The 56,110-nt window shown below is 35.0% G+C and carries 45 protein-coding genes, 3 tRNA genes, 1 other RNA gene and 1 pseudogene; 25 read left to right on the top strand and 25 right to left on the bottom strand.

Annotated elements, in window-relative coordinates:
• Positions 1-477: 477 nt before the first annotated feature.
• From BLV64_RS13095 to BLV64_RS13080, 4 genes are all read right to left on the bottom strand, one after another.
• Positions 478-551: transfer RNA gene (locus tag BLV64_RS13095), tRNA-Arg, on the bottom strand.
• A gap of 53 nt (positions 552-604) precedes the next feature.
• Positions 605-679: transfer RNA gene (locus BLV64_RS13090), tRNA-Pro, on the bottom strand.
• A gap of 17 nt (positions 680-696) precedes the next feature.
• Positions 697-784: transfer RNA gene (locus BLV64_RS13085), tRNA-Ser, on the bottom strand.
• Positions 785-884: 100 nt separating this feature from the next.
• Positions 885-2,933: an HD family phosphohydrolase gene (locus tag BLV64_RS13080; protein ID WP_092136300.1), complete on the bottom strand. Its 2,049-nt coding sequence runs from the start codon at positions 2,931-2,933 to the stop codon at positions 885-887.
• Positions 2,934-3,089: 156 nt separating this feature from the next.
• Here BLV64_RS13080 and BLV64_RS13075 point away from each other — a divergent pair, with 156 nt between their 5' ends.
• Together BLV64_RS13075 and BLV64_RS13070 are read left to right on the top strand one after the other, a co-directional pair.
• Positions 3,090-4,268, top strand: a complete 1,179-nt coding sequence (locus BLV64_RS13075) for an acetyl-CoA C-acyltransferase (RefSeq protein WP_092136298.1) — start codon at positions 3,090-3,092, stop codon at positions 4,266-4,268.
• Between the two features lie 19 nt (positions 4,269-4,287).
• Positions 4,288-5,037: a C40 family peptidase gene (locus tag BLV64_RS13070; protein WP_092136296.1), complete on the top strand. Its 750-nt coding sequence runs from the start codon at positions 4,288-4,290 to the stop codon at positions 5,035-5,037.
• Positions 5,038-5,125: 88 nt separating this feature from the next.
• On the opposite strand, the gene BLV64_RS13065 is transcribed toward BLV64_RS13070, so the two are convergent.
• Positions 5,126-6,364, bottom strand: coding sequence for a tetratricopeptide repeat protein (locus tag BLV64_RS13065; protein ID WP_092136294.1), 1,239 nt, complete (start codon positions 6,362-6,364; stop codon positions 5,126-5,128).
• A 55-nt stretch (positions 6,365-6,419) separates the two neighbouring features.
• Positions 6,420-8,975, bottom strand: coding sequence for a DNA gyrase subunit A (gene gyrA / locus BLV64_RS13060; RefSeq protein ID WP_092136293.1), 2,556 nt, complete (start codon positions 8,973-8,975; stop codon positions 6,420-6,422).
• Between the two features lie 263 nt (positions 8,976-9,238).
• On the opposite strand from gyrA, the gene BLV64_RS13055 reads away from it, so the two are divergent.
• The 3 genes from BLV64_RS13055 (at position 9,239) to BLV64_RS13045 (ending at position 12,900) form a co-directional block, all read left to right on the top strand.
• Entirely contained in the window at positions 9,239-11,788 is a 2,550-nt protein-coding gene (locus BLV64_RS13055; protein ID WP_092136291.1) for an ATP-dependent Clp protease ATP-binding subunit, read from the top strand.
• A 70-nt stretch (positions 11,789-11,858) separates the two neighbouring features.
• Complete coding sequence (locus tag BLV64_RS13050; protein WP_092136289.1) at positions 11,859-12,251, top strand: hypothetical protein; 393 nt, start codon at positions 11,859-11,861, stop codon at positions 12,249-12,251.
• 262 nt (positions 12,252-12,513) lie between these two features.
• Positions 12,514-12,900, top strand: a complete 387-nt coding sequence (locus BLV64_RS13045; protein WP_092136287.1) for a hypothetical protein — start codon at positions 12,514-12,516, stop codon at positions 12,898-12,900.
• Positions 12,901-12,970: 70 nt separating this feature from the next.
• Here BLV64_RS13045 and hutH read toward each other — a convergent pair whose 3' ends face one another.
• Positions 12,971-14,479 (bottom strand): histidine ammonia-lyase, encoded by a 1,509-nt coding sequence (hutH, locus tag BLV64_RS13040; protein ID WP_092136285.1) that lies wholly within the window; start codon positions 14,477-14,479, stop codon positions 12,971-12,973.
• 120 nt (positions 14,480-14,599) lie between these two features.
• On the opposite strand from hutH, the gene BLV64_RS13035 reads away from it, so the two are divergent.
• The gene (locus BLV64_RS13035; protein WP_092136283.1) at positions 14,600-15,664 is read left to right on the top strand and encodes a redoxin family protein; all 1,065 of its coding nucleotides are present in this window, start codon (positions 14,600-14,602) and stop codon (positions 15,662-15,664) included.
• 83 nt (positions 15,665-15,747) lie between these two features.
• Here BLV64_RS13035 and BLV64_RS13030 read toward each other — a convergent pair whose 3' ends face one another.
• Positions 15,748-17,319, bottom strand: a complete 1,572-nt coding sequence (locus tag BLV64_RS13030) for an NAD(P)H-hydrate dehydratase (RefSeq protein ID WP_092136281.1) — start codon at positions 17,317-17,319, stop codon at positions 15,748-15,750.
• Positions 17,320-17,643: 324 nt separating this feature from the next.
• On the opposite strand from BLV64_RS13030, the gene thrA reads away from it, so the two are divergent.
• From thrA to thrC, 3 genes are read left to right on the top strand one after another with little or no spacing between them, the layout of a single operon-like run.
• Positions 17,644-20,097, top strand: coding sequence for a bifunctional aspartate kinase/homoserine dehydrogenase I (gene thrA, locus BLV64_RS13025; RefSeq protein ID WP_092136278.1), 2,454 nt, complete (start codon positions 17,644-17,646; stop codon positions 20,095-20,097).
• A gap of 3 nt (positions 20,098-20,100) precedes the next feature.
• The gene (locus BLV64_RS13020) at positions 20,101-21,024 is read left to right on the top strand and encodes a homoserine kinase (protein ID WP_092136277.1); all 924 of its coding nucleotides are present in this window, start codon (positions 20,101-20,103) and stop codon (positions 21,022-21,024) included.
• A gap of 1 nt (position 21,025) precedes the next feature.
• The gene (gene thrC, locus BLV64_RS13015; protein ID WP_092136275.1) at positions 21,026-22,321 is read left to right on the top strand and encodes a threonine synthase; all 1,296 of its coding nucleotides are present in this window, start codon (positions 21,026-21,028) and stop codon (positions 22,319-22,321) included.
• A gap of 12 nt (positions 22,322-22,333) precedes the next feature.
• Here the strand turns inward: thrC and BLV64_RS13010 are convergent, their stop codons facing one another.
• Positions 22,334-22,972 carry an SDR family oxidoreductase gene (locus BLV64_RS13010; protein WP_092136274.1) on the bottom strand — a complete coding sequence of 213 codons (639 nt, stop codon included), beginning with the start codon at positions 22,970-22,972 and terminating at the stop codon, positions 22,334-22,336.
• Positions 22,973-23,135: 163 nt separating this feature from the next.
• Between BLV64_RS13010 and BLV64_RS13005 the strand changes: the two genes are divergently transcribed.
• The 8 genes from BLV64_RS13005 to BLV64_RS12970 all read left to right on the top strand — a co-directional run bounded on the left by BLV64_RS13005 (position 23,136) and on the right by BLV64_RS12970 (position 29,960).
• On the top strand, positions 23,136-23,570 hold the full coding sequence (locus BLV64_RS13005; protein WP_092136272.1) for a VOC family protein: 435 nt from the start codon (positions 23,136-23,138) through the stop codon (positions 23,568-23,570).
• 6 nt (positions 23,571-23,576) lie between these two features.
• Entirely contained in the window at positions 23,577-24,188 is a 612-nt protein-coding gene (locus BLV64_RS13000) for a class I SAM-dependent methyltransferase (RefSeq protein WP_092136270.1), read from the top strand.
• Between the two features lie 255 nt (positions 24,189-24,443).
• Positions 24,444-25,649, top strand: coding sequence for a tyrosine--tRNA ligase (tyrS, locus tag BLV64_RS12995; protein WP_092136268.1), 1,206 nt, complete (start codon positions 24,444-24,446; stop codon positions 25,647-25,649).
• Positions 25,650-25,788: 139 nt separating this feature from the next.
• Complete coding sequence (gene gcvT, locus BLV64_RS12990) at positions 25,789-26,859, top strand: glycine cleavage system aminomethyltransferase GcvT (RefSeq protein WP_092136267.1); 1,071 nt, start codon at positions 25,789-25,791, stop codon at positions 26,857-26,859.
• Positions 26,860-26,880: 21 nt separating this feature from the next.
• A complete protein-coding gene (locus BLV64_RS12985; protein ID WP_092136265.1) occupies positions 26,881-27,795 on the top strand; it encodes a glutaminase in 915 nt (304 codons plus the stop codon).
• 14 nt (positions 27,796-27,809) lie between these two features.
• Entirely contained in the window at positions 27,810-28,640 is an 831-nt protein-coding gene (locus tag BLV64_RS12980) for a sugar nucleotide-binding protein (RefSeq protein ID WP_092136263.1), read from the top strand.
• A gap of 114 nt (positions 28,641-28,754) precedes the next feature.
• Positions 28,755-29,048 carry a 4a-hydroxytetrahydrobiopterin dehydratase gene (locus BLV64_RS12975; protein ID WP_092136261.1) on the top strand — a complete coding sequence of 98 codons (294 nt, stop codon included), beginning with the start codon at positions 28,755-28,757 and terminating at the stop codon, positions 29,046-29,048.
• 189 nt (positions 29,049-29,237) lie between these two features.
• Positions 29,238-29,960 carry a YebC/PmpR family DNA-binding transcriptional regulator gene (locus BLV64_RS12970; protein WP_092136259.1) on the top strand — a complete coding sequence of 241 codons (723 nt, stop codon included), beginning with the start codon at positions 29,238-29,240 and terminating at the stop codon, positions 29,958-29,960.
• Between the two features lie 101 nt (positions 29,961-30,061).
• Here BLV64_RS12970 and BLV64_RS12965 read toward each other — a convergent pair whose 3' ends face one another.
• The 11 genes and pseudogenes from BLV64_RS12965 to BLV64_RS12915 all read right to left on the bottom strand — a co-directional run bounded on the left by BLV64_RS12965 (position 30,062) and on the right by BLV64_RS12915 (position 42,570).
• A complete protein-coding gene (locus BLV64_RS12965; protein ID WP_092136257.1) occupies positions 30,062-30,610 on the bottom strand; it encodes a 1-acyl-sn-glycerol-3-phosphate acyltransferase in 549 nt (182 codons plus the stop codon).
• A gap of 1 nt (position 30,611) precedes the next feature.
• Entirely contained in the window at positions 30,612-31,694 is a 1,083-nt protein-coding gene (locus tag BLV64_RS12960; protein ID WP_245705915.1) for an iron-containing alcohol dehydrogenase family protein, read from the bottom strand.
• A gap of 72 nt (positions 31,695-31,766) precedes the next feature.
• Complete coding sequence (locus tag BLV64_RS12955; RefSeq protein WP_092136255.1) at positions 31,767-32,471, bottom strand: HAD family hydrolase; 705 nt, start codon at positions 32,469-32,471, stop codon at positions 31,767-31,769.
• A complete protein-coding gene (gene kdsB, locus BLV64_RS12950) occupies positions 32,462-33,190 on the bottom strand; it encodes a 3-deoxy-manno-octulosonate cytidylyltransferase (protein ID WP_092136253.1) in 729 nt (242 codons plus the stop codon). The genes BLV64_RS12955 and kdsB overlap by 10 nt, the downstream gene beginning before the upstream one ends.
• 206 nt (positions 33,191-33,396) lie before the next feature.
• A complete protein-coding gene (gene ilvA, locus BLV64_RS12945; protein ID WP_092136251.1) occupies positions 33,397-34,641 on the bottom strand; it encodes a threonine ammonia-lyase IlvA in 1,245 nt (414 codons plus the stop codon).
• On the bottom strand, positions 34,641-35,684 hold the full coding sequence (gene ilvC, locus BLV64_RS12940) for a ketol-acid reductoisomerase (protein WP_092136249.1): 1,044 nt from the start codon (positions 35,682-35,684) through the stop codon (positions 34,641-34,643). Before ilvC ends, ilvA begins: the two co-directional genes overlap by 1 nt.
• A 28-nt stretch (positions 35,685-35,712) precedes the next feature.
• Entirely contained in the window at positions 35,713-36,243 is a 531-nt protein-coding gene (ilvN, locus tag BLV64_RS12935) for an acetolactate synthase small subunit (protein ID WP_092136247.1), read from the bottom strand.
• Positions 36,244-36,250: 7 nt separating this feature from the next.
• A complete protein-coding gene (gene ilvB, locus BLV64_RS12930) occupies positions 36,251-37,945 on the bottom strand; it encodes a biosynthetic-type acetolactate synthase large subunit (RefSeq protein WP_092136245.1) in 1,695 nt (564 codons plus the stop codon).
• 17 nt (positions 37,946-37,962) lie between these two features.
• Positions 37,963-39,639, bottom strand: coding sequence for a dihydroxy-acid dehydratase (gene ilvD / locus BLV64_RS12925; RefSeq protein ID WP_092136243.1), 1,677 nt, complete (start codon positions 39,637-39,639; stop codon positions 37,963-37,965).
• Positions 39,639-40,442, bottom strand: a pseudogene (ilvE, locus tag BLV64_RS12920) (branched-chain-amino-acid transaminase). The gene ilvD and the pseudogene ilvE overlap by 1 nt, the downstream one beginning before the upstream one ends.
• A 700-nt stretch (positions 40,443-41,142) precedes the next feature.
• A complete protein-coding gene (locus BLV64_RS12915) occupies positions 41,143-42,570 on the bottom strand; it encodes an ATP-dependent DNA helicase (protein WP_092136241.1) in 1,428 nt (475 codons plus the stop codon).
• Between the two features lie 122 nt (positions 42,571-42,692).
• On the opposite strand from BLV64_RS12915, the gene BLV64_RS12910 reads away from it, so the two are divergent.
• The 3 genes from BLV64_RS12910 to BLV64_RS12900 are packed head-to-tail and all read left to right on the top strand — an operon-like array spanning position 42,693 to position 44,798.
• On the top strand, positions 42,693-43,433 hold the full coding sequence (locus tag BLV64_RS12910) for a hypothetical protein (RefSeq protein WP_177165335.1): 741 nt from the start codon (positions 42,693-42,695) through the stop codon (positions 43,431-43,433).
• Positions 43,417-44,247: a DUF3822 family protein gene (locus BLV64_RS12905; RefSeq protein ID WP_092136239.1), complete on the top strand. Its 831-nt coding sequence runs from the start codon at positions 43,417-43,419 to the stop codon at positions 44,245-44,247. Before BLV64_RS12910 ends, BLV64_RS12905 begins: the two co-directional genes overlap by 17 nt.
• Entirely contained in the window at positions 44,238-44,798 is a 561-nt protein-coding gene (locus tag BLV64_RS12900) for an RsmD family RNA methyltransferase (protein WP_092136237.1), read from the top strand. Before BLV64_RS12905 ends, BLV64_RS12900 begins: the two co-directional genes overlap by 10 nt.
• A gap of 64 nt (positions 44,799-44,862) precedes the next feature.
• On the opposite strand, the gene rnpB is transcribed toward BLV64_RS12900, so the two are convergent.
• Positions 44,863-45,166: RNase P RNA component class A (gene rnpB / locus BLV64_RS12895), an RNA gene on the bottom strand.
• 101 nt (positions 45,167-45,267) lie between these two features.
• On the opposite strand from rnpB, the gene dnaX reads away from it, so the two are divergent.
• From dnaX to miaE, 3 genes are all read left to right on the top strand, one after another.
• Positions 45,268-46,977: a DNA polymerase III subunit gamma/tau gene (dnaX, locus tag BLV64_RS12890; RefSeq protein WP_092136235.1), complete on the top strand. Its 1,710-nt coding sequence runs from the start codon at positions 45,268-45,270 to the stop codon at positions 46,975-46,977.
• 62 nt (positions 46,978-47,039) lie between these two features.
• Positions 47,040-47,615 (top strand): hypothetical protein, encoded by a 576-nt coding sequence (locus BLV64_RS12885; RefSeq protein ID WP_092136233.1) that lies wholly within the window; start codon positions 47,040-47,042, stop codon positions 47,613-47,615.
• Entirely contained in the window at positions 47,602-48,183 is a 582-nt protein-coding gene (miaE, locus tag BLV64_RS12880) for a MiaE family protein (protein WP_092136231.1), read from the top strand. Before BLV64_RS12885 ends, miaE begins: the two co-directional genes overlap by 14 nt.
• Positions 48,184-48,313: 130 nt before the next feature.
• Here miaE and BLV64_RS12875 read toward each other — a convergent pair whose 3' ends face one another.
• From BLV64_RS12875 to BLV64_RS12860, 4 genes are all read right to left on the bottom strand, one after another.
• Positions 48,314-48,847 carry a porin family protein gene (locus BLV64_RS12875; protein ID WP_092136229.1) on the bottom strand — a complete coding sequence of 178 codons (534 nt, stop codon included), beginning with the start codon at positions 48,845-48,847 and terminating at the stop codon, positions 48,314-48,316.
• Between the two features lie 95 nt (positions 48,848-48,942).
• Positions 48,943-49,854, bottom strand: a complete 912-nt coding sequence (locus BLV64_RS12870; RefSeq protein ID WP_092136227.1) for a Ppx/GppA phosphatase family protein — start codon at positions 49,852-49,854, stop codon at positions 48,943-48,945.
• 5 nt (positions 49,855-49,859) lie between these two features.
• Positions 49,860-51,917, bottom strand: a complete 2,058-nt coding sequence (gene ppk1, locus BLV64_RS12865; protein WP_092136225.1) for a polyphosphate kinase 1 — start codon at positions 51,915-51,917, stop codon at positions 49,860-49,862.
• 39 nt (positions 51,918-51,956) lie between these two features.
• Complete coding sequence (locus BLV64_RS12860) at positions 51,957-52,457, bottom strand: SixA phosphatase family protein (protein WP_092136222.1); 501 nt, start codon at positions 52,455-52,457, stop codon at positions 51,957-51,959.
• A gap of 303 nt (positions 52,458-52,760) precedes the next feature.
• On the opposite strand from BLV64_RS12860, the gene BLV64_RS12855 reads away from it, so the two are divergent.
• Together BLV64_RS12855 and BLV64_RS12850 are read left to right on the top strand one after the other, a co-directional pair.
• The gene (locus BLV64_RS12855; RefSeq protein ID WP_092136219.1) at positions 52,761-53,243 is read left to right on the top strand and encodes a hypothetical protein; all 483 of its coding nucleotides are present in this window, start codon (positions 52,761-52,763) and stop codon (positions 53,241-53,243) included.
• 11 nt (positions 53,244-53,254) lie between these two features.
• Positions 53,255-56,110, top strand: a 2,856-nt coding sequence (locus BLV64_RS12850) for a SprB repeat-containing protein (RefSeq protein ID WP_092136217.1), incomplete at its 3' end; no start/stop codon positions are given.

The following is a 56,110-nucleotide window of genomic DNA, read 5'->3' as shown; positions in this document are numbered from 1 at the left end:
AGAGGTGTGAAAAATGTAGAATTCTTCCTTTATAGACTGACCACAATTTTTGCATAAACACAACATTTAGGAATGATCCCAGAATTCTTCCCTCTCTTGCATAACGCAACTATAAGAGTAACTATTCAAAAGCTCAGGAAATGGCCTTGATCCTTCAAAAATATAGAATTCTTCCTTTATAGATTGACCACAATTTTTGCCTAAACACAACATTTAGGAATGATCCCTGTTTATTGATTCCTGCTTTATGAAGCAAGAATAAGATTGAGATTTTATAATTATTCATGATTTCTTTAGTTTTTTGAAAGGGGTGTACCTCAGTTAAAAGTAGTGTACCTAATTGTGTACCTCAAAAGTGCTGAGAGTAGTGATATTTTAAATGTATTTAGGTATATACGAAATGGTAGAAACTCATGTAAAGTCTTATAGAGACCCTATAAAACAAAAAAGACCTACTGTAACCAGTAAGTCTTTTTGTGAGCCCGACAGGATTCGAACCTGTGACCGCCTCCTTAGAAGGGAGGTGCTCTATCCAGCTGAGCTACGAGCCCGTAACTCTAAAAATTGAAATGTCACACATGGAGTATGACATTTCGAAAATTTGTCGGGGTGGCAGGATTCGAACCTGCGACCTCCGCGTCCCAAACGCGGCGCGATAACCGGGCTACGCTACACCCCGATTCGGTTATCTTTTTGCGGAGAGACAGGGATTCGAACCCTGGGTACCCTTTTGGGGTACGACGATTTAGCAAACCGCTCCTTTCGGCCACTCAGGCACCTCTCCAGTAATTTTGCAATGAACGTTTATTACTTCTGTATTGCGGATGCAAATGTAATACAAGATCTCATATATCACAACATTTTTTCGGACTTTTTTTTAAAAATTATTCGGGGTATTCAATTCTAAGATGGTAAATATTTGCAAGCTTGCGCTTTAGCACTTTTTTTATGACTTGAATTTCTTTAAAAGTTATATTAGCATTTAAGAATTGCCCCTCTTCCATTTGCTTATTTAGTATGTTTTCGACAAATTTATCGATTTTAGTAGAGGTCGGATCTTTTAAACTTTTGGAAGCAGCCTCAACACTATCGCACATCATTAAAATGGCAGTCTCTTTACTAAATGGTTTTGGTCCGGGATATGAAAAGTCCGCTATATCAACAGCTTCATTGACATGCTTTTCTTTCATATAGAAATAATACACAGCACTAGTACCGTGATGTGTTCGTATAAAATCGATTACCCGATCTGGTAAGTTATTCTTTTTAGCAATTTCAATACCATCTAACACATGGTCTACAATGATACTTGCACTTTCTTGAGGTGCCAATTCATCATGTGGATTTACACCAGAAGATTGATTTTCGGTGAAATAGGTAGGATTCTTCATTTTACCAATATCATGATACAAAGCCCCAACTCTAACTAACATAGCATTTGCTCCTATTTCATTGGCTGCAGCTTCGGCTAAATTAGCCACATTTAACGAATGATGGAACGTTCCTGGAGCTTCATTAGAGAGTTGCTTTAACAGTTTAGAATTGGTATCCGAAAGCTCTAATAAAGACACGTCTGAAACCAGTCCGAAAAGCTTTTCATAGATATATATTAAAGGCTGAACAAACAATGTTGCTAAACCACATAAAATGAACATGGCAAAAGTTTCCCATTTTAAAGTTTCTACACTCCCCTCATGTATTACAAAAAAGGCAAAATATGCAATGATATAGATCATTGTAATTTGCGCCACAGAGATAAACAAATTGGCTCTTTTATACAATTCCGAAACTGTTAAGATGGTGACGATACCAGCAATAATCTGCAGAAACATATACTCGTAACTATTGGGTACAATAGACCCTAATAACAGTACGGTAATTACATGTGTAAATAACCCCAATCGCGCATCAAAAAAGGCCTTCAATACTAAAGGTAACATCGCCAAGGGGATGATATAAATATATTGCGAATTATAATTAACCATTAAACTGGTTAAAAACACCATAAGGAGTACGTTAAAAAATATAAAGGTGACTTTAGTATCGTTTTTAAAGACATCTAATCGGTATTTACGCAAGAAAAGTAATAGTATAATTAAAGCTAATGCCACTAATAAGGTGTATGCAAAAACGATTAAATTATAGTTAGATTCGTTCCATACTTGCGATTCATACTCTGATTCTAATGACTTTAAAATTAAAAACTTATCGCCTTCAACGATTTCTCCTTTAGAAATAATTAAAGTTTCCTTTTCAATACTTCCTCGAGTAAAAGAAACAGCTTGTAAGGCTTCATTTATTACATTTTCGGTAAAGGTTTTATTATACGTTAAATTCGGTTTAATAATATCAAAGAACAAGGCAATATATTCACTTTGATAGCCTTCAAGATTGGCTTTTTCAAGTTTTTCTAAGACGTCTCTTTTAATATATTCTAACTGATAAATTTCGGAGAATTGGGTTTTATAACGCTCTACCCTATTTTCCAAAACGGTAACTTCTGTAGTTGGAACACGCGACAAATGATCTTCTAAAACACCATATTTATACAGTTCGTCAATAATTTGCTCCCCTTGTTTTTTTAACGAACGACTTTCATCGCGATAAATAGAATCGGGAAAGGTAGTGTAGAAATTATCCTCATACGCTTTTTTAACAATAGGAAGAACCTTTGGGTCTATCGAAAAATATAAAGTTGCATTGGCTTTAATTTGCTCTTTTTCTTTAGACAGTTCTTCTGGTGTTTTTTGAATAGCAAAATCAAAAGGAGCATAAAGCGTTTCCGATTGCCAAGGTTTTCCTTTTTCGAAATTATACTTAAAACGACCACTTTTTGGAAATAAATAAACGATTAAAAAAGTAGTTGCTATAAATAGAATAACCTTATATAAAAGAGAATGATTTTTATAAAATGTATTTAGGAAGTCTTTCATTAATAAAAAATAGTAAATAATTACATCTTAACCCGACAGTTAAGCATATCAAAAGTACTAAATATTGTTTTTAATGCACGTTAATATCAATTTAAGGTTCTCCTTTTTGCTAAAAAATGATTAATTTCGCTGAACACATAAAAAAAGTAAATCAAAATGAGTAAAGAAGTAGTAATTGTATCGGCAGCTAGAACACCAATAGGTAGTTTTTTAGGCGCATTATCAACCATTCCTGCACCAAAATTAGGCGCTATAGCTATAAAGGGTGCTTTAGATAAAATAAATCTAAAACCTGAATTGGTTGAAGAAGTATTAATGGGTAATGTTGTACAAGCTGGTACTGGTCAAGCTCCTGCTAGGCAAGCTGCTATTTTTGCTGGAATTCCTAATACTGTGCCTTGTACTACTATTAATAAAGTATGTGCATCTGGTATGAAAACAGTAATGCAAGCTGCACAAGCTATAGCTTTAGGTGATGCAAGTATTATCGTTGCTGGTGGAATGGAAAACATGAGTATGATTCCTCATTATATGTATGCTAGAACAGGCACTAAATTTGGACCTGCTACTCTTGTAGACGGGATGCAAAAAGACGGTTTGGTAGATGCTTACGATCAAAATGCAATGGGTGTATGTGCAGACGCATGTGCTACAGAATATGAATTCTCTCGTGAAGATCAAGATGCTTTTGCCATCCAGTCTTACAAAAGATCGGCTGACGCTTGGGAGAAAGGTAAGTTTAATAATGAAGTCGTTCCTGTAGAAGTACCACAACGTCGTGGGGAACCGGTAATTGTTGTTAAAGATGAAGAGTATAGTAATGTAAGAATGGATAAAATTCCAGCCTTACGTCCTGCTTTCACTAAAGACGGTACGGTAACTGCTGCTAATGCATCGACTATAAATGATGGTGCTGGAGCTATGGTTTTAATGAGTAGAGAAAAGGCTGACGAATTAGGTTTAAAACCTTTAGCAGTTATAAAAGGGTATGCAGATGCTGCACACGAACCAGAATGGTTTACTACAGCTCCTGCAAAAGCTTTACCAAAAGCATTAGATAAAGCGGGTGTTGCTCTTAATGATGTAGATTTTTTTGAGTTTAACGAAGCTTTTTCGGTTGTTGGTTTAGCCAATATGAAGATATTAGGACTGACAGATAAAAATGTTAACGTAAACGGAGGTGCTGTTTCTTTAGGTCACCCTCTTGGATGTTCTGGTGTTAGAATTTTAATTACTTTATTAAATGTTTTAGAGCAAAACGATGCTAAACTTGGAGCAGCTGCAATTTGTAATGGTGGCGGTGGTGCTTCTGCTGTAGTAATCGAACGTTTATAATAGCCGTTAAATTGAACTAATGCAATACGGAATTTGTAATTTAAGTATCGTTCCCTTAAGATTTGAAGCTGCCGATGCTAGTGAACTTGTTTCTCAAGTATTATATGGTGACGTCTTTAAAGTATTAGAACAACGCAAATCGTGGAGTAAAATCCGTTTGGCTTTTGATACGTATGAAGGTTGGATAGACAACAAACAGTATATTGAACTTAATGAAGAACAATACTCGCACTTGTCTAATCAACCTTTACAATTAACTACAGATTTAGTCGATTTTATTCAAGATAACGATAAGCAATTATACCCTGTTCCAATGGGGTCTGTTCTTAACGGTTTACAAGTATTAGAGCATACGTTTGAAGGGCTTTCGACCCAAGAAATTAAGCCTAAAAACAATCTTGTAGATACGGCTTTCTCTTATATTAATGCGCCCTATTTATGGGGAGGAAAAACACCGTTTGGTATTGACTGTTCTGGATTTACCCAAATGGTTTATAAATTGAATGGTTATAAACTATTAAGAGATGCTTCTCAACAGGCCACACAAGGTGAAGCTTTAAGTTTTATTGAAGAAAGTGAACCTGGAGATTTGGCGTTTTTTGATAATAATGAAGGCCTTATTACTCATGTTGGTATTATAATGCAAGATAATTATATTATTCACGCACACGGCAAAGTAAGGATAGATCGCTTAGATCATTCCGGAATTTATAATGTAGATTCAAGGACACATACTCACAAACTTAGGGTCATAAAAAAGATTATATAAAATAAAAAAAGCCAACTTTAAAAGTTGGCTTTTTTATTCCTAGTAAGTAACAAGATTGGAATCGTTTCCCAAATCAACGTTTTACTTATTATATTTTGTATTTCGCTACTATCGCTTTATACTTTGCGTCTTCTCCAATAGCACTATAAATACCTTTTAGTGTTTTAGCAACATCGATATTATCGTCATCTATTTTTAATACGCCTTCTAAATACGGAATGGCTTCATTATAAATCTCAACTCTTTTTCGTTTAAGTTCATCATAACGTTTGTTATCGGCAGCAGAGCTCCCTAAAGAATTCATTTCTTCGATAATAGAGACTTCTTCCGAAAGAATTAATGCTGCGATATTAGTAGCTGCATTAATATAAGTCGGGTCTAATTCTAGAACCTTATTATAGTATTTTTTAGCTTGTTCTGTTTCTCCAGCTTCAGAAGACAACACCCCTAAATTGTAAAGTAAATCTTTATTATTTGGGTCGTTTTTAATAGCTTCTTTGATCAAACTAGTATATGCTTCTTTATTTCCTAATTTATATTGCATATTAGCTTCAGTAAGAATTAACTCAACATTAGAAGGATCCTCTTGACGTGCTATCTTAATGGCCTCTAAACCCTTTTCAGATTCACCTAGACTATTATAAATAAGTGCTATGTTCTTTGTGATTTCAGCGGTTTTAGATTCCGTTTCAACCTCTCTAGGTTTAATATGTGTTTTTAATTTCCCCACATAGAGGTCTCGAGTTGCTTTATCAAAAGCCTCTTCTTCTCCTGTCTCTTTATTAGTAGCTATATACTGTGTTTCAATACCAGTATACCCAATATCTCTTAGTTTAAGATAAAAATCAAGAGCTCCATTTAAATCTTGTGCACTTACTGCACTAACCGCTGCGTAATATAAATAGACTTGATCTTCTGGCACCAAAGTATAAAGCATATCAAATAATATAGATGCTTCACTATATTTCCCCGTTGTATATAAAGAATTCGCTTTTGTTAATAATTCATTTTGAAGTCCTTGTTTAATCACAGCAACCTCACTAACATACTTCTCATCTACTTTAGCCAAATCATTAATCGCCATTTTAAAATCGGCATTAGTACCTGCTCCATTTGCATAATACGCTTGGGCTTTACTAAAATAATATTTAGATTTTAATTTATCATCCATAGAACCTAGCATCGGTTCTAATTGAGATACAGCTACTTTTGCTTCTGCATAATTATTATTTTTTACTGCCTTTTCTAATGTTCTAAGCTCTTTTTTCTGAGCCATCGTTGACATAGAGACCATTAATCCCAAAGCTATTATGAATTGTTTTTTCATTTGTTTTATAATTTTTATTTGTTTTTTTCTTAAAATATCAATAGTTATGCCAATTTTATTCGTCGTCTACTTGTAAATCCTCGTTAGCGTTATCTGACACCTCTTCTGTACCTTCAATTTCCGTGTCAACTGGTATAATATTCCCATCTTCATCCAAGATAACCTCGTCTTCATCTTCATGCATCACTTTAGCAACCGCTGCAATAGAATCTTTACCCTTTAAGCTAATTAAACGCACACCTTGTGTTGCACGCCCCATGACTCTTAAATCTTCTACAGCCATTCTAATAGCGATACCTGACTTATTAATAATCATTAAATCATCTTGATCGGTTACGTTTTTAATCGCAACAAGGTTTCCAGTCTTCTCGGTTACAGAAATGGTTTTAACACCTTTTCCTCCACGGTTTGTTATACGGTAGTCATCTAAACTTGATCGTTTACCATACCCGTTTTCTGAAACTACAAGAATATTGCTTTCCATATCATCTACAGCAATCATTCCAACAACTTCATCATTATCATCTTGTAAAGTAATACCTCTTACTCCCGAAGCTCCACGTCCCATAGGTCTTGTTTTAGCTTCTTCAAATCGAATGGCTTTACCAGATTTTAAAGCTAACATCACTTGGCTTTCTCCAGTTGTTAATTTTGCTTCTAATAACTCATCACCTTCTTTAATTGTAATGGCATTAATACCATTTGCTCTTGGTCTAGAATATTGTTCTAACGACGTCTTTTTAACTTGTCCTTTTTTAGTCGCCATAATAACGTAGTGGCTATTAATGTAGTCTTCATCCTTAAGATCTTGAGTACAAATAAATGCCATTACCTTATCGTCTTGTTCTATATTAATCAGGTTTTGGATTGCTCTACCTTTAGAGGTTTTAGTACCCTCTGGGATTTCATAAACACGCATCCAGAAACACTTCCCTTTTTGAGTGAAAAATATCATATATTGGTGGTTAGTTCCCACAAATAAATGCTCTAAGAAATCTTCGTTACGTGTAGTCGATGCTTTTTGACCAACACCTCCTCTATTTTGAGTTTTATACTCTGATAATGACGTGCGTTTAATATATCCAGCATGAGAAATTGTAATCACCACCTTTTCATCTGGAATCATATCTTCAATACTCAAATCTCCACCAGCATACTCAATAGTACTACGACGCTCATCACCATATTTATCTTTTACAACGGCTAATTCGTCTTTAATTATCTCCATACGGCGATCTTTACTAGACAAGATGTCTTTAAGATCTTCGATAGTCTTCATTAATTCGTCATATTCTGTACGTAATTTGTCTTGCTCTAAACCTGTTAACTGGCGTAAACGCATTTCGACAATCGCTTTCGCTTGAATCTCCGAAAGTTTAAAACGTTCAATTAAATTAGTTCTTGCTTCATCGGCGTTACTCGATGCTCTAATGATAGCAATAACTTCATCAATATTATCAGAAGCGATAATTAACCCTTCTAAAATATGAGCACGTTCTTCCGCTTTGCGCAACTCGTAAGTGGTACGCCTTACCACCACATCATGTCTGTGCTCTACGAAATAATGTATTAACTCTTTAAGATTTAATAATTGAGGCCTTCCAGCAACTAACGCAATATTATTAACACTAAATGACGATTGTAGCGCTGTGTATTTGTATAATTTATTAAGAACAATATTAGGGATTGCATCACGTTTTAGAACATAAACAATACGCATTCCATTTCTATCGGACTCATCACGGATAGTAGCAATACCATCCATTTTCTTTTCATTTACTAAGTCGGCAGTTTTCTTAATCATATCTGCCTTATTCACTTGGTACGGAATCTCGGTTACAATAATGCATTCGCGACCATTAACCTCTTCGATAATTGCCTTAGCACGCACAACGACACGTCCGCGTCCTGTATGGAACGCCTCACGAACACCGTCATAACCATAAATGGTTCCTCCAGTAGGGAAATCTGGTGCCGAAATATGCTGCATTAATTCGTCGATCTCGATATCTTTATTTTCGATATAAGCAATCGTACCGTTTACAACTTCTGTTAAGTTATGAGGAGGCATATTTGTTGCCATACCAACTGCAATACCTGAAGCTCCATTAACTAATAAACTTGGAATTCTGGTTGGAAGCACCGTTGGCTCTTCTAACGTGTCATCAAAGTTTAATTGGTGGTCTACAGTTTCTTTATCAATATCCGCAAGCATATCTTCCGATATTTTACGCATACGTGCTTCTGTATAACGCATTGCTGCCGGACTATCACCATCCACAGATCCAAAGTTACCTTGACCATCTACTAGCATATAACGCAAACTCCATTCTTGAGCCATACGTACCATCGCGTCGTATACCGAGGTGTCACCGTGTGGGTGGTACTTACCTAAAACCTCTCCTACAATTCTCGCAGATTTTTTATGTGCACTGTTTGCTCTAACACCCAGTTCGTGCATACCATAAAGTACACGTCTATGAACAGGTTTAAGGCCATCTCTAACGTCTGGTAGAGCACGTGACACAATGACTGACATTGAATAATCAATGTAAGCCGACTTCATTTCATCTTCAATATTAATCGGGATAAGTTTTTCTCCTTCTGCCATTATATAATATAATTAAGTTTTTATGAGTGTTTCAAAACGTGCTAATATAATCATTTCATTAGTGATAGCAAGACTTAAACCCTATTCTTTTAATGCTTTTTATTAACAATTAATAATCTCACATTTTTTATAAGTTAGTTGTTAATTATTTTGATTTAATAAACTATTTTTTGTCTATTAGCTACGTACATATTATTTAAGGAATAGTTTTTGCCATTGGTAATATGATTTAGTAATTTTAAGCATAGAAAGTAAACTATTATATGGACGATAATTTTTCACCACGAGTAAAAGATGTTATTGCTTTTAGCAAAGAGGAAGCCCTGCGCCTAGGTCATGATTTTATTGGTACCGAACATTTAATGTTAGGACTTTTAAGAGATGGTAGCGGAAAGGCTATTAATATCCTAAATGCCTTAGATATAGATTTAAATCACTTAAGACGCAAAGTTGAAATACTAAGCCCTGCAAGCCCAAATGTTTCAGTTGTAACTAACGAGAAGAAGAATTTACACCTAACGCGTCAAGCAGAACGTGCTTTAAAAACAACCTTTTTAGAAGCAAAACTCTTTCAAAGCACATCAATCAACACCGCACATTTATTGCTGTGTATTTTAAGAAACGAAAACGATCCGACTACCAAACTTTTAAATAAGCTCAAGGTAGATTACGATAACGTTAAAGAACAATTTAAGTTTATGATAACAAACGACGAGAATTATATAGAACCAAAAGCTGAGTCGTTTCCGGATGATGACGCTAATACAAGCGACAGTAGCGACTCTAAAGATATATTTAACACCCCAACACCAAAAGGTAATAAAAAGTCTAAAACACCTGTTTTAGATAATTTTGGTCGTGACTTAACAGCTATGGCTGAAGAAGGAAAACTAGACCCTGTTGTTGGACGTGAGAAAGAAATTGAACGTGTCTCGCAGATCTTATCGCGACGTAAAAAGAATAACCCTTTATTAATTGGGGAGCCTGGCGTTGGTAAATCGGCTATTGCAGAAGGTTTAGCAAATAGAATTGTAAAACGAAAAGTATCGCGTATTCTATTTAACAAGCGTGTAGTGACTTTAGATTTAGCGAGCCTTGTTGCGGGTACGAAATACAGAGGTCAGTTCGAGGAGCGTATGAAAGCCGTAATGAACGAGTTAGAAAAAAATGATGATGTCATATTATTTATCGACGAAATTCATACTATTGTTGGTGCTGGTGGTGCTACCGGTAGTTTAGATGCCTCTAACATGTTTAAACCCGCTTTAGCACGTGGAGAAATACAATGTATAGGCGCAACAACATTAGACGAATACAGACAGTATATAGAAAAAGATGGCGCCTTAGAACGTCGTTTCCAAAAAGTCATTGTTGAACCTACTAATGAGGAAGAAACTATAGAAATTCTTAATAATATTAAGGAGAAGTACGAAGAACATCACAACGTAGAATACACTCAAGAAGCTATTGAAGCCTGTGTTAAATTAACAAGCCGCTATATGACCGAGCGTTTTTTACCAGACAAAGCTATTGATGCTTTAGATGAAGCGGGCTCTCGAGTACATATCACGAATATCGATGTTCCAAAGAAAATTTTAGAATTAGAAAAGGAACTTGAAGAGGTTAAACAAACAAAGAATTCGGTTGTTAAAAAACAAAAGTATGAAGAGGCAGCGCGTTTAAGAGACGACGAGAAACGCCTTGAAAAAGAACTTAGTATTGCCCAAGAAAAATGGGAGGAAGATACCAAGCTAAATAAAGAAATTGTTACCGAAGATAATGTGGCCGATGTGGTATCTATGATGACAGGTATACCTGTAAATCGTATCGCACAAACCGAAAGTAATAAACTTGCCCAATTGCCAGAACTTATTAAAGGACGTGTTATTGGTCAAGAAGATGCTGTAGCAAAGGTTGTAAAAGCGATTCAGCGTAATCGTGCAGGACTTAAGGACCCTAACAAGCCCATTGGTTCATTTATATTTTTAGGGCAGACTGGTGTTGGTAAAACGCAGTTAGCTAAAGTCTTATCTCAGCAGTTATTTGACAGTGAAGATTCTTTAATTAGAATAGATATGAGTGAGTACATGGAGAAATTTGCTATTTCAAGATTGGTTGGAGCACCTCCAGGATACGTAGGCTATGAAGAGGGCGGACAATTAACCGAAAAAGTAAGACGTAAGCCTTATGCTGTAATCTTATTAGATGAAATAGAGAAAGCTCACCCAGATGTATTTAATATGCTTTTACAGGTATTAGATGACGGGTATTTAACAGATAGCTTAGGTCGTAAAATCGATTTTAGAAATACGATTATAATTATGACCTCTAATATTGGTGCACGAAAACTTAAAGATTTTGGTACAGGTATCGGTTTTGGTACAGCATCCCAAAAATCTCAAGAAGACGCCAATGCTCGTGCAGTTATTGAAAACGCTCTTAAAAAGTCGTTTGCTCCTGAGTTTTTAAATAGAATTGACGATGTGGTTGTATTTAATGCGCTTGAAAAAGAAGACATTAATAAAATTATTGATATCGAGTTAGATAAGCTATTAAAGCGAATTAAAGGTTTAGGTTATACATTAGAGTTAACTACGGCTGCAAAAGAATATATTGCAGAAAAGGGATTTGATAAACAATATGGTGCAAGACCGCTTAAAAGAGCGATCCAAAAATATGTTGAAGACACTCTAGCCGAAGAAATCATTAAATCTCATATCGCTGAAGGTGATCTTATTAAAATGGACCTAGATAAAACGACCAATGAAATAACAATTAAAATAGAGAAATCTGAAAAATCAGCCGAGTCATAAAACATTTAGCACGATTTAAAAAGACTCCAATCAACTTGATTGGAGTCTTTTTTTTTACTAAATTTATAAGATGAAAATCATTAATAACAGTTTAGGATTCTGTGAATTGACTTTTTATGAATACTATGTTATATCGGTCGTTCATGAAGGCGTTAATCTAACCTCTGAGTTAAGTTTAAAAATATCGGCAGTAATTTTAAACTTTTACAAAGGCAAGCCGTTTACTTATATTACGCACCGAAAACATTCCTACTCATTAGATCCTTTAATCTACAAAAACACCTCTCAAGTAGAAAATTTAATCGCTTTTGGAGTTGTAACACAAGATTATTATAACGAACAAAATACCGAAGTGGAACGGTTATTTTTAAAAAAACCTTATATGGTTTTCCCTAGCCTATTAGAGGCTAAAAATTGGGCGACTTTAGTATATAAAAAACACTTATCAAAGGTAACTGATTAACGAAAATACTGTTTACTTAATTATTTCTTAAAAGCTACGATTAATTCAATAGCGATCCAGTTTATTATGAATAATTTAATCATTAGATACACTCCACTATAGCATCATTAGATTAAACCTAAGCTAATTATTAAATGAGCTATAAACCTATCTTACATAGTACACTCATCTATTTTATATCATCATAAAATTAACATGAATTAATTGTGATCAATTGTATAAATACGCTTTAAATCTATTTAGTTTTCACTACTTTTGATTTATGAAAATTGAAGACAATTCATTAGGGTTTTGTAAGCTTACATTTTACGATCATTTTGTGATTTCCGTAATAAAAGAAGGCACCGTGATGTGTAATAATCTAAATTCAAAACAAACAGAAGTGATTTTAAAATATTATGAAAATCAACCTTTTGTTTATATCTCACATAGACTACACTCCTATTCTGTAGACCCTTTAATGTACAACTCAAGTTCTAAAATCGATAATCTAATTGGTTTCTGTGTCGTTACCGAAAACTATTTCAGCAGAAAATCAACTGAAATAGAACAAGTCTTTTTAAAGAAAACCTTTAAAGTCTGTTCTTCAATTTTTGAAGCTAAAAACTGGGCGGCATTAACTTATAAGACCTATATAGAGAATAAATAAAAAAATCCCTTTCCAAAATTGAAGAGGGATTTTTATACTATGTATATGCTACTAAGGAGCTATATTTAAATTAATATAACTCAGCAGAATCAATTTGTAGGTGTTGTAAAAACGATATCGATTGCTGGATAGGATAATGCATTACTTCATCTTCTTCAACAAAAGGTACCTCTACTCTATACGAACCTAATAATTGCTCTATAAACGGACTAGACTGTAAAGGCGCTCTAAACGCTAATGCTTGTGACGCATTAAACAATTCGATAGCCAAGATACGTTCTACATTATTCACCAAAGTATAGGCTTGCGTAGCCGCATTAGCCCCCATACTAACGTGATCTTCTTGTCCGTTACTAGAAACTATACTATCTACACTCGCCGGACTTGCTAATTGTTTATTAGCACTTACAATACTTGCTGCAGTATATTGAGGTATCATAAACCCTGAATTTAATCCTGGGTTATTAACCAAGAAAACAGGTAAACCTCTTAATCCTGAAACGAGTTGAAAAACGCGTCGCTCAGAAATATTACCTAACTCAGCCATAGCTATTTTTAAATAATCTAAAGCTAAAGCTAGTGGCTGACCATGGAAATTTCCTCCAGATATAATTTCATCTTCTTGAGAGAATATATTCGGATTATCGGTAACCGAATTGATTTCCGTTTTAAATGTTTTTAATACAAAATCTAAGGTGTCTTTTGTCGCTCCATGAACCTGAGGAATACACCTAAACGAATATGGGTCTTGAACATGTTGTTTCTCCTGATTAATAATAGCACTATCACTTAAGAATTCTCTAATGCGTTCCGCCGTTTTTAATTGTCCGTTATGCGGACGAACTAAATGTATTAATTCATTAAACGGATCTAATCGACCATCAAAAGCATCAATAGATACACTTGCTATTAAATCGGCTAAATAAGACAACTTAAAACTTTTTAAAAGTAAGAATACCCCGTATGCACTCATAAACTGCGTACCATTCAACAACGCTAAACCTTCCTTAGATTGTAATGAAATAGGCTCCCATTTCATAATATCTAACACGGCTTCCGAAGGCATTTCTTCTCCATTATACACTACTGCCCCCTTACCTATTAAAGGTAAAGATAAATGCGCTAAAGGCGCTAAATCTCCAGAAGCTCCTAAAGACCCTTGTGTATACACCACTGGTAAAACAGAGGCATTATACATAGCCACTAGGCGCTCTACGGTTTGCAATTGCACTCCTGAATGCCCATAGCTTAACGACTGTATCTTAAGGAGTAACATTAATTTTACGATAGCATCTGGAACACGCTCTCCAGTACCACAAGCGTGCGACATTACTAGATTTTCTTGAAGTTTAGTTAAGTTTTCTTTAGAAATCTCAACATTATACAAAGATCCAAACCCCGTATTTATACCGTAAATAGGTTTGTCTTGCTTCTTTAATTTTTCATCTAAATAGGTTCTACACTTAACAATACGAGTTTTAGAATCTTCAGATAATATTAAAGTCTTTTCCTCGGAAAGAATATCGCTTATCGTGGTTAATTCTAGGGTTTCAGAAGATAAATAATGTATGCGTTCCATAATTTTATTTTTAATCCCTCAAAAGTCATCATTAAGGAGATATTATGCAAATAAAATAGGCTTAATAATTTAATACTAATTTTATTCTGTTATTTTTGAAAGAAATTAAAATATATAATAATGAAAAAAATACTAATATGCTTGTCGGCATTAGCTATTGTAGCTTGTAAAGACGACACCACTAAGGTAGAAGCTCCTAAAGACTATGTAACACTTTCGGGAACGATTACTAACAAAAGTAGCGACTCTATCGTTGTAAGAAACCGTGAGTTTACAAAAACCATTAAAGTTGGTGCCGACGGAACTTTTTCTGATACCCTTAAAGTAGAAACAGGATTATATTCTATATACGATGGGAATGAGCAAACGACAGCCTTTTTAAAAAATGGTTACGATTTAAATCTGACATTAGACACCAAAATGTTTGATGAAACCGTGAAATTCTCAGGAAATGGTGCCGAACACAGTAACTTTTTAGCAGAGAAAGTAAGGGTTCAAGAACGTCTTTTAGATGTTGAAAAACTAGCTGAATTAGATTCTTTAGGTTTAGAAGAATCTATGAAAAATATAGAAAAAGAATTGCTTGCGTTTTATGATAAAAACAAAACAATTGACACCTCTTTAACAAACAATGCTGCTAATGAAGTTAAGCCAATGCTTAATTTTTACAAGCGTTATGTAGGTGAAAAGATTGCATTAAAAAGAGACTTACCTAAAGGGTCGCCTTCTCCAACTTTTGAAAATTATGAAAATTACAAAGGTGGAACAACATCTTTAAAGGATTTAAAAGGAAAATATGTGTATGTTGATATTTGGGCTACATGGTGCGGACCTTGTAAAGCTGAAATTCCTTCACTTAAAAAACTTGAAAAAGAATACCACGGTAAAAACATTGAATTCGTAAGTATTTCGACTGATAACGGACGTGGTTATAGAGCTGAAACTCCTGAAGAAGCTAAAAAATTAGCTTATGACGGATGGAGAAAAATGGTAGAAGAAAAGGAATTAGGAGGTGTTCAATTAATGTCTGATAAAGCCTTCGAATCGGAATTTATTAGAGCTTATAAAATTAATGCTATTCCTCGCTTCTTACTAATTGATCCTGCTGGAAATATTGTAGATGCAGATGCACCAAGACCTTCTGAAGATAAATTAATAGAGCTTTTTAATAGTTTAGAAATCTAATTTTAAAACGATCTATAAAAAAAGCGAACTGAAAAGTTCGCTTTTTTTATTACTTTATTCTTTAACACGATATTTTTATCGCCCTATTTCTCTTTTTGTTTTCCTTTAGTTTCTTCTTCATCTTCTTCAGGAGTTTGGGATTCTGGCTGCGTAAACAGATCTAAATAAGCTTCAGAAATACCATTTATAACATCGCTAGCAAGCAGGCTTTGATATCCAAAATCTTCTATTATTAAATCGGCAGCGCGGCCGTGTAAATACACACCAAATAGTGTTGCTAATAGCGGCTCGTAGCCTTGCGAAATTAATCCTGTAATGATTCCCGTTAAGACATCTCCCGTTCCGGCAGTTGCTAAACCAGGGTTACCCGTAGCGTTTATAAATAATTTATCTTGAAACACCGTTATGGTATTCGCGCCTTTTATAACCACAATAACATTGTGTTTTTTAGAAAAGGCCTTTGTTTTCTTCAATTTATCAAAATCATCACTCCATGTTCCAATCAATCTTTCCAATTCTTTTGGATGTGGCGTTAACACAGAGAACTCAGGTAATGCTTTTAAAGCTTTTTTACTTTTTGAGAGACAGTTAATTGCATCAGCATCAATAACTACAGGTACTTTTATAGTTTCTAAAAATGTTGTGAATGCCGATACCGTTTCTTTTTCTGTCCCCATACCTACTCCAATCCCAACAACTGACGGCTCGACATCAATGGTCATACTTATTAGGTACTCTTCATGCTTATCGGTTATTACCATAACTTCGGGAACACTTGTTTGCAAAACAGTATAGCCGCATTTTGGTATGTACCCGGTTACTTTTCCTGCACCAGAAACTAATGCCGCTTTACTTGCTAATGTAACCGCTCCCATTTTTCCGTAGCTTCCACCAATAATTACAGCATGTCCAAAAGTACCTTTATGTGAGAATTTCTCTCTCGGCTTATATAAAGGTAAAACTTCATTTTTTCCAATAAGTTCTGCTTCAGTTTGAGTATTAAACAAATACTCAGGATCCAATCCGATATTTAAAACTTCCCACTGCACAGTAAACCCTGCAGTTTCAGGCAAGAAAAACACGAGTTTAGGCGTTTGAAAACTCAAAGTATGAGCCGCCGAAACAACGCTTTCTAAATCACTAGGTATTTGATCTGTATGTAATCCGGATGGTATATCTATCGATAAAGTATAGGCTTTAGAGGCTCTAAAATGATTAAAAAGTCCTTTAACCCACGCATCTACAGGACGGTTTATACCAATTCCAAAAACAGCATCTACAATAATATCATTAGCATCTATAGCAGGAAAATCCTCCTTGCAATTTAATAACGTAGGCCATTCTTTTGTGACACTTTTAATCCGATCGTAATTAACTAAAAAATCTTTAGAACGTTTTGTACTACAATTTACTACGTAGGTATGTACATTATAGCCATGAGTAATAAGATGTCTAGCGACTACCAAACCATCACCACCATTATTTCCTATACCACAGAACACATGAATAGGAACTTGGGCGCCTTGCATTCGCACATGTAACCAATTAAAAATCTGTATCCCTGCACGCTCCATTAAATCTGCAGAGCTAATATTCTGTTTTTTAGCCGTCTCAGTATCACCCGCGTAAATTTGCTCTTTAGTAAATATTTTCATTTGTAATCTTCTGTATTTTGTCTTTTAATTGATTTTAATGGGAAAAACCTAACCTTTAAACTAAAAAGAGGTATAAAAGTCGTGTTTTCTAAATATTCTTTGAGTAAAAGTAATATATTTATAAGGCATAGCACAGAAAAATGTACAACAAATCCGAAATACTAATTTCTTTATCATCAGCTTTTGGCGCTGGTATTTCTGTGGGCACAACGTATTTTTTAACGGCATCAACCCTTTAGGGGTATACACATTTCACTTCCGTCTATTTACAGTACTTTTTTAACTGTTATTAATCAAAACAATTACCAACTAAACCACATTTCTATGCAAGTTTTAAAATTTGGAGGAACGTCTTTAGGCTCCTCAAAAAACATCAACAAAGTCATCTCAATTCTCGAAAATCAAACCAAAAATAATAAAGTCGTTTGTGTGGTATCGGCCATTGCAGGTGTTACAGATGCTTTACTTAAAGCGGGCGAGTTAGCTAAAAATAAAGATACTCAGTATATAAAGGCATTTCAGGATATTCAGAAAAAACATCTATTAATTGTGGAAGAACTGAAGCCTATGCACAACAAGGAGATTCAATCTCACCTAAAAGATCAGTTGGGAGATTTAAAAAAGCTTTTAGACGGTATTTTTTTAATTAATGAATTATCACCACAAACCACCGACAAACTAATGAGCTATGGCGAATTATTATCGTCTTACATTATTACCGAGGTAATCAGAGAAAAAGGTATTGCCGTAACAAGAAAAAATGGACAAGAACTTATAATTACAAACTCCAACTTCACTAAGGCAGAAGTTAAATTCGATAGTACAAATAAACAGATACACGACTACTTTAGCACTGCCGGCCAAGACCTCACAATAGTTCCTGGTTTTATTTCAAAATCTGAACGTAACGAAATCACAACGTTAGGCCGTGGAGGTTCAGATTATACGGCAGCCATTATAGCAGCAGTATTACAAGTGGATACTTTAGAGATTTGGACAGATGTGAGTGGTATGTTTACCGCGAATCCTAAACTTGTAAAGCAAGCCCACCCCATTTCTTTCATTTCCTATCAGGAAGCTATGGAGCTGTCTCATTTTGGCGCCAAAGTACTTTACCCACCGAGTGTTCAACCTGTTTTATTTTCCAATATCCCAATACGCATTAAAAACACATTGCTACCGGAACATGAAGGGACTTTGATTACAAATAACCCAAAGTATTACAATACAGAAAAATCTCCTGCTACAGGAATTACTAACATAAATAACATCGCACTATTAACACTTCAAGGCGGTGGTATGGTTGGGGTTCCAGGATTTTCCAAACGCTTATTTGAAGTTCTCGCGAGTCAGAAAATCAATATCATATTTATTACTCAAGCCTCATCAGAGCATTCTATATGCTTTGGAATAGATGAAAAAGATGCTTCTATTGCAGAGCAAGTAATAAATGAAACTTTTAAATATGAAATTGAAACTTTTAAAATTGATCCCATACTAGTCGAAAAAGAACTTTCTATTATTGCTCTTGTGGGTGACAAAATAAAAAATCATCAAGGGGTTAGCGGTAAAATGTTTAGTGTTTTAGGGAAAAACAATATTAATATCAGAGCTATTGCTCAAGGTGCCTCAGAACGTAATATATCGGCAGTAATAGCCGAAAAAGATGTAAAAAAAGCTCTAAATGCGGTCCACGAACGGTTTTTTGAAAGTAACACTAAACAATTAAATGTTTTTATAACTGGTGTTGGAAATGTTGGTGAACGGTTGGTGGAGCAAATCAATCAGCAAAAAAACTATTTAATTAAACACCATAAAATTAATGTACGCGTTGCCGGACTTTCAAATTCTAGAACGATGATTTTTAATGCAGAAGGTCTGCCACTAAAAAACTGGAAACAAGACTTAGCTAAAGGACAAAACGCGTCACTATCCACTTTTTTTGACACTGTAAAATCATTTAATTTACGGAATAGTATTTTTATCGATATTACTGCTAATACCGAGGTGTCACAATTGTATGAGCACTATTTAAAAGAAAGTATCGCTGTAGTGGCCTGTAATAAGATTGCGTGTTCAAGTTCTCAAAAAAACTATTCTCTTCTTAAGGAATTATCTTTAAAATACAATGCGCCCTTTTTATTTGAAACCAATGTTGGTGCTGGTTTACCTATTATTGATACCTTAAGAAATCTAATGGCTTCCGGAGATAAAATAATTAGTATTCAAGCGGTATTATCGGGAAGTTTAAACTTTGTATTTAATAATTTTAATGAAACCACGAACTTTCACGATGTGGTGAAACAAGCTCAAATTGAAGGCTATACAGAACCCGACCCTAGAATTGATTTAAGTGGTGTAGATGTGGCTAGAAAAATACTAATATTAGCACGAGAAAGTGGCTTTGAAATGAATTTAGAAGCCATTAAAAACGAATCTTTTTTAACTAAAAACAACTTAAACAGTGATTCTATAGATGACTTTTATAACACGCTTATTGAAGATGAAGCTCATTTTCAAAAGCTCTATAAATCGGCAAATCAAAAAGGCTGTCAGTTAAAATATGTCGCTACATTTAATAAAGGAAAAGCGCATGTTGGTTTACAAGAGATTCCGCAAGGACATCCATTTTATAACCTGGAAGGAAAAGATAATATCGTATTATTTTACACACAGCGTTACCCCGAGCAGCCTATGATTATTAAAGGTGCTGGAGCGGGTGCCGATGTTACGGCTTCTGGTCTTTTTGCCGATATTATTAGAATTGGTAAAAACTAAGCTATGAGAAACGAAATAAAAATATTTTCACCTGCTACCGTAGCCAATGTCTCTTGTGGCTTCGATGTTTTGGGGTTTTGCTTAGATACTATAGGTGATGAGATCGTAGTTAGAAAATCAAAAGAAAAAGGCTTTCGAATAACACGCATAGAAGGATTTGAATTGCCCTTAAATCCGTTAGAAAACGTAGCCGGAGTTGCTGCTTTAGCACTACTAAACGATATAAATCTTGATTTCGGCTTTGAGATGGAAATCTATAAAAAGATAAAACCCGGAAGTGGTATAGGAAGTAGTTCGGCAAGTGCCTCTGGTAGTGTGTTCGCTATAAACGAATTATTAGGTCGCCCTTACACCCGTCATCAATTAACGCATTTTGCTATGAAAGGAGAAGCATTGGCTAGTGGTATAGAACACGCCGATAATATAGCTCCTGCTCTATTTGGTGGATTTACTCTAGTGAAATCAAACGCGCCTATTCAGGTTTTAGAATTACCATCTCCAAAAGCCCTTTATGCAACACTAATTCATCCTGAAATAGAAATTAAGACGAGTGATTCTCGTGCGGTTTTACCAAAACAAATCCCTTTACAATTGGCTATAACACAATGGGCTAATGTGGGAAGTTTAGTCCATGCTTTACATACTAACGATTACCAATTACTTAGCAGCGCCTTACAAGATGTGGTTATCGAACCGTACCGCAAAGGACTTATCCCCCACTTTGACAGTATAAAAAAACAGTCGGTATTAGCCGGTGCTTTAGGTTGTGGCATTTCTGGCTCTGGCCCTTCTATATTTGCCTTAAGCGAAGGTCTTGCAACCGCTAAAAGTGTAGAAAAATCAATGCGTGACGTATATTCAAAATCAGGAATACCCTTTAACACTTATGTGTCCAAAATCAATTCTAAAGGCATCAAAATATTATAATATGACTTACTATTCACTCAACAAAAAGGCAAAAGATACTAGTTTTAAAGAGGCTGTAATACAAGGTTTGGCGCCTGATAAAGGGTTGTATTTCCCAAAAACAATCACAGCCTTACCTGCCGAATTCTATTCCAATATCGATCAGTATTCTAATGAAGAGATCGCTTTTGAAGCTATTAAACAGTTTGTAACGCCAGACATTCCTGAAAATGAGTTGAAAAGGATTATCACGGACACTTTCTCTTTTGACTTTCCTATAATTAATTTCAATACTAATCTATCTACATTAGAGCTGTTTCACGGACCAACTTTAGCGTTTAAAGATGTTGGGGCCCGTTTTATGGCCCGGTGTTTGGCGTATTTTAATAGAGAAAGCACCGAAGAGATTACTGTTTTAGTAGCCACTTCTGGGGATACTGGAAGTGCTGTCGCTAATGGTTTTCTAGGCGTAAAAGGAGTTCAAGTAGTTATCTTGTACCCTAGCGGAAAAGTGAGTGCTATCCAAGAAAAGCAACTTACCACCTTGGGGCAAAACATCACCGCATTAGAAATTGATGGCGTCTTTGACGATTGCCAAGATATGGTAAAACGCGCTTTCTTAGATACTGAAATCACCAATACTTTACAGCTTACCTCGGCCAACTCTATAAATGTTGCTCGTTGGTTACCACAGTTATTTTATTATCTATTTGCTTATAAAGCGCTATATAAAACTTATAAAAACATTGTGTTTTCAGTGCCTAGCGGAAATTTCGGAAATATATGTGCGGGTATGATGGCACAGCAATTAGGTTTGCCTGTCTCTCATTTTATTGCCGCCAATAACGCTAACGATAGTGTTAGTAATTATTTAAAAACTAAAACCTTCAGCCTAAAGCCCTCCGTACAAACTATTAGTAACGCTATGGATGTTGGTAACCCTAGTAACTTTGTTAGGGTTCAAGAAATCTACCATCAGGATTTCGATAAATTAAAACAAAACCTATCGGCATTTAGTTTTACAGACGAAGACACTAAACAGGGTATAAAAGAACTCTATACTACCTATAATTATATTGCCGATCCTCACGGTGCCGTTGGATACTTAGCTTGTAAAGACTACTTAAAACTGCACCCTGACGCACATTGTGTGTTTCTAGAAACCGCACACCCTACAAAATTTCTGAATGTTGTAGAAGAGGTTATTGGAATACCACAGGAACTCCCACCCCAAATTAAATCTGTACTTTCTAAAACAAAGATAGCCACCAAAATTGGTAACTACAATGCTTTTAAAACGTTTTTGTTATCCCCTTAAAAACCGCTTTATTTAAGATAGAGCAATTATAGCTTTCTCTATGGGTGTTTGACCTTTAATAATTTCAAAGGTTACTTGGTTTGCTATGGCAGTATTTAAGGTCTGTACTAAAGTTTTAGCGACATCACTCCTACTGATTTCACCTTGTTTATTTAACTTTAATTCTAACGCTATGGTCTCTGATCCAGCGTCGTTAGTTAAAGCGCCTGGACGCACAATACAATAGGGTAATCCACTTTGTTTTAGATGATTATCGGCATTTTGTTTCGCTACTAAATAGTCTTTCAGTTCAGGGACTTGTTCTGGTGTATCTGCACCCATAGAACTTAACATAATAAATTTTTTAACGCCTTGTTTTTTAGATTCATCAATAAGTTTTATCGCTCCATCTTGATCAACTTCCTGTACCTTTTTTCCACCGGAACCAGCAGCAAAGACCACCTTATCTATGGGGTTATTAGTATCAAAGCTAGGAGAGACATCCCCTTCCAAATCGACCAAAACTGTTTCAATGTTTTTAGCAGTAAAGTAAGCTTTCTGTTCCTCTTTTCTTACCATCGCTACCGGTTTAAAATCTTGGGATTCCTGTAGTAAATCCACTATCATTTTTCCTGTGGTGCCATTAGCACCCGCAACTAATATATTTTCCATAGTTATAAACTACCATTAAAAATTGATACTCCCAACTCTTATTAAGGGTTTAACTTTAGTTTAATACGTATATAAAACCTGTTTAACAATGAAGTATTATTTGAAAAAGAGAATGGTGTGCACAAATTATTTTAACTTTACAATTCACTAAAACCACCATACTATGGCAACTATAAACACATATTTGAATTTTAATGGAAATTGCGAAAAAGCTTTTAATTTTTACAAAGCTATTTTTGGAGGTGAGTTTACTTATTTAGGCTATTTTAAAGATATGCCTGAATCTGAAGATTGTAAAATCGATGATGAGGACAAAAACAAAATCATGCATGTATCTCTTCCTATTGGACATTCTATTTTAATGGGTAGTGATACCGCTGGACAGCAACAAGACCAATTTAACCAAGGCAATAATTTTTCGATTTCCATTACCGCAGATTCTAAACTGGAGGCCGATACAATGTTTCAAAAACTTAGTGTTGACGGACATAAAATTATGCCCCTCGAGGATACCTTTTGGGGAGATTATTTTGGTATGTTAGTCGATAAGTTTGGTATTCAATGGATGATTAGTTATAATAAAAACAGTATAAAATAATATAAAATGTCGGCAGATAAAAAAACACATTGGGAAACCGTCTATGCAACAAAAACTCCTGATCAAGTGAGTTGGACACAAGAAACACCGGAAATCTCATTAGAATTAATTGAATCTTTACAAGTTAAAAAGAACGCCAAAATTATTGATGTAGGTGGTGGAGATAGTAAACTAGTAGATTGTTTATTAGATAGAGGCTACACCAATATTACAGTACTTGATATTTCTAAAAAAGCGCTAGAACGAGCGCAAGCACGCTTAGGAGTGCGCGCAAAATTGGTGAATTGGATTGTTAGTGACATCACAAACTTTAATCCTGATACGACTTTTGAAGTTTGGCATGACCGCGCTGCCTTTCATTTTCTAACTGAGCCTGATGATATTAATAAGTATATCTCCCTTACAAACCATTTTGTTTCTGGGTATTTGGTATTAGGAACATTTTCTACCCAAGGACCAGAAAAATGTAGCGGACTAAACATCTCACAGTATTCTGAGAGCTCTTTATCTACTACCTTTAAGGCTTCTTTTGAACCTATTACATGTAAAACAGAAGATCATAACACCCCCTTTAGTACCACCCAAAACTTTGTGTTTTGCAGCTTTAAAAAAAAATAATATCACAGCAATTAACCTTTTAACAAAATATTAAAACGCTAGTATTTAAATAAGGTATAACTTTGCCTTTGCAATGAAATTTTTAGAGAACATATTACGCCTTCCTTTTTTCAGCACCTATTATTACAATAGTGGGGCTGTGGAATTATATGCTAAAAATTTAAAAACATGTATTGTTTAAGAATTAACGAATAGTATTTATATAACCTGTAAAGCCCGAGCATTTTTGTTCGGGCTTTTTTTATACAAAAAATTATGAAAACCCTTTTAAAATTACAAGAAAACACAGAGATTATTCTCCCTGAAAACGGACTGAAACAGAAGTTGCAATTGGCGGAAAAGGAACAACGCCCACTAAAAATTAAATTAGGATTCGACCCAACAGCTCCCGATTTACATTTGGGACATGCTGTAGTATTAAAAAAACTAAAACAATTTCAAGAACAGGGGCATCATATCATTATTTTGGTCGGTAGTTTCACCGCTAGAATTGGAGATCCTACAGGAAAAAACAAAAGCCGTCAGCCCTTAAGTATTGAAGAAGTACAACACAATGCACAAACATACATTAATCAATTGTCAAAAATTTTAGACATTGAAAAAACAGAGATTGTCTTTAACTCCGATTGGTTAGATCGACTTTCGTTTTCAGACGTCATTCAATTATTATCTAAAGTAACGGTTGCACAACTTATGCACAGAAAAGATTTTAATAAACGTTTTACAGAAAACACACCAATAGCCATGCACGAACTCGTGTACCCTATACTGCAAGGGTTCGATTCGGTACAGCTTCAATGTGATATCGAAATGGGTGGCACCGATCAGCTTTTTAATTGTACTATGGGAAGACAATTACAAGAAAGTCACGGTTTAAACCCTCAAATCGTTATGTGTATGCCACTATTACAAGGATTAGACGGTAAAGAAAAGATGAGTAAATCGCTAAATAACATTATTGGATTAACCGACACGCCTAACGATATGTTCGGTAAAACCTTATCGATGCCAGACGATTTAATTCCTGAATTTTTACAGTTGGTAACCGATTTTTCAATAACCGAAAAAGAAGCCATCTTACAACAATTGCAAGACGGAGTCAACCCTATGACTATTAAGAAAAGCATAGCAAAAAATATCATTAGTCAATACCATAATGCAGAAGCGGCTATTTCAGCTGAGTTGTTTTTTGAAAATCAATTTCAAAATAAAGTGTTTGACGAAAAAAGCTTTAGTCCGATAGCTATAACAGATTTAAATCTAGAGACTGAAACTATAACTATTTTAGACTTGTGTAAAGCAATAAAAAGCGACTTGTCCAATTCAGCCATCCGACGATTAATAGAAAGTGGCGCTGTTCAAATAAACAATAAAAAAATTATAGAGCCCTTTAAAAAAATAACAGCAATAAATGGGGTCAAACTAAAAATAGGTAAACGGGATTTCTTCGAATTGAAATAGTCTGTGTATAAAAGTGACGTGAATTCGTTTTGACTGTGATTTAATCCTTAAGTCCATTTACAAAAACGAATAATTTTCGATACCTTTGAAGCCAATCAAATACAATAATAAATACAAATAAAACTTTAAGTTTATACCTATGAAAAATACTGCGTTATCCTCTACTCACGAAGCTCTAGGAGCGAAAATGGTTCCTTTTGCTGGTTACAATATGCCTGTTCAATACGACGGCGTAAATATCGAACACCAAGCGGTTAGAAAAGACTGTGGTGTATTCGACGTTTCACATATGGGTGAATTTTTAGTTGAAGGCGAGCATGCACTAGATTTATTACAAAAAGTATGTAGTAATGATGCGTCTAAATTAACTGTTGGAAAAGCACAATATACGTGTTTACCAAATGACGATGGCGGTGTCGTAGACGATTTAATTATTTATAAATTAAAAGAAGATCAATATTTATTAGTTGTAAACGCTAGTAATATTGAAAAAGATTGGAATTGGATTTCTTCTAAAAATGATGTGGGTGCAACTATGCGCGATTTAAGTGAAGACTATTCTCTATTAGCGATTCAAGGACCGAATGCTGTCGAAAAAATGCAAGCTTTATCTAGTCACGATTTAGCAGCAATAAAATTCTACAATTTTGAAGTTGGTAATTTTGCTGGTATTGAAAATGTTATTATTTCGGCAACGGGTTATACAGGAAGTGGTGGATTTGAGATTTACTGTAAAAATGACGAGGTTAAACAAATTTGGGATAAAGTAACTGCAGCTGGTGCAAAACCTATTGGATTAGCAGCACGTGATACCCTGCGCTTAGAAATGGGATATTGCCTTTACGGAAATGATATTAGTGATACAACGTCTCCAATAGAAGCTGGTTTAGGTTGGATAACAAAATTCACTAAAGAATTTACGAATTCTGAAGCTTTAAAAGCTGAAAAAGAACGCGGACCAAAACGTAAGTTAATTGCTTTTGAATTAGATGAACGTGGTATTCCAAGACACGATTACGAGATTGTAGACGCGGAAGGAAATGCTATTGGTATTGTAACTTCTGGTACCATGTCTCCAAGTTTAGGTAAAGGAATTGGTTTAGGTTATGTACCTACTGAAGTGTCTGCTGTAGGAACAAAAATATTTATTCAAATTAGAAAAAAAGCAATTCCTGCAACCATTGTAAAACCACCATTTTACAAAGCATAAATTAAAAATAAAAGCTAATATATGATAGATTTCCAAGGGCTATTAAACAACATACATGACGATTTAAAAACACGGGAGGATAAAGGCGTAGTAGCCTCATATATTCCGGAATTATCAAAACAAGATGTCAATACCCTCGGTCTATATATGCAACACATCGACGGCAGATCTTTTTCTGCCGGCGATGCTTTTACCCCCTTCTCTATTCAAAGTATTTCTAAAGTACTCGCATTATCTAAAGCGATTGCTTTCGAGGATAATAAAATCTGGGAACGCGTAGACGTAGAACCTTCGGGAAATCCGTTTAATCATTTATCATTACTAGAACTCGAAAATGGAATTCCTAGAAACCCGTTAATAAACGCTGGAGCATTAGTTATTGCGGATATTTTAGTCACGCACCTAGAAAATCCTAAAGAAGACTTTTTACAATACGTCCGCAATATTGCTAACGATCAAAGCATAAAATACAATTTTAAGGTTGCCGATTCTGAAGAGCGCACCGGTTTTAATAATTTCGCAGCAGCTTATCTTTTAAAATCGTTTAATAATTTAAATAATAGTGTCGACGATGTTCTCGATTTTTATTTTCATCAATGTGCGATAGAAATGAGTTGTGAGCAACTGTCTAAGGCTTTTTATCTCTTTGCTAATGGCGGTCAGTGCATGCAAGGCAATCAACATATTCCCATCCAACAAGCCAAGCGTATTAATGCAATAATGCTTACCTGCGGTTTCTATGATGAAGCCGGAGAGTTTGCTTTTGAAGTCGGTTTACCAGGAAAAAGTGGTGTTGGCGGAGGAATTGTTGCCCTATTACCTAATAATTTTATTCTAGCAACCTGGGCACCAGGATTAAATCCTAGAGGAAATTCGCTAATTGGCATGCAGGCTTTAGAACAATTTACTTCTCAAACCAATTTATCTATTTTTTAAGCGTTAACCAGGTCATGATAGAAAGAAATAACAAACATAGAATTTTAATTCTAGGCGCTAGTGGTTTTATAGGTCAGGCGATCTATAAAGAGCTCTGCCCCTATTTTAGAACCTATGGGACGTATAGAACGGATAATTATAGCTATGATAAAAACCAACACTTTTTTCAATACGATATAGAAGAAGATGATGTTTTTGAAATTTTAGAAGCTGTTAACCCCACGATTATCATATCGGCATTACGAGGTAATTTCTCTGCTCAGATTATTGCTCACCATCACGTGGCCGAATACCTTGTTGCCCATAACGCTAAACTTATTTATCTATCGTCCGCCAATGTATTTGATGCCTACAGTAAATTCCCGAGTTATGAACTAGACAAAACATTAAGCCACAGTCCGTACGGGCATTTTAAAATTAAAATCGAAAACATGTTGCTGCGTTTGCCTGCGCATCAAGTAGCCATTTTACGACTACCTATGGTTTTTGGTGCGCAGTCACCAAGAATTAAAGAAATAAAGGCATTTATTAACGAAGGGATACCTGTAGAAGTGTTTCCTAATTTAATAATGAATGTAACCACAGATACTAAGGTCACTCAGCAAATTCATTATATAATTAACCGTAATAAATCGGGGGTGTTTCACTTAGGAAGCAACGACTTAGTACATCATGATGATTTTACCAAAGAAATTATTGAAGCCTTAGGCATTAATAAACCACTTATTAAGCAAGTATTTACAACAAACGACGAAAGGTATTTAGCCATTCTTCCTAAAACCAACACCTTACCAAAACACCTACAGTTAAATAGTTCGCTTGTTATCGAAGAATTAGACTATTAATTTGCTCAGAAGTGCTTTTTTTTTAGTCGTATTAAATCTTTGTAAATCTGATGAAATTGATTTAAATAATATTATTTTAGTAGTATCTATTTACCTAATAAAAAAACAGCTAGTATGTCAAAATTATCAGAAGAAGATATCGAAAAACGTTTAATCCGATTCCCTGAGTGGGAGTATCACAATAACGCTATTCACGCAGAGTATGAATTTGAAAATTTTAAAGACTGCTTTAGTGCCATGAGTAGGATTGCTTTTGAATGTGAAGCATTAAATCATCATCCAGATTGGACAAATAGTTATAATATTCTTAAAATTTCTTTACACACCCATGAAGTGGATGGTGTTACTTTAAAAGACTTTAAGCTTGCGGAAGCTATAGAACTTATTGTCGAAGAAGAAGACGAATAAACACATTTAAAACTACTTCTGCATACTATTCTGCATCTATGTATTAGATGTACAACTACGTTGTATTATACTTCTATACAATTAATGCTTAGTTTCTAAGAAAATAAGAATGCAGTTCATATATTTTTTTAAATTTGTGTAAAATTATATAAATCCGTTTTTCAAAAAAGAAAATATAAAATAAACACTATGGGAAGAGCTTTTGAGTTTCGTAAAGCACGTAAAATGAAGCGTTGGTCTGCAATGAGTAAGGCCTTTACACGCATTGGAAAAGATATTGTAATGGCTGTTAAAGAAGGAGGCCCAGATCCTGACACCAACGCAAGGCTTAGAGCGGTTATTCAAAATGCGAAATCGGTTAACATGCCAAAAGACAATGTTGAACGTGCTATAAAACGTGCTAGCGATAAAAGCCAAGGCGATTATAAGGAAGTTATTTTTGAAGGCTATGCACCTCACGGAATAGCTATATTAGTAGAGACGGCAACCGATAATAACACGCGAACTGTCGCTAATGTTCGTAGTTATTTTAACAAATGCGACGGGAGCTTAGGAACCTCTGGATCGGTAGTTTTTATGTTCGATCACACGTGTAACTTTAGAATTCCTGCCGAAGGATTAGACCCTGAAGAGTTAGAATTAGAATTCATTGATTTTGGTGCCGAAGAAGTTTTTGCTGATGATGATGGTATATTAATCTATGCTCCTTTTGAAAGCTTCGGAGCTATTCAAGCTGAATTGGAGTCTCGTGGTATTGAAATTTTATCATCTGGATTTGAACGTATTCCACAGGTCACTAAAAAACTTACTCCTGAAGAAGTAGCAGACGTCGAAAAGCTTTTAGAAAAAATTGAAGAGGATGATGACGTACAAAACGTTTATCATACTATGGAAGAAAGTAGTGAAGACTAATCACTAATTTTCTTTATATCTTATAAAAAAGGTAACCTTTATTCAAGGTTGCCTTTTTTATGTGTTATTAGTGGGCAGCGTCTAAAGCTAGCGTTCTATTTTTAAGAGTATTCCGGTACTTTACCCACGACCCCTTTAAAAAAGCTTTTTATAAACGCTAAATCTGCTTCCGTATCGTCCGTTGGATAAAATGGCTCAGAAATCCTATTTTGTTTGTTCTGAAAATCTAAAGTAAACATGATGATTGGAACATTAGCTTCTTTGGCAATATAATAAAAGCCTGTTTTCCATTCGTCTACTTTGCCCCGCGTTCCTTCTGGCGCTAGTGTTAATCTAAACTCCTCTTTATCATGAAATAGCTTAGCTATGGCCTCTACTTTATTTTGTCCAGGAGTTCTATCTAATGCCACACCACCTACCGATTTAAAATACAAGCCAAAAGGCCATTTAAATAGTTCTTTTTTACCTATAAAATTAGTTTTGACGTTGACTATTTTACGTAGACAAATACCAACAAAGAAATCGTGGTAGCTGGTATGAGGTGCAGCTATAATTACTGATTTTTTAACGGTATCCTTCGAAAAGTTTGAATTGCCAACTATTTTCCAGCCAAAAACTTTGAAGTATAAAAATTGAGCTAGTTTACGCATATTACATTTTTAAGTATAAGGCTTTTAATGTTTCTTTGGTTATGGTTTTTTTCCAATTTTTACCAATAGCATTTTCCCATAATGGTTCTAAACTGAGTGCTACGTTAATCATAATATCAAACTCTTTATCCGAGAGGTTAGCACAAATACCTTGTGGCAAGCTTATATTGTGTTTTTTCTTCATTTGCTTAAAAACAGCAACACCTTCAGGATAATAATCTTCTAAATGATCAAATACTATACAGTTACCTATACCGTGCTTAATCCCTAATAAGTACGATAAACCATAACTCATGGCATGAGCAACCCCCACTTGAGAATAGGCAATACTCATTCCGCCATGCCAACTAGCCATCATTAGCTTATCTTGTGACTCTTCATCTGAAGTATCACCCTCTAAAAATATCTCCTTACACAACTCTAAAGCCTTTTCACCATAACTTTGACTAAAGGCATTTAAGTACGTCCCGTTTAGCGATTCGATACAATGAACGTAACAATCCATACCGGTATAAAACCATTGGTCTTTAGGCACATCTTTAGTTAATTCAGGATCTAATATCACTTGATCGAAAGGGGTGAAATCACTATTAATCCCCAATTTGCGCTCGGGACCAGTTAATATGGTTGTTCGCGACACCTCGGCTCCCGTTCCTGAAATGGTAGGAATACCAACATGGTAAACAGCTTCATTTTGCACTAGATCCCAACCTTGATAATCCTTAGACTCACCATCATTATTCAACATTATAGCCACTGCTTTAGCAATATCTAAAACACTACCTCCACCAATACCAATAATACCAGAAGGGCGATCTTTATAGGATAGGATAATATCCTCTACCAACTCATCAATTTGAGAGGTTTTGGGTTCTTCCTTAGTAGAAACATAGACTAATTTATCATCGTATGATAAGGGAATCCTTGAAGTTAACCAAGCGTTTCCTTTAAAGACGTCGTCTACAAAAAATATAAATGGCGCCTTCGAATTTATACGCTTTGGCGCTAAAATATCTTCTAACTGATTAAAACAGCCACGTCCAAAGACCACTCTGGAAACCATTGGAAAATTCTTATAACTCATTAACTCTTTATTTAAATGCGTTGTACTGTGCCTAAATATTCGGTAACTTTATATTTTAATAAGGTAGCGGACTTAGTTTAAAAGGGCTACCAAATCGTTTAATTTATTAATTGTTTTATACACTTTCCCATTCGTTTCTGATGCGCCCACTTGCTCGTGAACCCAAGTCGTATGAAAAGGAATATGAATCGCATTAGACTTAATATTGACTACTGGTAATACATCAGATTTTAATGAATTCCCTATCATTAAGAATTCTGATGGATTTATATCTAAATGATTCAATAAATTCGAATAATTAGCCTCTTTTTTATCACTTAATATCTCTATATGATGGAAATAATCTAATAATCCAGATTTTTCCAATTTACGCTCTTGATCTAATAAATCACCTTTGGTAGCTACGATGAGTTTGTAGTTTTTTGACAATTCTTGTAATACCAATTCTACATCCTCTAAGAGTTCAACCGGCTTATTTAGCATGTCTTTACCGATTTCTAAAATCTTCGCTATGGTTTTATTAGACACAGTATGGTTAGAGAGTTCTAATGCCACCTCAACCATAGATAAGGTAAAGCCCTTTATCCCATAACCGTAAATCGCCAAGTGTTCCATGTGTTTCATAGAAAGCTCATGATCGATTTTATTAAAGGTCTCGAAAGGACTTAAAAGTTTACAAAACTCTACCTCTGCTTCGCGAAAATAAGTTTCGTTTATCCAAAGCGTGTCATCGGCATCAAAGCCAATAACTTTTATATTTTTATAATCTATTTCCAAAGTTTCTTTGCGCGTTCTAAATCCTCAGGCGTATCAATTTCTACACCTTGAACATGTGTTTCTACCATTTTAATGCGTTTTCCATACTCTAAATACCGAATACACTCAATTTTTTCTGAAGCTTCTAAACTAAGCATTGGCAAACGATAAAAATCCATTAAAGCATCTTTTCTAAATGCGTAAACACCTTTATGTTTATAGTATTTTACTGAAATTTCTTTATCTCTAGGATACGGAATAGGACTGCGAGAAAAATATAATGCAAAATTTTGCTGATCGACAATAACCTTTACTGTATTGGGGTTTTTGATTTCATCTTCATCGGTAATATGAACCATTAAAGATGCTAAATCTATAGCCTTTTCATTATCCGTTTTAAAAACATCGATTAACTTCTGTAAAGATTCTACTTCAGTAAAAGGCTCATCACCTTGCACATTAACCACTATGTCTATATCCATAAACTCAATAGCCTCAGCAATGCGATCACTACCACATTCGTGTTCCTTTTTACTCATTACGGCTTTACCACCAATACCTACAATTTCATTATAGATAATATCGCTATCGGTAACTACAATAACGTCATCGAATAAATTAGTACTTACTGTAGCTTCGTAAGTACGTGTAATAACAGGTTTCCCACCTAAATCTTGCATTAATTTAGCTGGAAAACGCGACGCTTTATAGCGTGCAGGAATCATTGCAATTATCTTCATCAAAGGGTATAATAATTATAATAAACAGCTTTCTTTAAGAAAATCTGCTTTTTCAAAAATAGGATATTTTAAAGGATTTTTTAGCCTTGTAAACCCTAAACTTTTTATAAATCTGTATTAGATTTGAATCTATAAAGTATTAAAACGAGAACCAAAACACCTAAAAGAGTGAAAATAATTGCAATAAATAAATCCTATGGGATATTTTAAATAATCAGGTGGGTAAATAAGTCTTCATTACCATTTAAGTACTGGTAAGAAATATTCCGATTTTTTAAATTCTGTTCTATTTGAAATAAGTCCGCTTTATCCTGTAATTCGACCCCTACAACAACAGGTCCCGTTTCTCGATTTGTTTTTTTTGAATATTGAAAATAGGCAATATCATCATTTGGTCCTAATATATCATTAACAAACTCTTTAAGCGCACCCGCACGTTGAGGAAAACGCAATAAGAAATAATGTTTTAAACCTTCATACAGTAAAGAGCGTTCTTTAATCTCTTCCGTTCTGGTGATATCATTGTTACTTCCACTTACTACGCATACCACGTGTTTCCCTTTAATTTGCTCTTTATAAAAATCGAGTGCTGCAATAGTTAGTGCGCCGGCAGGCTCTACGACTATTGCTTCCTCGTTATACATACGTAAAATGGTTGTACAAATTTTTCCTTCTGGAACAAGAACAGTGTCCTCAAGGTTATCTTTACAAATCTTAAAGGTTTTCTCTCCTACTCGCTTTACCGAAGCGCCGTCCACAAACTTATCTATATCTTCTAGGGTTGTATTGATACCTTTGGCGATTGAGTTGGTCATAGAGGGCGCCCCAGCCGGTTCTACACCTATAATTTTGGTGTGCGGACTCAAATGTTTAAAAACAGTACTTACTCCAGCCGCTAAGCCACCACCACCAATAGGTACAAAGAGATAGTCGATAGGTATTTGAGTATCCTCTAAAAGTTCTAAACCGATAGTGCCCTGTCCAGCCATTACTTTATCGTCATCAAATGGATGAATAAAAATACTATTTGATGCATCACAAAACCGTTTAGCTTCTTCAAAAGAGGCATCGAAGGTATCCCCCTTTAAAACGACTTCAACACGGTCTTTTCCGAAAAGTTTTACCTGTTTTGTTTTTTGTGGCGGGGTGGTTACCGGCATAAATATGGTCGCCTTGATATTTAATTTAAAACAGGCAAAGGCAACACCTTGGGCGTGGTTTCCAGCACTTGCACAAACAACACCCTGAGATTTCTCGTTATCTGTAAGCGATACAATTTTATTATAGGCCCCACGCAACTTATAGGAACGTACCGGTTGTAAGTCTTCGCGTTTTAATAAAACTTGAGCGGAGAATTCTTCGCTCAAGTTTTCGTTTTTCATTAAAGGCGTATGAAGCGCAACATTTTTTATACGTTCACGTGCTTCATATACTTTGTCTAGTAATTCCATTATTTTTTAGGTCTTAATTTACGCACTTCCAATCCTGTTTGCCATAGCTCACTAGTATGCATTACATGGAGTTCTTCTTCCAACTTTTCACGATAGTCGGGTTTACTATTAGCTTCAATTACAATTTCGGCCTCTTTTCCCGACACCACGCTATCATACAATTCATTTAAAACTGGCTCTGTAGCTGCGCGGAATTTCCCTTTCCAATCTAAGGCGCCACGTTGCGCAGTAGTTGAGCAGTTGGCAAACATCCAATCCATTCCATTTTCGGCGATAAGAGGCATTAAACTTTGAGTAAATTCTTCTACAGTTTCGTTAAAAGCCTCACTTGGAGAGTGACCACGCTGACGGAGCACATTAAATTGAGCTTCAAACAGTCCCGCTACAGCCCCCATTAAAACACCACGCTCACCTGTTAAATCACTATACACTTCTTTTTGAAATGTTGTTTCAAACAAATACCCTGAACCGATAGCTATTCCCAATGCTAAAGCTCTGTCGGTCGCTTTTCCCGTTGCATCTTGAAACACGGCATAACTAGAATTTAGTCCTTCACCGTTTAAAAATAAACTTCGCAGGGAAGTTCCCGATCCTTTGGGCGCGACTAAAACAACATCGACATCCTTTGGAGGTACAATACCCGTTTTTTCATGAAAGGTGACACCAAACCCATGGGAAAAATATAAAGCTTTTCCTTTGCTTAAGTGTTTTTTCATCCCCTCCCAAGCTTGTATTTGACCAGCATCTGAAAGTAAGTTCATTACCACTGTAGCCTTTTTGCAAGCCTCTTCCACTTCAAAAAGTGTTTTACCTTCTTCCCAACCATCTGCTAGGGCTTTTTTCCAACTGTTTGTTCCTTTGCGTTGCCCTACAATAACATTCACGCCATTATCCTTTAAATTAAGCGCTTGCCCAGGACCTTGAACACCATAACCGATTACTGCTACCGTTTCACTTTTTAATACTTCTTTTGCTTTTTCAAGAGGGAATTCATTACGTTTTACTACGTTTTCTTCTACGCCTCCAAAATTTATTGTTGCCATTATAATTGTTTTTAATGTTGTTGATTATTTATTTGTTGTTTGATTCTTCGAGTTCTTCTAAATACGTACTAAATTCTTTCATTGGTTTGGTTACTGCCACTCGTCCGGAGCGCGCAAATTCAAGCACACCATAAGGTTGAAGATTTTCAAAAAGCAATTGGGTTTCTTCCACATGGCCAGTTTTTTCGATGACCATAAACTTGGAATCTACGGTAAGAATTCTAGCGTGATGTTCTCGAATAACCTTTTCTACATCGCCATTGGTTAAGCTTGTTGTTTTAATTTTATACAAAGCAATTTCTTGGTGTACGACTTCAGAGTCTTCGTGTACAAAAGCTTTAAAAACGTCAATTAATTTTTCTAATTGTCCGATTACCTTTTCCACCTGCTCCCGAGTTGTTCTTAAAACGATGGTGTATCTAAATACCCCTTTCACTTCCGATTCTGAGGCTGTTATGCTATCGATATTTAAATGCCGACGTGTAAAGATGATCGTAACACGATTCATCATTCCTATACTATTTTCGGTAAAGACCGATACTGTAAATGTTTTTTCCATAGTTATTTTAGTTTAAACGGACTTCTGATACTGAAGCTCCTGTGGTCATCATTGGGAATACATTCTCCTCTTTAGCTACCATGACCTCCAATAGATATGCCCCCTTGTGATTTAACATCTTTAAAAGCCCTTCTTTAAGTGCTGATCGTGCTTCAACTTTAGCGGCTTCTATACGATATGCTTTAGATAGCGCTACAAAATCTGGACTCACCATATTGGTAAAGGAATAGCGTTTATCAAAAAACAATTGCTGCCATTGACGTACCATACCTAAAAATCGATTATTAAGTATCACCACTTTTACATCAACATCACTTTGCATGATTGTTCCTAGCTCTTGAAGTGTCATTTGAAATCCTCCATCACCAATTACAGCTACCACAGGTTTATTTGGAGCACCAAATTTTGCTCCTATAGCAGCGGGCAATGCAAAGCCCATAGTTCCTAAACCACCCGAGGTGACGTTACTTTTTGTTTTATTATAATTATAATAACGAGCTGTCATCATTTGATGCTGGCCAACATCGGTAACTACAACGGCCTCACCATGAGTTAAATCTGAAAGCATCTTGATCACTTCATCCATTTTTAGCTCGTCCGAATGCAGTGCTTTAGCACTTTCTTCCAAGGTTTCTATTTCTACTTTTTTAGCATCTTTAAACTCTTGCAACCAAGCGGTATGTTCTTTTTTATGCACTAATTCCGTCAACACTTTCAAAGCTTCTTTAGCATCAGCGTGTACCGCTACTTCTGCTTTTATAATTTTGTTTAATTCCGCTTTATCAATATCCACATGAACCACTTTAGCTTGCGTGGCATATCGCGATACATCTCCAGTAACCCTATCATCAAAACGCATCCCAACAGCAATTAGCACATCACATTCGTTGGTTTTTATATTAGGTGCATAATCGCCATGCATTCCTAAAAAACCTACGTATTGCGGATGATGATTAGGAAAAGCACCTAAACCTAAAAGTGTAGACGCTACGGGGATCCCTGATTTTTCTACAAATTCCAACAACTCCTTTTCTGCGTTTGAAAGCATTATGCCTTGACCTATTAATAAATAAGGTTTTTTAGCTTCATTTATTAATGTTGCAGCCTCGTTTAATACTGATTTTATTAGTTTCGGACTCGGATAATAGCTGCGGATATTGGTGCATTTCTCATACATAAATTCCATCTCACCAAATTGTGCATCCTTCGTAATATCGATAAGTACTGGACCAGGACGTCCCGATTGTGCGATATAAAACGCTTTGGCTATGGCTGCAGGAATGTCTTCAGCTTTTGTTACTTGACAATTCCATTTGGTTATTGGCATAGATATACCCACCACATCGGTCTCCTGAAAAGCATCGGTTCCTAATAAATGTGATGCTACTTGCCCCGTGATACACACCAAAGGTGTAGAATCGATCATAGCATCGGCTAATCCTGTAATTAAATTTGTCGCTCCCGGTCCTGAAGTAGCGAATACTACTCCTGTTTTACCCGATGTTCTTGCGTAACCTTGTGCTGAATGTATTGCACCTTGCTCATGACGAACTAGAATATGTTTTACGGTTTCCTCATAATCATATAAGGCATCATATATTGGCATTATGGCACCACCAGGATATCCGAATATGGTATTAACGTCTTCAGCGACTAACGACTCCAAAACCGCTTGTGCACCTGTTTTTTTTGTTGCGTTCATTTCCTTTTATTTTATTGTTATTTATCCGTTACACATCCTGTTGAAGCACATGAAACAGATTTAGCATATTTATAAAGTACTCCTTTGCTAGCTTTTAGTGCTGGCTGTTTCCACGCCATTTTACGTTGGGCTAATTGGGCGTCACTAATGTTTAATTTTAGGGTATTATTTTTGGTATCTATAGTTATAACATCACCATCTTCCACAAGTGCAATTGTACCTCCTGTATAGGCTTCTGGGGTGATATGACCAACAACAAAACCGTGAGTTCCGCCAGAAAATCGTCCGTCGGTAATTAAAGCCACTTCTTTACCAAGCCCGGCCCCCATTATGGCTGATGTCGGTTTTAGCATTTCAGGCATCCCCGGACCACCTTTTGGTCCGCAATACCGAATAACAACAACATCACCTGACTGTACTTCTGCACTTTTTATACCAGCAATTGCCGCATATTCGTCATCATAAACTTTTGCTGTGCCTTTAAAAAAGTCGCCTTCATTACCGCTAATTTTTGCCACACTCCCTTCCGAAGCAAGGTTACCAAAAAGAATTTGTAAATGTCCCGTGGCCTTTACTGGTGATTTTAAAGAAAAGAACACCTCTTGACCCGCTGTTAAGCTTGGCATATCTGCCATATTTTCTGCTACTGTTTTTCCTGTAACTGTTAAACAGTCGCCATGTAACAACTTGTGTTCTAAAAGGTATTTCATAACTGCTGGAACACCACCTACAGCATGTAAATCTTCCATTAAATATTTACCACTCGGTTTTAAATCTGCCAAAACCGGTACCTTATCACTAATTCTCTGAAAATCGTTTAATGTTAATTCTATATCTACCGAATGTGCCATAGCAATTAGGTGTAACACGGCATTGGTAGAACCTCCTAGAACTGTGACCATAGTAATAGCATTTTCAAATGCTTTTTTAGTCATAATATCTTTAGGCTTAATATCTTGCTCTAGCAATACTTTTATTGCTTTCCCTGCATCCAAACACTCTTGATGTTTCTCCTGACTTAAAGCAGGATTAGAAGAACTATATGGTAAGCTCATGCCCAGTGCTTCTATGGCCGACGCCATAGTATTTGCTGTGTACATACCCCCACAGGCACCTGCACCAGGACAGGCATTTTTTATAACGCCTTTAAAATCTTCTGGTGTTATAGTGTTGTTGAATTTTTTACCTAGAGCTTCAAAAGCAGATACAATATTTAGCGATTCTCCTTTCCATTTTCCCGAATGTATACTCCCACCATAGATCATTATTGCAGGGCGGTTTAATCGTCCCATCGCCATTACAGACCCAGGCATATTTTTATCACATCCAACAACAGCTAAAACAGCATCATACCATTGTGCGCTAACCACGGTTTCAATAGAGTCTGCAATAACATCTCGAGACACTAACGAAAACCGCATCCCGTCGGTACCATTTGAAATACCATCACTCACCCCTATTGTATTAAATATTAATCCCACGAGATTTTCCATCGTAACGCCAACTTTAACGTCTTTTGCCAAGTCATTTAAATGCATATTGCAGGTATTTCCTTCGTAACCTGTACTTACAATACCTACTTGAGCCTTATGCATATCCTCTTCCGTTAGTCCGATGCCATACAACATGGCTTGTGCAGCGGGTTGAGACTCATCTTGTGTTATCGTTTGGCTGTATTTATTTAGTGTTTTCATTAGTGTGTTGGGCTTAATGTTGGTTCTGATGTTCTCACCAATTTTGAATAGGCATCTTGTAATTGTTTTCCTAGGGTGTCCTGCCATGCTTTAGGGAATGTGACAGCGTCTACCGATTCAATACCTATAACTTCAGCAGCGGTTCCGCAATAAAAAGCACTATCCGCGACTTCTAAATCTTTAAGAGTATACAGTCCTTGTTTCACCTTTAAGCCTAGCTCTTCAGCTAATTCTAAAACGGTAGCACGTGTAATTCCGGGAAGGATATTTCCTAACTGCGGGGTGTAAAGCACCCCATCTTTTTCAAAAAAGAGGTTCGCACCCGGCCCCTCTGCCAAATAACCATCACTATCTAAGAGCAATGCCTCATCAAAACCTTTGTCTTTTGCTTCGTTGGTTGCTAATATGGAGTTAACATAGTGACCACATACTTTAGCCTCTATTTTTATTGAACGCGGATGCGGACGACAAAATGAAGACACACTTAAACGCAATTGTTTATCTCCTAAATAGGCACCTCATTCCCATGCACATAGCATTATAGATACCTTATTAGGCCTTGAAAGCGACATATTAGGATCGCAAAACACTAAGGGACGGACATAAGCATCGGTTAAATTGTTTCTTTCTAATAACTCATAAGTGACATCAACGAGCTCTTGAACTTCAAAATCAAAAGGGATATTAACAAGTTCTGAAGACTTTTTTAAACGTTCATAATGCGCTTTGGATTTAAAAACACGTGTACCATTATCTGTGGCATACGCTCTAATACCTTCGAAAACACCATAGCCATAATGCATGGTTTGACTGTATAAATCTGTTGTAGATTCACTGGCTTTAACGAATTTGCCATCGCGATAAATAACTGTTTTGTTGTTGTAATACATATTAGTGGAATTAATTTGTGATTTAATGAAATAAAAAAAGCCTTTCTCAAATGAATGAGAAAGGCTTAAAATTTGGATAATACCAGCCTGACTCACTCGATAGAGCGAATAATAATGCTGATAATAATACTGTTTGTATATGTTGGCATTTGTCTGTTGTTTAAAAATAAAAAAGCCTTTCTCAAATGAATGAGAAAGGCTTAAAATTGGATAATACCAGCCTGACTCACTCGGTAGAGCGAATAATAATGCTGATAATAATACTATTTGTATATGTTGTCATGTTATTTGTAATTCCAAACAAAAAAAGCCTCCTGATTTCTCGGGAGGCTTTTTCTATTTATAGAATATAAACTATAGCTTCCCTGTTACAGATGTGATAATCACATTTGTAATACGAATTGAAGGAATAGTAATTAATGTTTTCATTATTGTTTTAATTGTGGTAAAAAGGTATATAAATTAATTAAAGGACAAAGACTTATTAAAAATAAATAATTTTAAAATATGTATATATCCCATTTAAGTTCTTCATTTTCATTAGACAAACAAACGGTTTTAGCGGCGTTAAAGAAGCTAAAAAGCTAAATAGTTGTTTTAATCATCATTTTCACTATTCTTCCACAAAGAAATCATCTTTAAACCCGATTAAATACAGTTTATCTTTAGCTCGTGTAACAGCTGTATACAACCATCGCATATAGTCTTTATCGATACCATTAGGTAAATACGGCTGCTCGACAAACACGGTATTCCATTGTCCACCTTGCGATTTATGACACGTAATAGCATAGGAGAATTTTACCTGCAAGGCATTAAAATGTTTATTCCCTTTTATTTTTAAAAACTTTTTATAATTACTGCTTTCGTCCTCATAATCCTTTTGAACCTCTTGATATAAGCGGTTAGAATCTTCGTAAGGTAAAGACGGGGTTTCAGCCTCAATGGTATCTAACAGTAAAACCGTTTCAAAAGGCTGCATATTTGGATAATCGACCATGCGTACTTTTACTTCTGCAAAACGAAAACCGTATAATTCTTTAATACTGAAGATTTCTAATATTTCGATGATATCACCGTTTGCAATAAACCCCGCTTCGGTAGTAGGTTTTAACCAAAAGTAATTGTTTTTAACCACCATTAAATAATCGCCAGACGACAATTCATTTTCATTAAACAAAATCCGACTACGAATTTGCTGGTTATACAAATTGGCCCGTTTATTACTTCTTACAATAATAGCCATCTCCTCATTTCCCAAGGTGCTATAGGCATCGTTAATGGCATCGAGAATTTCATAGCCATCTGTAAGCCTCACGATGTCTTTAAATCCTTTTAAATTAAATTTAAAACTTTCATAGAAATCATTAGCTATAACTTCCCTAATTTCGGTAGCATTTACTAATATTCCCGAATCCTGCCCCTGACGCATCACTTCGTCAAGTTCCATTTTAGTGACGTCTTTATTGTAATTCAAGCTTAGCGTATTTTCTTCTAATGCCGGACTTAAGTCTAATTTTACCGGCGGTAACTGAGCGGTATCTCCTATTAAAAGCAATTTACATTTATGGCCGGAATAGACATACTGCATTAAATCGTCTAATAAAGAGCCGTTCTCAAATAATTTAGAATCCCCAGGCGTATCAGGAATCATAGACGCCTCATCGACTATAAACAGGGTGTTTTTATGTTTATTAGGTTGAAGAACGAATTTAACGCCCCCGCCCTTTTCCTTTTTAGGAAAGTAGATTTTTTTATGAATTGTAAAGGCTTCTTTCTTAGAATAGTTAGAAATCACTTTCGCCGCACGCCCTGTAGGAGCCATAAGCACCGCACTTTTCTTAGCTTTCCATAAATTATTTACTAAGGTACCTACTATCGTTGTCTTACCGGTTCCAGCATATCCTTTAAGTAAAAAGACTTCTTTAGCGTTATCGTTAAAAATAAAATTAGAAAGTTGTAATAATAAAATATCTTGTTTTGCGGTTGGTTGGAACGGAAATTGTTGTTTTATAAGGGAATAAAATTCAGAATTAGTCATTTACAGATCTCTTTTTTATGCTTTTCTTCAAAGATATAATGATTTTTACTCTTATTGGTTTTTACGAATAAAAAAAAATTGTAGATTTGCCTAGATCATTAATTAAATTTAACAGAATCATTATGATAACATTTGTTCTTATTGCAATAGCTGCAATACTCGTAACTATTGGCTTAGTTTGGCTAATTGATAAGTATGTACCGATTAAAATTAAACCAGTAATAACATTAGTGTTATGGGTATTAATAGCGTATTTAGGATATGCGACGTTTATGTCGGTTTACAATCCTATTTTATTTAAACAAGTTAAGGAAAAACGTTACACTAAGGTTATTGAGAAACTAGTTGATATTAGAGATTCTGAACTAGCGTATAACGAGGTTAACGGACATTTTACAGATAATTTTGATAGTTTAGTTAACTTTATCGAAACAGGTAAATTTGCGATTATTGAGCGTAGAGATTCTACGATTGTAGATGAAGAGTTAACAAAGCTTTATCGCGGAGTAGAAATGAAAAAAGATATTAGAATTATCGATACATTAGGATTTGTTAGTGTTAAAGATTCTTTATTTAAAACTTCAGACCGTTACAAAACAATGATGAATGTTCCTTTTGCTAAGGAAGGTACTACCTTTAAATTAGAAGCAGGTAAACTTGGTGAAGAAGGAGAAGAAATAGCTGTCTTTGAAGCTTCAATTTTAAAAAGTGAAGTATTACATGATCAAGAGCAAGATTTTATCATTCAAGAAAACCAAGCTGTTTCTGTTGAAGAAATTAAAGGAAACGCTATTCGTGTAGGTTCTATGAACGAAGTGAAAACGAATGGTAACTGGCCAAAAGTTTATGACACAAAAAAGTAATTCTTTAAACGAAATACAACAAAAAGAACTGTCCATTCAACTGAGTTTGAATGGACTTTCTTTTTGTATCCTTAATGTTGATACGACAACCATCACCTATTTAAAGCATTTTAGCACCTCCAAAAAACAATCGCCAGAAGATGTACTGGACCAGCTTAAAAATTGCTTTGAGACCGAAAGTGCTTTAGCCGAATCGTTTTCTAAAATAACAGTTATCCATAACAACGAATGGTCTACATTGGTGCCAAAAGCTTTGTTTAATGAGGATAATTTGGTAGATTATCTGAAATTAAACATTAAAATATTAAAAACTGACTTTATCACTTTCGATACTATTGCTATTAATGATAGTGTAAATGTGTATTTACCTTTTGTAAACATTAATAACTATATATACGATAAGTTTGGAAGCTTTACTTACAAACACGCCTCTACGGTTTTAGTGGAAGCTATTTTAAATACGGAAGCCAACGCGAACGAAACAAAATTATATGTTAATGTTTCAGAGTCAGATTTTCAGGTGGTCGTTGTTAAAAATGGAGATTTATTATTATACAATACATTTAAGTACGATACGCCAGCAGATTTTATTTACTATATTTTGTTTACCGAAGAGCAGCTTCAGTTAAATCCTGAAACTATTAAAACCGTACTTTTAGGTAACATTACTGAAGATGATGAGCTATATACAGTAGTGTACAAGTACATTCGTTACATCTCATTTGGCAATGTAAAAAATACCTACAATTACTCTGAAACATCTCTAAGCAGCTATTCAGATTTCACCTTAATAAAAAGTTTACAATGCGAATAATATCAGGAGTATTTAAAGGAAGACGAATAACAGCACCACGGAATTTACCTGTGCGTCCCACCACAGATATGGCCAAGGAAGCCCTGTTTAATATCTTAAATAACCTCTATTATTTAGATGATATCTCTGTCATTGATTTGTTTGCAGGAACAGGAAATATAAGCTATGAATTCGCGTCGCGAGGTACCGAAACTATTTTGGCTATAGATCAAGACTTTGGATGTGTGAAGTTTATTACTGATACCGCAGAAGGTTTTAAAATGCCTATTAAAACGCTAAAAAGCGATGTGTTTAAATTTTTGGCAAATACCAAACAAAAAGCAAACGTTATTTTTGCCGATCCCCCATACGATTTTCCGGTTGAAGAATTCTCTAAAATACCAGAATTGGTTTTCGCAAATGAACTTCTAGAAGCTGGAGGACTATTAATAGTTGAGCATTCTAAGCACACCCCATTATCTCATTTACCAAAGTTTAGTTACTCTAAAAATTACGGTGGTAATGTCTTTAGTTTTTTTGAAGGCCCAGAGATTTCCGACGAAGAAGAATAGAACGAACGCACTTTCTTAATAAAACAACAAAACCCTTCTTAACTAATTAAGAAGGGTTTTTGTATATGTAAGTAAAGCTATAAGCCGGATTTTGTACTCTTACGAGCCCTTATCATTTATCTGAGTGTATTATTACTAATACACTTTAGCTGCCTACCCTCTAACAATCGCGCGTGCACGCTCAAACGTTAGTATACATGACATTGCACCACATAGAGTTTACCTGGTTTCACTACAGCATGACCTGTACATACTTTCTGTTGCACTTTTCCTAGTCTCACGACTGGTGGCGATTAACCACTATATTGCACTATGGTGTCCGGACTTTCCTCATCTTATAAATAAGATGCGATAAGGCACTTTACTTGCTGCAAAAATAGTCAAATTGTTAATAAATTATACTAATTTAGCAATTCATTATTACTAAATTACAATCATATTTTTAACTTTGTTTTTCAAATAGATTTCAATGGAACATTTTGTAGTATCAGCACGTAAATACAGACCTCAAACATTTAAAGATGTTGTGGGGCAAACCGCTATTACTAACACCTTATTAAATGCCATTGAAAACAATCATTTAGCTCAAGCGCTTTTATTTACGGGCCCTAGAGGTGTTGGTAAAACAAGTTGTGCACGTATTTTAGCTAAAATGATTAACAGCGACGGATCGGAAACTGGTGAAGAAGATTACGCTTTTAATATATTTGAATTGGATGCCGCTTCCAATAACTCGGTAGATGATATAAGAAGTCTTACCGACCAGGTGCGTATTCCGCCACAAGTTGGAAAATATAAAGTCTATATAATTGATGAGGTACACATGTTATCTCAAGCCGCTTTTAATGCCTTTCTAAAGACTTTAGAAGAGCCACCAAAACATTGTATTTTTATTTTAGCAACTACGGAGAAACATAAAATCATACCAACCATTTTATCGCGTTGTCAGATTTTTGATTTCAAGCGTATTACCCTTAAAGATGCTAAAGAATATCTAAAATATATTGCTACCGAACAAGGTATTAATGCCGAAGATGACGCCCTTCATATTATTGCTCAAAAAGCTGATGGGGCGATGCGTGATGCCTTATCTATTTTTGATCGTGTAGTTAGCTTTTCTGGTAAGGACTTAACCCGTCAAGCCGTAACAGAAAACTTAAATGTATTAGATTACGAAACCTATTTTACGAGTACAGATTTAATTATAGAGAACAAAATTCCTGAGTTGTTAATGCAATTCAATACCACTTTATCGAAAGGTTTTGACGGCCACCATTACATTGCCGGTTTAGCATCTCATTTTAGAGACTTATTAGTATGTAAGAACCCTGCTACTTTAGAGTTATTAGAAGTAGGAGAACAAACGCAAGCCTTATACATCGAGCAATCAAAAAAAGCCACTCAAGACTTTTTATTAAAAGGAATTGAATTAGCCAATGAAACGGATTTAAAATATAAATCCAGTAAAAATCAGCGACTCCTCGTTGAACTTTGTTTAATGCAGCTTGCCTCTATCACTTTCGATGGAGAAAAAAAAAATAGCAGTCGGTTCATAATACCACCTTCCTATTTCAAAAAATTAGGAATTACTCCTATTCCGGTAAAACAACCACAAACCCAAGCGCAACCTGTAAAGCCAACAGTTGTTGAAAATCGCACAGCTCAACAGCCTGAAAAAAAAGCTGTCGAAGTGCCTAAAATCACTATAAACACAGGTAAAAAAGCAACCTCAGGCTTATCTTTAAAAAGTATACGCGCCAAAAAAGAACATCTTATCAGACAAATGGATGTTGTAATTGATGAGGAGAGTTTACCACGTGAAGATTTTCACGAAGACGACTTTTATGAGCACTGGTACGCTTATATTAAAAAGCTTGAAAATGATGGTAAAATGAATTTAGCCTCTATTTTATCGATTGATAAACCCAAACTTGACGGTACCACCATTCACCTTACCTTTCCTACTTCCACAAACAAAGTTGAAGTAGAACGTCAGCAATACGATTTAATGCAGTACTTGCGTCAACGCCTTAAAAATTTCGATATTACATTAGAAATTACAGTAAATGAGGTTATGGAAAGTAAATTTGCTTACACACCAGACGAAAAATACAACAAACTAAAGGAGAGAAATCCGCATATTGAACTCTTAAGAAAAACATTTGATTTAGATTTATAATTAATAGGACTTTTTCGCGCCTATGAATTAGATTATCTTTATCCCATTACAATAGTGTTATAATGAAAAACTCCCTCCACGCCATAGTTGTGTTATTACTCGTCTTTTTAGTAGGGTGTGACGGGCAAGATTTAAAGCATAAAACGGCACAAGAAGTATTAAAATCAAAGCACTTACTAGAGGAATTTGCTGAGAAAATTCAATTCTCGCCAGAACACTATACCGAAATACGACAAGACACCTTATTACAATCTGGGATTAATGTAAAAATAAAATACTACTCGGATATGGATACCACGACAAGTATATTAAAAGTATACAAAAAAGATACACTCACTGTAAAACATTATTACAGAGCTTTTAATGCCGATGTCAGTGTTTCTGCTGCAAATGAAATACTATTTGCACAAATCATTAATACCTCGTTTATTAATAAACAACTACATACAACGTTAACAGATTATATATTAACTCATATTGAGGTGCTACAAGGAGCTAATGACTCTATGCAGAACACACAATTGTATTTAGAGTTTTGTAAACCTGAAAGAAAGAATTGTAAAGCTTATATTTTAAAAATAGCGGATAAGAATACCTTTAGTATTAAAGAAACAGATAATAATTATGTTAGGACTTAAATTACCAACCGACCCACGATGGGTAAATATTGTAGAAAAAAATATAGAGGATATTTTAACGGACCATGCGTTTTGTGAGCAGAAAGCAGCTAGTACAGCCATTTCGTTGATTGTTAGTTTCCCTGAATACTCCGATTTAGTACAGGAGATGACTGCATTAGTAAAGGAAGAGATTAGTCATTTTAAAATGGTTCACGATCGTATATTAGAGAAAGGGTGGACACTAGGTCGTGACCGCAAAGATGAATATGTGGCTAAGCTAATCACCTTTTTCCCTAAAGGAGGTAGTCGAACCACACAGTTAGTTCACCGCTTACTTTATGCTGCTCTAATTGAAGCTAGGAGTTGTGAGCGCTTTAGATTACTCTCTGAAGAGTTAGAAGACAAAGAATTGGCTGAGTTTTACAGAAAATTAATGGTCAGTGAAGCCAACCACTATACTATGTTTTTAGGATTCGCTAGACAATATGGTGATCTTGACGAAGTCAATAAAAAATGGCAATGCTTATTAGAGTTTGAAGCCGAGATAATGAAAGATTTAAGCAAACACCAAAGTATTCACGGCTAGCCTTTAAAGTAATTTAGGCTAAGTAAAACAGAATCTCACTTTTATACGTTTTCAGAGCGTGACATTTCCCAAAATAAAAAGGTCGCTTAAATACAATTTAAGCGACCTTTTTATTTTAATAAGATGGGATTTAGAATTTAACTCCAAAACCAATTTGAATACTTCTGTTTGTTGCATCATCACCTAAACTAGAATCATCATCAAATACATTAGTAAAACCGTGGTGATATCTAGCGTCGATAAAAAACTCATCGCTAATAAGGTATTCTAAAGCCCCCACTCCTGAAAATGCAATATTTTTCAAACCGTCTTCATACTCATGTATCTTTAATCCAGCCATTGGCCCCGCTCCAATAGAAAAACGATTTCCTAGTTTAAATTTAGCTAAAATTGGTGCCTGAATATAATCTATACGCATCGTTCTATGCTTACGCCCTTCCGCCGAAAATTGAATTTCTGGAGCTAAAGAAACTGTTTTAGATAACATATATTCACCAAAAAAACCAATAGCAAACCCATATCTATCTGCAGCATCATAAGATAAATCAGTTTCATAGTTTAAATTAGAATAATTTAAACCTACACGCACACCGTGCATAGAGCTTTGAGCATACGAAATAGATCCGATTATTACAAAAGCTAAGAAGAGTATTTGTTTTTTCATAATTAAAATAGTTTTTCCTTTATAAAGTTGATGTTAGTTAATTACGAAGATATATTATTTTTTTAAGAAAAGAAATAATTATAAGATGAAGTGTTCTATTTTAACTTTGTATGACTCAAAACTGTGTCATTATAGATGCTTTTTATAATCCCATCTGACAACCCTATTTTTGGGACATAAATATCCTTAGCTCCACTCCATTTCATCGCCGATAAATAGATACGCGTAGCAGGAATAATAACATCAGCTCTATCTTGATTTAAATCCAATTCAGTAATACGTTCTTCATAAGAATACGTTTGTAGCATGTTGTAGTACGACGTTAAATAGAAGTACGTTAACGGTTTTCCTAACGCTTTTCCTGATATTTTAAAAATCTTATTAATGTTTCCTCCAGATCCTAAAACATCTATTTTATCGATGTTTTTGGTTTTCTCTTTAATCCACATTTCTAACTCTGCCCATGTTTCTTTTTTAACGATATCATTTAATAAACGAACCGTACCAATTTTAAACGATTTAGAGCTGATTTTTTCCCCTTTGTCAATAATACTAAATTCCGAACTTCCGCCGCCTACATCAACATAAAGATAGATTTTATTAGGGTTTATAAAGGCCTGTAAATCGGTTGCAGCAATAATTGCTGCTTCTTCTTCCCCTTCAATGACATCAATTTTAATCCCCGTTTCGGTTACTATTAAATCGGTTACTTTTTTTGCATTCGATGCCTCTCGCATAGCAGAGGTCGCACAGGCCTTATATTTTTCTACTTTATGAGACTTCATCAATAGCTTAAAGGCCTGCATTGTATCGACCATTCTCACAATGTTTTCCTTAGATATCTTTTTATTTAAAAACACGTCCCCTCCTAGTCGAATAGGTACACGTACTAAAGAGCTTTTCTTAAAGCGTGCGGGTTTGCCTTTTTCTTCTATAATATTAGAAATTAAAAGTCGGACAGCATTAGAACCAATATCTATTGCCGCGTATTTTTTTATTGTGAGCATAGTGTTTAATTAAGCTTATTTTTTAAATAGTCGTAAGTTGCAAATTGTGATCTAATCTTCGGTAAGTTGTTTCTTTTGTATGTGTTATCTTGAGTTTCGTTTAAAATTCGTGCCTTAACATTATCTTTCCAACAAATATCGAAAGTGTCTAACAATTCAGATTTTATAGATTCTTGATAAATTGGACAACTAACCTCTACCCTATTATCAATATTTCTAGTCATCCAATCTGCCGAAGAAATATAGACTTTCGGATCGTCGTTATTACAGAATATATACAGTCTCGTATGTTCTAAAAACTTATCGATTATACTCACCACTTCAATATTTTCACTCATACCTTTCACACCAGGTACTAAACAACATATTCCACGAACAATCATTTGAATTTTCACACCAGCTTTACTCGCTTCGTAAAGCTTATCTATCATTTTATAGCTAGAAATACTATTCATTTTAAGTCTAATATAAGCTGGTTTACCTGCTTTTACGTTTTCAATTTCATTATCTATGAGATTAAAAAATGCGTTTTTAGTATAATGAGGGGACGTAATAATATGTTTATAACGATAAATGCGATAGTTGACTTGAAAAAAACTAAACACTTTATTGATGTCTTTTAGTATTTTATCATTTGCTGTAAACAAGGTATAATCCGTATAAATTTTAGCCGTAGATTCGTTAAAGTTCCCTGTACTAATAAATCCATAGCGCTTAATCTTATCTCCCTCTTCACGTTCAATTAAGCACATTTTACTGTGTACTTTAAGGCCCTGAACACCAAAATATAAAGTCACCCCTTCACGCTGCATTTGCTCGGCATACTCAATATTAGCCTGTTCATCAAAACGCGCTTGTATTTCCATAGAAACAGTAACATTTTTACCGTTTTTAGCCGCATTTATTAATGAACTAGCAACATGAGAAATTTGTGCCAAACGGTAAATGGTGATTTTAATTGTTTTTACTTTAGGGTCTAATGCGGCTTCCCTTAAAAATTTAACGGTATATGCAAACGTTTGATATGGGGTATATTGTAAATAATCCTGCTTAGCGATAGCTTCAAATATACTTGTCTCTAAACTTAACCCCTTAACAGGAAGCGGTTTAATTGGCTGGTATAACAAGTCGGTACGCCCCAAACTAGGAAAACCCATATAATCTCTACGATTATGATACCGTCCACCAGGAATGATACTATCGGAAGCATCAATACCCATTTTGTTCATTAAAAAACGAAGTGTTTTTTTGTCGATAGTCTTATCGTAAACAAAGCGCACTGGTTCGGCATCCTGACGATCGCGAACACTGTCACTTATTTTTTCCATAAAACTTTTACTCAAATCACTTTCTAAATCCAATTCTGCATCCCGAGTAATTTTTATCATATGCGCAGAAATCGACGTGTAATCGAAAATATTAAAGATATCATCCAAACAATAGCGCAGTAAATCGTCTATCATTATAATGCAATTCTTTTCACCTACTTTAGGTAAAACGACAAAGCGATCCATATTTTTAGGAATCTCTATCAATGCATATTGATAATTACCATCTGTCAACGCCATTTTAATAGCTAGATAAGCAGCACTATCCTTTAAATTGGGCAGTTTAATAGAGTCATTTAAAATGATGGTTACCAATGCCGGACTTACACTCTGAATAAAATAGTTTTTAATAAACGCTTTTTGATCGTCATTAACTTGATCTTCTTTGACAATAAATATACCTTCTTTTTCTAATTGGGTTTGAATGTTACTTAAAATTCGAAGGCTGTTAGACTGTTGCTTAATTACCGTTTGTGTAATTTTCTCTAATAATTGTGAAGCCTTAATACCACCTAGTTCGCTTTTTGCGGCTTTACCAGCTTCATCGATTCGCTTAATTGTAGCATAGCGCACCTTAAAGAATTCGTCTAAATTATTTGAAAAGATACCAACAAAACGAAGTCTTTCAATTAAAGGCACTGTTTTATCGGCTGCTTCCTGTAATACACGAGCATTAAATTGCAACCAACTTAACTCGCGATTAATATATATGTTGTTAGAATTGTTCTTGACCATTAAAATGTATTTAATAACAAATATATTGTATTGATTTGATTATTTTAAATGTTTTGGAAAGACTATTTTTTTTGTTTCACCAAGGCTTAAATTAGCCCAACTTGATGTCTCAAAATGTAGTTCTACGTATCCAGAAGTTGTTAGGTTGTCAATGTACTCATTTCCTAAATTATTTGCAATAGTTGTCAAGGCATTATTATGTCCGAAAACCATCAAACATTGTATATTATCATCGCAAGATTGAATCACTTTTAAAGCATCACTTCCAGAAAAATCGTACACGTCATTTATAAGTTTAAATTCCACCTTGTTAAACCCCCAATTATCAATAAAAATCTTAGCAGTTTCTTGAGTTCTTTTCGATGGACTGCAGATTATAACATTTGGAGTTAAAACATACCCTTTCAAATAGTTTGACACCAAAGCGGCATCAGAAACCCCTCTTTGTTTTAAGGGACGTTTCATATCTGAAACATCATAATCCCAAGACGATTTAGCATGTCTTATTAGTATTAAAACTTTCTTCTTATTCGTAGTCATTTTCTCTGCATTTAATATAATTATAACCTTTTATTTAACTTTTAACGAATATTTAAGTCCTTTAACTTCTTTTTTTGTTCAATAGGTTAATACACAGTTATTTTAGTAGTGCTATTAACAACAAACCCAAATTCAAATGATCTACACACTTAATTACTGCCTACTTTGTTAACCTGATGAAATAATCAGTCTTTAACTAACCATCATTCAGTCTGCTACCATTCAAACCCTGTTAATATAAGACATATTAATGAGCAGACCTTTATGTATTCACTTTATTAATAGAATTTCAATATTTAGGATATGAAAAAATTGCTCATTCTTTTAGTTGTTTTAAATGTAACATACAACAGTTACTCTCAAAATCCACTATTATTAAAACAATCTGAAATAGAAAACAGATTGTTCGTTTCACAAAATAAATTAGAACCTGTTTTAAAACTGTATTACAATCAAGAAATAGGGGTTGCCTATTTTCAAAATGATGAGTTATTCTTTTTCAAGCCTGAAAATGGCATTAAAAAACTATATGTAAATAGTGACGATTTAACGCGTTTAAATAAACCGTTCCGATTTTCGGACTCTGTAGAAATGCTTTTAATAAAAGTAACCGATTTAGATTTCGATTTAGATCGTTTGAATTGCAAACAAATCTCCAACTTTAAGTCTTTAAAGTATGTGTTCTTTATTATTGAAACAAAACAGGACACCATAAAGAAACTAGCAAAACCGAATTGTTTTTCTAATGCAATATTGCAATATATTAAAATAGAAATCCCCTCTTAATACAATGTTATATGAAAAATGCTACTTATAAAAATTTTCATTACATTCTCATTCTCTTCATAGGACTTTTCTGTGTAGGGAATTCTTTTGGTCAAGTAAGAAAAAACTTTACGCCTAGAACCTCAGACTTTTCTCCAGGAAAAACAATCTATAGTGTTCGGGGAGATTTTACTATGATTGGTAATACCAATCTTACTTTATCTAATTACAGTCCCAATGGAAGTAATGGTAATAATAGTATGATTTATGTAGATATCGATGATGATGGTTCTACTTTTAACTCCTCCTCAGCAACTTTAAATCTCTCTAATGAAAATGGTGCTAACCCAGACTGTTCTAATATTATTTATGCTGGTTTGTATTGGACTGGTAGAGGAGGTAACAAATATTATGGGTCTTGGCCTAATGGAGATTGGGCTCCAGAATTTAATGATTTAGAAAGAAGAACAGTCAAGCTAAAAACACCTGGACAATCAACTTATGAAACTTTAGTAGCAAACATCAATGATATAAGATACCCTGGTGACAATGGTATGTTCGCGGGATATATAGAAATAACCGATGCTGTAAAAGACGCTGGATCTGGAGAATATACAGTGGCAGACATCGCTATTTCTGATGGTAATGGAGGTAACACGGGTTATTATGGCGGCTGGGGAATGGTAGTGGTTTACGAAAATTCAAAAATGAACTGGAGAGACATTACCGTTTTTGATGGCTATGCTTATGTACAAGGCAGCACTACTATCAGCCATACTATGGATATTTCTGGATTCAAAGCTGTCCAAAACGGAGATGTAAATGTTAAATTAGGAATGATGGCCGGTGAAGGAGATAAAAATATTTCTGGAGACTACTTCCAAATTAGAAATGCTAATAATTCTTATTGGCAACCTTTAAGCCATTTAGGAAATACTACTAATAATTTCTTTAATTCCTCTATTTATACCGGTGGCAATACTAGAAATCCTAATCTTACAAATAATACAGGGCTAGACATTAGTATGTTTGAAGTTCCAAATCCTAATAATTCTATTATTGCTAATAATCAAACATCTACAAGGTTTAGATATGGATCAACTCAAGATACCTATATTATTTTTAATGTCACGTTTTCTGTAGATGCCTACGTACCAGAAACTAGTGGTGTTTTATCTGCGAACACAGTAAATAATGCTCCCAACCCAGTACCACTAGAAGTTGTGCCTGGAGATACTGTGCAATATGGTTTAGAAATAACAAATGACGGAACAGAAACTATTAATAACACAGTAATAACTTTACCTATTCCTTATACTTCCACCTATTTACCTGGAAGTATAAATTATACTGTTAACCCTCCTTTGGCTTCGCCACCAGTTCCTGCTCCTTACTTTAATGCTACTCTAGGCCCTACAGGTTCTATTGTTTGGGATATAGGAGATTTGCCATTGCCTAATAATCCTGGTGATGTACTGGCAACTTTAACGTTTGATTTAGTAGCAACAACAGATTGTGCTTTACTAGTAAATGATAATTGTGGATCTAATGTATCCTTAACCGGTTCTATAAGTGGCGTTGGGGAAACCTCACAAACATCTTTTAATCAATCATTAATTCAAGGGTATCAAACCTCCGGAAATTGTATTGGTGAACCTATTTCTACACCTACTATTATACCTATAAATTCAACACAATATGTTAATGATAATTGCGGGACTTATGAGGCGGTTAGAGATTTTTATTTCTGTAATATTGGCAATTCACCAATTGCTGTTACTGAAGTGACTACGCACTTCCCTGCTGGAACAAAATTTTATAGCGAATACCCTTTAACAGAATCTTCTATTCAATATAATAATGCGAATCCGTTTCCTCCAGTCTCAGGAACATATTATGCAATTCCTCCGGGGGCTACAACTTGTTATTATCAATTTACAATTAATGTTGAAGAAGTAACTTCAGTGCCAACAGCCAACGATTTAGTTTATTGTGTTGGCGATACAGCATCCCCATTAACAGCTACGCCATCTGACTCAAGTTATATTCTTTTATATTATACAGATAATAACCCAAATACTTATGGTCAGACTTCTATTACACCAAGCACAATTAATGCAGGAACAACAACATATTACGTTGCCGAAGGAATAGATACAGGTTGTGTAAGCACAAATAGAACACCAATTACCGTAGTTGTATACGACAATATTACAATAACATTAGAGAATAGTATTTCTACTAGTTGTAGCACCTCAAATAATGGTGCTATAGATATAAGTGTTACAGGTGGTTCTGGTAATTATACGTATTCCTGGAATGACCCTGCTAATTCAACAACTCAAGATATATCTAACTTACCTGTCGGTAATTATACTATTACTGTAAGCGATTTAGATTCTAGCTGTTCTGCTTCTGCAAGTTACGACATATCCGTTAACGATAGCACCACTCCAATTATCACAGCGCCGGCAGATATTACAGTCGAAGGTTGCTCGACTAGTGATATTAAAAACGGTAATTTAACAGCATTAGGTTTTTCATTATCAGAAATTTCAATTTCAGAATCTCAATTCACTACTGAAGGAGGACTCTTTTCTGAAGAAAATGTGGCTAGTATAACATATCTAGACTCTGCTTCTGGAACTTGTCCTATAGTAGTAACAAGAACATACACCATAACTGATGAATGCGGATTAACGGCAACGGCTACTCAAACGATTTCTATTAACGATATTACGGCGCCAACATTTACAGCTCCTGATGACACAGAAATTTTTACAGATGCTAATTGTGATTATGATGCTTCAATTGGAGTAACTGGTGATGTAACTAACGAAAATGATAACTGCTCTACTAATCTTAACGCAACATACACCGATGTTGTT

This window comes from Bizionia paragorgiae (assembly GCF_900107625.1).
Taxonomy (GTDB): Bacteria; Bacteroidota; Bacteroidia; order Flavobacteriales; family Flavobacteriaceae; genus Bizionia; species Bizionia paragorgiae.
Note: the sequence above shows the minus strand (reverse complement) of the source record. Positions and strands in the feature narration are given on the sequence as shown.

What these genes read in the sequence shown, in the direction of transcription:
- BLV64_RS13080 (WP_092136300.1), bottom strand. Translation starts at nt 2,933, where the DNA reads ATGAAAGACTTCCTAAATACATTTTATAAAAATCATTCTCTTTTATAT.
- BLV64_RS13075 (WP_092136298.1), top strand. Translation starts at nt 3,090, where the DNA reads ATGAGTAAAGAAGTAGTAATTGTATCGGCAGCTAGAACACCAATAGGT.
- BLV64_RS13070 (WP_092136296.1), top strand. Translation starts at nt 4,288, where the DNA reads ATGCAATACGGAATTTGTAATTTAAGTATCGTTCCCTTAAGATTTGAA.
- BLV64_RS13065 (WP_092136294.1), bottom strand. Translation starts at nt 6,364, where the DNA reads ATGAAAAAACAATTCATAATAGCTTTGGGATTAATGGTCTCTATGTCA.
- gyrA (WP_092136293.1), bottom strand. Translation starts at nt 8,975, where the DNA reads ATGGCAGAAGGAGAAAAACTTATCCCGATTAATATTGAAGATGAAATG.
- BLV64_RS13055 (WP_092136291.1), top strand. Translation starts at nt 9,239, where the DNA reads ATGGACGATAATTTTTCACCACGAGTAAAAGATGTTATTGCTTTTAGC.
- BLV64_RS13050 (WP_092136289.1), top strand. Translation starts at nt 11,859, where the DNA reads ATGAAAATCATTAATAACAGTTTAGGATTCTGTGAATTGACTTTTTAT.
- BLV64_RS13045 (WP_092136287.1), top strand. Translation starts at nt 12,514, where the DNA reads ATGAAAATTGAAGACAATTCATTAGGGTTTTGTAAGCTTACATTTTAC.
- hutH (WP_092136285.1), bottom strand. Translation starts at nt 14,479, where the DNA reads ATGGAACGCATACATTATTTATCTTCTGAAACCCTAGAATTAACCACG.
- BLV64_RS13035 (WP_092136283.1), top strand. Translation starts at nt 14,600, where the DNA reads ATGAAAAAAATACTAATATGCTTGTCGGCATTAGCTATTGTAGCTTGT.
- BLV64_RS13030 (WP_092136281.1), bottom strand. Translation starts at nt 17,319, where the DNA reads ATGAAAATATTTACTAAAGAGCAAATTTACGCGGGTGATACTGAGACG.
- thrA (WP_092136278.1), top strand. Translation starts at nt 17,644, where the DNA reads ATGCAAGTTTTAAAATTTGGAGGAACGTCTTTAGGCTCCTCAAAAAAC.
- BLV64_RS13020 (WP_092136277.1), top strand. Translation starts at nt 20,101, where the DNA reads ATGAGAAACGAAATAAAAATATTTTCACCTGCTACCGTAGCCAATGTC.
- thrC (WP_092136275.1), top strand. Translation starts at nt 21,026, where the DNA reads ATGACTTACTATTCACTCAACAAAAAGGCAAAAGATACTAGTTTTAAA.
- BLV64_RS13010 (WP_092136274.1), bottom strand. Translation starts at nt 22,972, where the DNA reads ATGGAAAATATATTAGTTGCGGGTGCTAATGGCACCACAGGAAAAATG.
- BLV64_RS13005 (WP_092136272.1), top strand. Translation starts at nt 23,136, where the DNA reads ATGGCAACTATAAACACATATTTGAATTTTAATGGAAATTGCGAAAAA.
- BLV64_RS13000 (WP_092136270.1), top strand. Translation starts at nt 23,577, where the DNA reads ATGTCGGCAGATAAAAAAACACATTGGGAAACCGTCTATGCAACAAAA.
- tyrS (WP_092136268.1), top strand. Translation starts at nt 24,444, where the DNA reads ATGAAAACCCTTTTAAAATTACAAGAAAACACAGAGATTATTCTCCCT.
- gcvT (WP_092136267.1), top strand. Translation starts at nt 25,789, where the DNA reads ATGAAAAATACTGCGTTATCCTCTACTCACGAAGCTCTAGGAGCGAAA.
- BLV64_RS12985 (WP_092136265.1), top strand. Translation starts at nt 26,881, where the DNA reads ATGATAGATTTCCAAGGGCTATTAAACAACATACATGACGATTTAAAA.
- BLV64_RS12980 (WP_092136263.1), top strand. Translation starts at nt 27,810, where the DNA reads ATGATAGAAAGAAATAACAAACATAGAATTTTAATTCTAGGCGCTAGT.
- BLV64_RS12975 (WP_092136261.1), top strand. Translation starts at nt 28,755, where the DNA reads ATGTCAAAATTATCAGAAGAAGATATCGAAAAACGTTTAATCCGATTC.
- BLV64_RS12970 (WP_092136259.1), top strand. Translation starts at nt 29,238, where the DNA reads ATGGGAAGAGCTTTTGAGTTTCGTAAAGCACGTAAAATGAAGCGTTGG.
- BLV64_RS12965 (WP_092136257.1), bottom strand. Translation starts at nt 30,610, where the DNA reads ATGCGTAAACTAGCTCAATTTTTATACTTCAAAGTTTTTGGCTGGAAA.
- BLV64_RS12960 (WP_245705915.1), bottom strand. Translation starts at nt 31,694, where the DNA reads ATGAGTTATAAGAATTTTCCAATGGTTTCCAGAGTGGTCTTTGGACGT.
- kdsB (WP_092136253.1), bottom strand. Translation starts at nt 33,190, where the DNA reads ATGAAGATAATTGCAATGATTCCTGCACGCTATAAAGCGTCGCGTTTT.
- ilvA (WP_092136251.1), bottom strand. Translation starts at nt 34,641, where the DNA reads ATGGAATTACTAGACAAAGTATATGAAGCACGTGAACGTATAAAAAAT.
- ilvC (WP_092136249.1), bottom strand. Translation starts at nt 35,684, where the DNA reads ATGGCAACAATAAATTTTGGAGGCGTAGAAGAAAACGTAGTAAAACGT.
- ilvN (WP_092136247.1), bottom strand. Translation starts at nt 36,243, where the DNA reads ATGGAAAAAACATTTACAGTATCGGTCTTTACCGAAAATAGTATAGGA.
- ilvB (WP_092136245.1), bottom strand. Translation starts at nt 37,945, where the DNA reads ATGAACGCAACAAAAAAAACAGGTGCACAAGCGGTTTTGGAGTCGTTA.
- ilvD (WP_092136243.1), bottom strand. Translation starts at nt 39,639, where the DNA reads ATGAAAACACTAAATAAATACAGCCAAACGATAACACAAGATGAGTCT.
- BLV64_RS12915 (WP_092136241.1), bottom strand. Translation starts at nt 42,570, where the DNA reads ATGACTAATTCTGAATTTTATTCCCTTATAAAACAACAATTTCCGTTC.
- BLV64_RS12910 (WP_177165335.1), top strand. Translation starts at nt 42,693, where the DNA reads ATGATAACATTTGTTCTTATTGCAATAGCTGCAATACTCGTAACTATT.
- BLV64_RS12905 (WP_092136239.1), top strand. Translation starts at nt 43,417, where the DNA reads ATGACACAAAAAAGTAATTCTTTAAACGAAATACAACAAAAAGAACTG.
- BLV64_RS12900 (WP_092136237.1), top strand. Translation starts at nt 44,238, where the DNA reads ATGCGAATAATATCAGGAGTATTTAAAGGAAGACGAATAACAGCACCA.
- dnaX (WP_092136235.1), top strand. Translation starts at nt 45,268, where the DNA reads ATGGAACATTTTGTAGTATCAGCACGTAAATACAGACCTCAAACATTT.
- BLV64_RS12885 (WP_092136233.1), top strand. Translation starts at nt 47,040, where the DNA reads ATGAAAAACTCCCTCCACGCCATAGTTGTGTTATTACTCGTCTTTTTA.
- miaE (WP_092136231.1), top strand. Translation starts at nt 47,602, where the DNA reads ATGTTAGGACTTAAATTACCAACCGACCCACGATGGGTAAATATTGTA.
- BLV64_RS12875 (WP_092136229.1), bottom strand. Translation starts at nt 48,847, where the DNA reads ATGAAAAAACAAATACTCTTCTTAGCTTTTGTAATAATCGGATCTATT.
- BLV64_RS12870 (WP_092136227.1), bottom strand. Translation starts at nt 49,854, where the DNA reads ATGCTCACAATAAAAAAATACGCGGCAATAGATATTGGTTCTAATGCT.
- ppk1 (WP_092136225.1), bottom strand. Translation starts at nt 51,917, where the DNA reads ATGGTCAAGAACAATTCTAACAACATATATATTAATCGCGAGTTAAGT.
- BLV64_RS12860 (WP_092136222.1), bottom strand. Translation starts at nt 52,457, where the DNA reads ATGACTACGAATAAGAAGAAAGTTTTAATACTAATAAGACATGCTAAA.
- BLV64_RS12855 (WP_092136219.1), top strand. Translation starts at nt 52,761, where the DNA reads ATGAAAAAATTGCTCATTCTTTTAGTTGTTTTAAATGTAACATACAAC.